We start from the raw sequence: 57,671 nt of genomic DNA on the forward strand, positions 1-57,671 counted from the left end.
GGATGGATGGATATTCAGGGGTAAGCAGTGTCATTGGAAGGATGGGCAGGGAGATGGAGAAGGATAGAAGGACAGCAAAACGGTTTGAGGAAATAAGGATAAAAATTCAAAGATGAGCCAAGAGCAGATTTGACCCCAAACGACCCCAAACCCCCAAACGACCCCAAACCAAGAGCAGATTTGACCCCAAACTAAAATCCTACCAAAAGGGAACTAATCTGGTTTTATTAAGTCCGGATGTTGCTGAAGCATTTCCAAATGAAGAAGCGGTTAATGAAGCGATTCGGTCCCTTGTAAAAGTTGCGCGCCGGTCTTTTCGTGGGACCAAACGAACTCGTCAAAGGAAAAAGCTTCGGGCTTAATGACCCTTCCTGTTTTTTTATGACCTCCCTTTCAAGTGTACATTGGTTATCCTAATAAATATTTTCCTTATTCTTGGATTCCCGCTCCGGTTTTAAACCAAACGAGGACAGGTTCCGCGGGAATGACGGGAGTGGGACTGGGAAAATCTTCATCGTAAAATCCCCCTAGCCCCCTTTGCAAAAGGGGCCCCCTAAGGACAAACCTTAAAAAGAGGATCTTGGTCTGATTATGTGGAAAAAGGGGTAGAATATTGCTATAGTGATGGAGGTATTTTTAGAATAAACCTTTAAAAAACAATTAGCATTGGTATTTAATTTTGGAAAAAAATAAAACATCCTTCTTACTAATTCCATACTATACGGGGTTGGATTCTTTGGAAGATGTTCTCCGGGAGCCAAGGGCCAGGGGTCTTCTTTGGTTAGAAATTCTTTTCAATGACCAAGTGCCTTGGGAAGACTATTTGGATAAACCTGAAATCCAATCGGCTTATCAAAAAGCTTGCATTTGGTATAGCCATTTTAAAACCATGGTTTTATATTCGACTCGGCGTAAACCGCTTAAAACCAAAACTGGTCCTATCGATGAAAAGGATTATCGTAAATTTCTGGAGGCTTTAAATTTTGTCTCAGATTAATGCGGATCACATTCTCACTCTTCTAAAAACCTTTACTCAAGAAAAAAAAAGTCCCCTTGAAATTATTCTAATCGGTGGTTTGGCCCTTCACTTTTACGGGAAAAAGGAGAGGGTTACCGTAGATGTGGACGCCGAGGTTAAGGGAGACCTTGAGGGGTTATTTCATTTTTTGAAGGGCCATCAGATACCGGCTGATCTAAGCGAAAATATTTCTGGATGGTCTGTTGTGGGAATGCCACCCGATTATCAGGAAAGGACCCTTGTGGTCTATGAAGACGCCCTATTAAAAGTCAAAATCCTTTCACCCGTTGATTTTATTGTGGCCAAACTTCGGCGTTTTTCTGAAGAAGATATCAATGACGGAATATTTGTTGCCAAGAAATATAACATTAAACCCGAACAGGTGAAGGAGTCTGCAAACATCGCCATTAAGCATTCAGTAAAAGATACCGCGTTGTTCCCTTTTCGAAAGAACGTTCAACGATTTAATCAGATGTTGAGCGAATGAGAAAATTGATCCTAGAAGAAAATCTATGCTCTTAACCCATCTAAACCCCATTTTAAAAGGAAAAAATTAAAAACCTGGATTCCCGATAAAACCATTCGGGAATGACGGGAGGGAGATCGGAAAACCCTCATCGTAAAATCCCCCTTTCCCCCTTTGCTAAAGGGGGAAATTTAAAACCTGGATTCCCGATAAAACCATTCGGGAATGACGGGTCTAAAGAGAAGAATTTTTTCCTGGGGAGGAGGGGGTTCTCTGGAGCATCCAGTGGGTGAATTTCTTCCGGATCGTTGCCGCGGTAAGCCAGTACCAGCGTTCGTATTTCTTGAGAGCCTCGGCGCGAAATTCCGTATCATCCCGGATTATTTTAGGGGAAGGGATTTTTTCTTGGGATTCGGGTTTTCTCATGACCGCAAAAAGGTGCACATTGGGCAAGTCCCCATCCCGCGATTCCATTCTTTCAACAGAAAAACCGGTTTTATAGGCAAGCCTGCGAAGGGTGACGGGTGAAAAACAGAAGGGGTGGGCAGGGTGAAAAAAATGAGAAAGCCTTGACCCCGGGGCTTCGATATTGGGGACTTCTACAATTAAAAATCCATTGGTTTTAAGTAATTCCTTCAACGATATTAAGACCTGAGTTGGGCTGGTGGTATGCTCAAGAACATGGTTCATGACGATGAGGTCAAATTCCTCATGTTTGAGTTGAGGCGTGATTTCCTGAATTAAACCGGTTCGGACATCCAGACCTTTTTCCTGGCGGGCGTAATCTGATTGTTTTTGGTCGGGTTCTATTCCGATGACTTTTCCGCTATTTCCCACAACGGATTTGATACAGGAGAGGAGTGCCCCCACGCTACAGCCACATTCCAGAATATTCATTCCCGGACTTAAAAAGGGCCGCAACTCATCCAGTATGGGTTGAATTTTTGGAATTCTCCTTTTAAAGAATTTCTCATCGGGGTTCTTTTGGTTTTTGTATTCCTTCCAATAGTGGGTTCGATAATACCCAGAGTTTTCATGATCACTGGGTCTGGGATGGATAAAAACCAATCCACACTCCTTACAGATCACAGTGTTTAAGGAAGCCCCATGCCTCCCTTTTCGGTAGAAGACTTGATAGGAAAGACCTCCGCAAAGATCGCAACCCTGGTTTTGGGTTGTTGCGCCCAAGGGGGATTGAATCGCTTTTTCGGAAATTAGGGCTGTATCAGGATTTTTCGTAACCATCTCAAGGTCTTGCAAGGGTCCTATTTAGTTTCTTTAATACCATAAACGTCAAAGGGTTTTGTGTCAATAATAAATTCGTTTTGTTCTTGAATCCTGTTGGGGGGACTCGTATAATTTTAACGGAGCTTTTTGGAAAAAAGAATCCCCTTCTTTTTGGGGCTCCTAGAAAAATTTTAAAAAAGTGGGCACGAAGGTTTGACTACCTGCTTGGGTTTAAAAATTTTTCTTCCTCATTGACCATTTCATGCCTTTTCTAAAATTGTTTAATTTAGCCAATCTCACCGGGCCTCTTCGGATTGCATTAGCAAAAAAACTTTTTTTAGGGTTTGTGGCAATGGTGGCTTTGACCCTTCTGGTCGGCGGATATGCCTTGGTGAAACTCAATACGCTGAGGGGAATCAGTGAAGGAATGGTCAAACAGGATTTTGTCTTTTCAAAACTCATAAATCAAATGGAAGAAAACCTTCTTGTTCAAAATTTGTATGAAAAACGCTATTCGGTGCTTAAAGATCCCGCCGTTAAAACCCTTTTTGATGATCGCGGAAAAGAGTTTAAACAATTATGGGCGGAGTACCGATCCCATATTTCTCCAGAAGAATCGGGATTACAAAAAATTATGACGTTACACCAAAATTACGAATCCTATGTCAAAAATAAAATAGATTTACTGGATCAAGGGGAAGAACAAAAGGCAGAAACCCTATCAAAGGACTTCATCCGGGTGACCTTTGAAGAGTTAATGGAAAAAATTAAAAAAGTGAACAAGAAAATCAATAAAGAACAAAACGAAAAAATTTTAAAAACACATCAAATTGGAGAAGAAGCTTTTTACGTTACTGTTTTCCTTTGCCTGGTGAGTGGGATTTTCGGGTTTGGGTTTTCCACTTTTTTAATTTATAATTTATCCTCTTCGATTCGGAAACTTAAGGAAGCCACCCGATTTATTGGAGAAGGGAAGTTTGATCGGGTAACTTCAATCCCACAAATAAAAGATGAGGTGGGGGATCTTGCTGAGTCCTTTCAGTGGATGAGCAATCGCCTCCGAACCCTGGAGGAATTGAATCTGGACGCCAATCCTTTAACCCGTTTGCCGGGAAATTTGGCCATCGAAAAAGAAATTTTGACCCGCCTTCATTCCGATTCGAAGTTTGCCTTTTGTCTTGTTGATTTGGACAATTTTAAAGCTTTTAGTGATCGATATGGATATGCCCGGGGAAGTGAATTGCTAAAAGGGATGGGAAGCATTTTGGTGGATACCGTTAAACGGTTGGGGGCTCCCAATGATTTTATCGGTCATATCGGGGGAGATGATTTTGTTTTGGTCATTAGTATGGCCAGTATTTCTCCTCTGTGTGAAGGCATTATTCAACAATTCGATGAACAAATTACCCGTTATTATGATCCTGAGGATGTAAAAAGGGGGTTCATTATTTCCAAGGATCGAAAAGACAAGGAGCAGGCCTTTCCTATCATGACCCTTTCCATCGCAGTGGTCACAAATGATAAAAGGCCTTTAAGCAGCCCTGCACATATCGCTGAAATAGCGGCGCAGCTCAAACAGTACGCGAAAACCTTTTCCAAAAGTCTCTATGTGGTGGATCAACGGAGGTCCCTATGAAGGTGCAAAAAGAAATTATTTCCATTTTTTTGTCGTTTGCCCTATCCGGGTGTCTTACTATTCAGGTTTCCCCTCAAACCCCACCGTTTAATGATTCATCGGGGCCCCTTCACTCGCTAAATTATGCCCATGAGTTGTTCAAGAAAAAAGAATATTCAGATGCTGAAAAGACTTTTCGTTATGTGATAGATACCTATTCCCTTGATCCCCTTTCCGCTGATGCCCGGATTGGGCTGGCATACACCCTTCTTTATTTTGATAATCCAAAACGGGATGAGCTCAAAGCCGTGAAAGAGCTCGAGCAGTTCCTAATACAAAACCCCATGCACCCTCGGGCAAACGAGGTCAAGAATTGGATCAGCTTTTTAAATAACCTCAATGAGGTGAAAATAGAAAATAAACGGTTAAAAGATGACCTTCAGCGTTTAATCGATATTGATATTGAGACGGAGAAAAAAAGGAAAGAAACCCAGGAGGAATTCAAGGAGCCTCAGGAAAAACCCATTGAACCCCCCCAACAAAATTAATGGTTTTTATTTTTGTTTTTTTTGGAACGTTTAATTCCTTCAATAATTACCGTAATTTCCCCTCGGATGGCTTTTTCTTCTAACTGGGTTTTAATTTCCGTTGCCTTTCCCCGAATGAATTCCTCAAAGGTTTTTGTTAATTCCCTTGCCAAGATGATGTCCCGATCTCCGAGAACACTGATTAAATCGGTTAAACAAGATAGAATTCTGTGGGGTGATTCATAAAAAAGAATGGTTTTCGTTTCCTGTTGGAGGGATTCAAACCACCGTTGCCGGGGTCCACGTTTTCTTGGGGCAAAACCTTCGAAGGTGAACCGATCCGGAGGGGCACCCGACCCTGTCAATGCAGCAATTAACGCTGTGGGTCCTGGGATGGGTATGATCCGGATATCACATTGAATTGCCCTTCGAATGAGATAATACCCGGGATCACAGATGGTGGGGGTTCCCGCATCACACAGCACCGCAATATGATTTCCTTCTTTTAATTTATTGATTAAAATTTCGCTTTTTTCTTCTTTATTAAAGTCATGGTAACTGGTTAGAGGGGTATGGATTTGAAAGTGGTTTAAAAGTTTTTTGGCATGGCGAGTATCCTCTGCAGCGATGATGTCCGCTTCATGAAGCGTTTTTAACGCTCGGAGGGTAATATCCTCCAGGTTTCCAATGGGGGTGGAAACGACGAAAAGTTCTCCTATTTTCTCAATCATATTTTACCTGTTTTCTCTTCCATTAACCCTTTCCCTAAGGGGAGGTGTAAAGACCGGGGAGAAAGTGGGGCTGATTTCATTAATATGCCAGAGCATGCATTGAAAATCCAGTCCCCTAACTTACCCTCTCCCCTAAGGGGAGAGGAGTGGTTTGGGCTCTTTCTCCCCAACGGGAAGAAAGATATTTTGGGATTTTCTCCCGAGAAGGATGGGTTTTAATTTTAAAATCCCCCCCCGACCCTTCTTTTTTTTTTTAAAAAGCATTTAAGGGGAGAGATCTTGTTTAAAGAGAGTGATTTGAGATTGGAAATCTTTTTCAATAAAAATATAAATCCCCTTGTTTGGGTTCGTATTTTTTGGTAAATTAGATTGTTTTTATTATGTGTAAAAGGAGGAAGGATGAATATTTGCGTTGTGGGAACAGGTTATGTGGGATTAGTGACAGGGGCCTGTTTTGCGGAATTCGGCAATAAAGTGGTTTGTGTGGATAATGACGAAACGAAAATTCGGAATTTAAAAAGAGGAATTTTGCCCATCTATGAGCCTGGCCTTGAAGAAATTGTGCGAAAAAATTCAAAGGAAGATAGGCTTTCGTTTACAACCGATTTGGGAAATGCGATCCAACAATCCTTGGTGATTTTTATTGCAGTGGGTACGCCTTCGCGGGAAGACGGTTCGGCGGATCTTTCTTACGTGGAAGGTGTGGCACGAGAGATTGCAAGTCACCTAAATGGATATAAGGTGATTGTGACCAAAAGTACCGTTCCAGTAGGAACGGGGGCTAAAATTCAAGAAATTATCCAGAAAAACAAAAAAGAGGGAGGGGAATTTGATATCGTTTCCAACCCCGAATTTTTGCGGGAAGGATCTGCGATTGAAGATTTTATGAGGCCCAACCGGGTGGTGATTGGGACCAATGGTTCTCAGGCCATTGCGATTCTAAAAGACCTTTACCGTCCTTTATACTTGATAGAGACTCCCTTTGTAATTACCGATGTAGTGAGTGCGGAGATGATTAAATATGCCTCTAACGCCTTCCTTGCCACTAAAGTTTCATTTATCAACGAAATGGCCGCCCTCTGTGAGCGGGTCAACGCGGATGTGCATCAGGTTGCGAAAGGGATGGGCCTTGACCGGCGGATTGGGTCCAAATTTTTGCACCCGGGGCCTGGATTTGGTGGATCCTGTTTTCCAAAAGATACAAAAGCCCTTACACAAATTTCCCGTGAACAAGGGTATACATTTGAAATTGTTGAAGCGGTCATCCGCGTCAATGAAAAACAGCGGGACAGAATGGTGGAAAAAATCCGCGGGGCTGTTGGGGATCTTCAAAACAAAACCCTAGGGGTCTTGGGCCTTTCCTTCAAACCCAATACGGATGATATTCGGGAAAGTCCTTCCGTGGCAATTATTGAATCCCTTTTAAAGAAAGGAAGCACGATCCGGGCTTTTGATCCTATTGCAATGGATGAGGCAAAAAAGGTATTAAAAAATGTATACTATGGGTCTGATGCCTATGAGACTGCCAAGGGATGCGATGCTCTGATTCTCATGACCGAATGGAATCAATTTCGAAATCTTGACCTTGATAGAATTAAATCGATTATAACCCAACCGGTTTTTATTGACCTTCGCAATGTCTATGATCCTTTAAGAATGGCAAAACTGGGTTTCCGCTATATCGGTGTTGGCCGTAAGCCGTCCGAATTTTAATTAAAAAACCTCAAAATCCAAATCCCAAATTTTAAAACAAAATAAAACACCAAGATCCAAACAAGGCCAAAGCCTGGATAATCTGAATTCCAAAAATAGAAGCACCAATTTTGGAAATTCAAAAATAATTCCAGTGTTAAAGGTGCTAGGGGAAAAAAACTCCCCCCGACAGTCCTCCTTTTCCCTTCTTTTCCCTTGCCTCGAAATTCGTCTTTGGATTTCGAGTTTATCCTTTTTGAGGTCCGTTCGTGAAGATTAAAATTTAAAAATTTCCACGGCAATGACACAAAAGACTCTGTTCCTCTTCTGTTTCCAATGAAGACAAGGTTCGGAATGATAAATGGAAGGTAGGGAGTTTTGGTGGAAAAAAAAGAAGATTTTACGGTTTTGGTTTCACGTGGCAACGATCACATTCCGCCAACGGGAAGGCTACCCGGCCGTGGCACCTTCCACAGTATTCCCCATTGGTAATCTTTACCATTGAAATGGGGTTTGCCCCTTTTTTCATGATAAAAATACTTGGATGACAATTGGCACAATCCAGCCAATAGGTGTGGGGGAAATGTGGGAAGATGACGTTCGGCATTGCACCGATGGCGGGAATTTCGATGTTAAAATTAAAAGGAGGGGTGGGTTTCTTTTCCCCAGAAAGGTCATCCCGGGGATGAATCACCACAGCATCTTTATTCATGGTATAAAGGGCTTCTCCGCTGGCACGGCTCATTCCCCCCGAAGTAACCCAATTGGGCAATCCCAGAGAATCGGTAGGAAGTTCCCTTAGGGCGGTGGGGGGATTACTATTTTGACGTGCATAGGGGGGGCCCGGCTCGGGAAAACCGTTGGGTTCAGAAAGGTTCCCCGAATAGGAAAGAAAATCCATTCCCGGTGGGGCCTGTTGTACAACTGGTGCTGGAGGGGGGGTAAGGGTTGGACCCGTGGTTTGGGTTGAGGAGGGTGGCGTGGCTTGCTGGGTTTGAGCACAGGCATAAAGAATAAAAATAGCTACGGTGAACATTAAAGAAAAAAATACGATGTGTTTCCTTATATTCATTTTATTTTTCCTTAAAGGCCAAGAAATTTAATTTTTAAACTCCAAAAATAAATGGCAAAAAGTCAGAAAAAAGCAAGTCTCACTGGGGAAACCCCTCCAGAGGGCCCGTTGTCATCCCTGGCCTCCCAGCATGACAGCGTGCGCAATTAACCGGTTTCCACGAAATGGTTCCATCATGGCATTTTCCGCAAAACTGTCCATCCACAATTTTTTTCATGTCGATATCGTTGGAGCCGGCCCTCATTTCAAAAATGGCTGGATGACACACCTTACATTTAAACTCTGCCCGATGAATCCAATGGGGAAAAATCACGGGAGGCATCCCACGTTTTTCCGCTTTGCTGTTTAGAACGATATCTCCATAATAACCCGCAACTTTTTTGCTGAAAAGAGCGGGAAGGGTGAAACAGGCCAGGATTAATAAAACGGCGAATATTATTTTATTTTTCATTCCGTATCCTTTTTCCTAAAATAACGCCAGAAGGTTTAGTAACGATCAAAAAAAAATAAGATGAAGGCACCATCCAAAACATTTTAAACGTAGTTACCATAGGGGTCAAGCATATGTCAATAAAAATCTGTTGAAGGGGTTGGCAAGAAAAAGGAGACTTTGGTTTTTTTAAAGAACCTGAGGGGAAAAGGTTTATGATTTGCATTTCTCTGAATCATTCAAGGAGATTTCATATAAATGAAAATAAACGGAGGGGGTTTTGGATTAAAAAAGAAAAAATTTACAGATAAATTGAAAAAAGGTTCGGTTGTGATCAAAAACCAAGTAAAAAAGAGATTTTTGCTTGACATAACCTCTTCATTTTTATTAATTTAACCTTGAAAATAGCGGAGATAGGAGAATTTTAAGTGCCTAATGCGTAATGGAGTTTACCCTTTGGTAGAACATGACCACTAGACGTCTATTTTTTATTTTATCCTGTTTGTTGATAACGGTGGGAGGGTCCTATTGGTCCGCACAGGGTAATTCCATTATACAATCACGGCACGATCTGACCTTTTTTAACCAACGGGGTTACGGAACGGACACCGGTCCCATGACCGGTGCTGCCTTTAACAATTATCAAGAAACCTGTATTTATTGTCACACCCCCCACAACGCCAGTCCCGTTGCCCCTCTGTGGAACCGTGAGTTGCCTGAACTGACTGAATACCAAATGTATTCCAGTCCCAATTTTGATTCAAAGGTGGGGGTGGGTCCGGATGGGGTTTCGTTAGCATGTCTTTCCTGTCATGACGGGTCTGTTGCAGTAGATTCTGTACTAAATCCGCCTAAGTACCACGCTTTTGATGATTCGGGAACACATTACCGAATGAGCCTTGAAGGGCAATCCGGAAGTGACAGTTGTGGGAAATGCCACAATCGCTCAGAGGGTGCCTATGGTGGGTTAAGCGGGGCCCACGACGCAACAATTCGGTATTTAACTAAAAATTTAAGAGATGATCATCCGATTTCTATTAAATTTCCAACTTGGGACCTTGATCCCGGTTTTAATCAACCCATGATTCCAAAGGAAGACGGGGGCCGCATGTTTCCCAATGGGGTGCAGACTTTTGAAGGGGACAAGGTTCAGTGTGCCTCCTGCCACGATCCCCATGATCCCGATGAAAAGGATATGGAAGGGAGAGACCCGTTCCTTAGAGTTTCAAATAAAGGGAGCGCATTATGCTTAACCTGTCATTCAAAATAATGAAACATGGAAAAAACACAAAAGGGGAATAGAGTTTGTTTTAAAAAGAAAAAGGAAATGAAACTTGAAATGAAAAAAAAGGTTTCTTTTATCATGGTCCTCCCTTTGATGGGTTTAATGGTAGGATGTGCCGGTACCCCAGCTCCCACCCGAGATATGGTTTGGCCTTTACCGCCGGATCCACCGCGGATTAAGTTTGTTAAAAGTATTACCTCTGCAGGTGAGGTTGGAAAAGAATCTTTTTTTGGAAAAATTAAACGGGTATTGGTTGGAGGTGATCCCGAAGCCCGTTTGGTGAAGCCTTATGCGGTTCATGCGGATCAAGAGGGAAGAGTTTTTGTTGTCGATACAGGTTGGAGAAAGGTACTTGTATTCGACTACCCCAATGGAAGGTTTTTTATTATCGGTGTGGATGGACCTGGAATGCTCAGTGGGCCTGCAGGGGTGACGACGGATTCGGAAGGCAATATTTATGTGGCGGATGGTCTACAAAGGCGGGTCGTGGTTTATGATCGGGAGGGGCAGTTTATTTACGCCATCGGAAAACGGGGCCAATTCGATCAACCTGTTGCCGTTGCGTTGAATGAACCCTTAGCCAGGATCTATGTTGTAGATCGAAAAAAACATAACCTACAGGTTTTTAAATTGGGAGACGGGGAATTCCTGTTTGAAATCGGACAAAGGGGAACTGAAAAAGGGGAGTTTAATGTTCCCACCCATCTTTTTATTGATTCAACAGGAAGAATTTATGTAACGGATACCTTTAATTTCCGTGTTCAAATTTTTGAACCGGATGGCACCTTTGTGTCCACTTTTGGCGCCGTAGGAACCGCCTTTGGTCATTTTTCAAAACCCAAAGGAATTGCGGTGGATAAGGAAGGGCATATTTATGTGGCGGATGCCGCATTTAACAATGTTCAAGTCTTTGATGATCAAGGCCGGTTGTTGCTCTTTTTTGGGGGCTTTGGTTACCAACCGGGACAGTTCTGGCTTCCGGCGGGAATGGATATTGATAACCAGAATCGGATTTATGTGGCTGATCAATATAATCATCGGATCAATGTTTATCAATACATCAGTCAATCTGAGCCGACCTCTCAAGACCCTTCCAAAGAAAAAGAGAAAGCCCAGGTTGTTGATGAAATTCAAGAGGGATCATAATGAAAACTTTTTTTGATTCATCTCAAAAATCCCAAACCCAGGGGATAAAAGGAAATCCGGTGAAAATAAAATTGGGAATTTTTGTTTCTGCTCTTTTGGTTTTTATTGGTGCGATTCCTTTTTTATTTGCATCCGAGGATGTCCGGCACACCAAACATAATTTGGCCGCCAATCCGGACATTAGGGCGTCCGATGGAACCATAAAACTGAGACAAGAAATCTGTGTTTTTTGCCATACCCCCCACGGTGGAAGAACCGACGTGGCGGGAGGAGCGGCTCCCCTTTGGAACCGCCGGATTCCGCCTGACCCCACACAAAACAGCAGTTATTACATTCCCTATTCCAGTCCTAACTTTGATGCAAAAGACACCACCAATACCCCCGGGAAACCCAAAGGGGTTTCTCTGGATTGCCTCTCTTGCCATGATGGGACCATTGGGTTTGACGCTTTGATTAACTTTCCAGGTTCAGGGGGATATTTTTCCGTCAATAAAACCGGGTTTGGGTTTGGAGGCGCGGTGGGTACCGGGAACCTTACCTTAACAGGTCCTGCGGCCAATACCAGTTCTGTGGGGGATTCTACGAGTTTTAATGAATTATTAAGGGATAGTACTGCGGGGGGATTCGCTTATTTTGAAAGCGATGGGGTTACTCCTTCGGGAATTTCAGGTGCGGCCCCTTTTCCAAACTTAACCACGGATTTATCAGATGATCATCCCATTAGCATGGCCATTCCCTGCGGAACCGATCCCCAATTTAATGAGATTTGCATAGGGATTGCGAGCAAGGGAGGGAGGATCCAAGGGACCAACTCCGTGATGTGGATCTCCCGGGATCCTAGTGGCGGAGGAAATTACCCCCTTCCCACGGATAAAAGTGACCGGCTTAGGGCATACCCTTCAAACCCTCAAAATTTAAATGAACCGTATATTGAATGCGCTTCATGTCACAACCCCCATGAAGCAAGTGGTAACCCCAATTATCCCTCGGGTCAACCGCCCGCAAACGTGGATCCCCTTGTGGAACCAAGGTCGGTAAACAATTCCCTCTTTCTTCGAATGGCGTCTTATGTTGGAGCAAACAACCAAGACCGAAACAGGGGGAGTCTTGTTTGTCTTTCATGTCATGCGAAGTAGGGAGCAGTGATCGGATTTTTACAGTGTGGGTAGGGGTAAGTGTACTCTACCCTCTTTTTGTATAAAAAGGGTTCATTAGAAAGGGGATTCTTGTGGGAAAAGCCATAGGGATTTTAATCCTGTTTTTCCCATTGTTTTTTTCCTGTCATGTGTTAACAGAAAAAAAAAGATCTCAAGGGGAGGTACTAGGAAATGGTTCACATCAAGATCAGGAACAAATAATGGCTACCGTAGATGGCGTTTCCATCACTTCCCAACATGTGAAGGGGATGGAGCGGGAACTTCTTCCTCAATTTTCCGGTCACCAACATCTCTCCGATGAAAGAATGGGAGCGGTAAAAAAAAGGGCCCTGGTCGATTTAATTCAAAAAGAATTGATTTTCCAAGAAGGCAAACGTTTGGGGATTAAGGTTTCATTAGAGGAGATTTCCCATGAGGTTTCAAAAATTGAAAACCGGTTTCCCTCCGCCAAGGCTTTTGATGAACGCTTGGTTTTAGAAAATTTAACCGAAAATGAAATCCACAGAGGGGTTGAGCGTTTTTTATTAATACAAAAAACCCTTCAACAGGAAATTGAAAAGAAAATTTCCTTTGATGAAGAGGATTTGGAGCACTATTACCGGGATCATCCGGAGAAGTTTGTGTTACCCGAACAGATTAGGATCCGGCAGATTTTGTTAGGTGTTCTACCGTCAGCTTCCACCGAGGATTGGGAAAATACTCAACAGACTGCGATGAAACTCATTCAGAAAATCAATGAAGGTGAAGACTTTGAGGCCCTTGCTCAGGTTTATTCTGATGATGGGCAGACCCGGGATAAAGGAGGAGACCTTGGATGGGTACACCGGGGCCAAATGAGCTTAAGGGAGGTGGAAGAAATTGCGTATCGGTTAAAGGTGGGGGAAACCAGCGATCCGATTCGGACTTTATACGGCTACTTTATTATCCGGGTAGAAGAAGTAATGCCTCAGCGTCAGCTTCAATATTTGGAAATTAACAAAGGTTTACTTAAAGAAGAACTTAAGCGTTCGGCCATAGAAAGGCGAAAGGAGAAATGGTTGAAGGGGCTACAAGAGAAAACAGAGATTAAATTATTCATTCCTCAATAGATGTTCATGCCAGGGGGGTTGGGCGTTGCCGATTCCTAAGCAGGGTAGAAAGGTTGATTCCCCTTTGCTGGATCAAGATCAGGTTCTATTGAAAGCAGTGCCATATATTCACTCTTTCTGACCGATCGGTTAAGGGAACCCTGCAAAAAAAAGGTTGAATGAAGAGGTATGTCGATTTCCTCCATATTCCGGTTACAGTGGATTCGTGTTCTGGCCTGTGTAATTATTTTTCTATTTTTGCATTTCCAGAAGGCTCAGAGTCGTGTCTTGAATTTGGGAGGGTCCGCTGAATTAATTTATTCGAGTTCTTGGACAGAACAAAATTCTGAGGAAACCCAAGTTGAAACTCTTCAGCAACGATACCATTTAGGAAATACCGGAGATCTCTGGGACCCCCGTCTCGGAACCTTTCATCTCAGTGGGACCTTTTTGGATTTAAAAAGTTATGGGGATGGGAGCAACAGTGATCTGGAAATTTTGGATTTTAATAGTTCTGCCAACCTTTTCCCGCGCCTTTTTCCGTTAACCCTATATGCCCAACGGGTGGCCAGTGATAATGAAACCAGTGTCATTACAAAAGATACCCGAACGACCTATGGTTTAAACTGGGTCCTCCCTTTAAGGAATTTCCCAACCCTCCGTCTTAATTTACAACAATCGGACCTGGAGAGTGATTTTTCTCCAAACAGTACTTCCCGGTTTATTAATCTCACCGGGGATGGAAAATACCGCCAAATGAACATCAGGGCCAGTACCCAATATACCGAACTGGAGGTTGACGGGAGTTCCTCTCACGACAGCTATAGCCTGAACCTCAATATGGACGGGCCTTTGGATCTTTCGGAAACCTTGACCCTGAATGCTTTTGCCACCTATGCCAACCGCGGAGGGACACCGGTTGGAGGCCTAGGAACCTTTCAGGAGAGGGGAGTCGGGTTATCTCTATTTCACCGTCCGACGTTAAACTTTAATCAAAGTGCCAGTTATAGTTTTTATGATACCCCGTCCAATGTGACCTTTCAACGCCATGTGATTAACTATGGGGCAAACGGAAGGCCCACCACGAATACGGACCTGGGGGGTAATCTTCGGTTTTTGCGTTTCGAAATTGATGATGTTGAAATCAATTCCTTATTCACGAATCTTCATGGTTCCTGGAGACCTCTATTTGGTCTGAATATTTCTCCCTCCTTATCGGGGGGGCTTACCGACACCAGAGGGGCTTCCCAATCGGATGTTAAATTCGAAAGGATCAATGTGGTAGTGAGTTACCTTCGGTCTTTATGGGATTTTATTCGATGGAATTCAGCCGTGACCTCGGGTCTGGGAATAAATTGGACCGAGGGAGGTGGGGCCTCAACACGGACCTGGGACTTTCCTTTAAATTTTTCCACCACCTGGGATAATTTGGATTACCGGTATGTTTATGTCGCATTAACCTATAATTATTATTTCATTAGGGCAGGCGGTACCGGAGAAATCACTGATAAGACCCAGGACCATCACGTTCAATTTACGGCCAACAGTCGTTATTTTCGAAATTTATTATTTCGGGGGGATAATCTCTTTTTAGAATACCTGCAAAGTTTTACCGTTCGGAAAGGTGGATTGGTAAAAGAACATACGTTTCTCACCAATCTTCAGGCCACCTATTATCTCCCCCGGGGGGTAACCGTTAAAAGTGGGTTCAACCATTTAGATATTTCCGGAACCCCGGGCCAGGTTTCCGATTCCGTTTTTAGTGAATTGCAATGGAATACCGTTGTTTTGCGCTCCCTTTCGGTGGTGTCTTCGGTCCGTCAAACCTGGCAGTTTAATGAGTATGCTGAAGATGTGGAAACACTTTCAGGAAATGCGACACTGGGGTACCAAATTGGATTGGTTTCTTTAAGTGCCCAATATACGGTTTACTTAAATGAGACCGATACCTCCGATATATTAACCCAAACGGTTTATTTGAGAGCGGTGAGACCTTTTTAAATGAAAAAAATTTTCCTGGAAAATGCCCAAGGGTTTTTTTTAATAGGGTTTTCCCTTTTAGGGATCTTCCTTTCGGCTTGCGGGGCACCGGTAACAAAAGAAAGGGTCACGTTGGAATGGCCTTTTCCTCCGGACCCACCCAGGATTGCCTATGAACAAAGTCTTTCCTCCATTAGGGATTTGGAACCAGCCCCATCTTTTTTTAGGAGATTGGGAAATCTCCTTTTTGGAAAAGAAGAGGTTCCTGTTTTGGTCCGTCCTTTTTCACTCTGTGCAGAAGGAGGAAAACTTTATGTTGGGGATACAGGTCTACAGGTTGTTCATATTTTTAACTTGAAAACCAAGGAATATAAACAGGTATTTCGGTTGAAGGATCCCTACCGGATCCTTTCCCCTGTTGGCGTGACGGTTGATTCCAAGGGGAATCTGTTTGTTTCCGATTCTGAATGGAACAAAATCTTTGTTTTTAATCCGGAAGGAAAATTCCTTCGTGAATTTGTTGAGGAAGGGGAAGTAGGTCGTGTTGCAGGAATTGTCTATAATCCTTTGAACGATTTCGTTTATGTTTCCGATACCGTTGATCACCGTGTGGTGGCCTATTCCTTAGAAGGGAAAAAACAATTTCAATTTGGCCATCGCGGGGGGCAAGCGGGAAGTTTTAATTTTCCGACCCATTTAGCGGTCAATAAAGTCAGTGGGGAAATTTATGTAACCGATTCAATGAATTTCCGGGTTCAGCATTTTGGACCGGATGGAAAATTTTTATCAACTTTTGGTTCATTGGGTCGAACCATAGGCAGTTTTTCCAAACCCAAGGGAGTGGCTTTAGATACTCAGGGGCTAATTTATGTGGTTGATGGGATCTATGATACGGTTCAACTGTTTAATGCCAAGGGAGCCTTATTAATGAATTTTGGAATCAGTGGCATTAAGCCCGGGCAGTTTTGGCTCCCTGCGGGGATTGCCATTGATGAGGAAAATCGGATTTTTGTTGCGGATACGTTTAATTTCCGGGTGCAAATATTTAAATTTTTAGATTCCAGCGGATAGTTGGGTTTGAAATTTTGGTTCCAAGTTTGTTTAGAAAAGAACGCGTTGAGGCGTTTATACCTCTGGTTTTTCTTGACATAAGAGACCGTGTTTGATTAAAGTAAAATTAAATTCTCGAGGAGAAAAGGGGCAAGAGTCAGTGAAAAAAATACGCAGATTAGGGACGTTCTGTTTCGCTCCAATTTTTGGTCTATTTCTTTTTATAAGCGTGGTTTTTTTCGGGGCCCATAGTGCGATTACACAAGCACCTCCAGGTTTACCTACCCCACCTCCCCCTGTTTTGGAAGATGTGGTAAACACCCGGCATAATCTTTCTGCTACCACCCCTGATCAGGCAAAATTTGAAAGCCTATATGGAAGCGGTTCATCGCGCAATATATTTACAACGGAAACCACCGAGATTTGTGTTTTTTGCCACACCCCCCACGGTTCCAATGCCGCAGGGGCGGCATTTAAAGCCCCCATATGGAATCGAAACCTTTCAACCGCATCGTATATTCTTTATGATCAAACTTGGAGCAAAAGTTTTGAAGGGGAAGTAAACCCTGGAGCCCCAACGGGTTATTCCCGGCTTTGCCTTTCCTGCCATGACGGCACCATTGCGCTCGGGTCAGTTGTTAATCGTCCGGGATCGGGAGGATATAATGCGGATCCCTTCAACTTGACCTACCCCAATGCCAATCAGGTTCCTCCCATTCCAAACACCATCCCGGTAGGTAGTGGAGAGAAAACAGGTGATACAAGGCGACTGGGGACCGATTTAAGAAATGACCATCCCATTTCCTTTCGGTTTGATACGCAACTGGCGGTTCTGGATACCGAGTTAGTGGATCCGGGGCCCAACCAACAGGTCCCCGCAAAGGTGAGTGATGCCACCCCCATTTCCCCAATGAGGCGTTATGATGGCGCGACGGTGGGGGTCTATGATTCTGTTCAATGCACTTCCTGTCATAATCCTCATGCGGTGACCTATCCAAAATTTCTGAGAGCCAACTGGTTTCATAATGAAACCAACAATCCCGATCCTTCACGAAACCACCCGGGTGAACCCATTCTCTGCATTTATTGCCATGAAAAGCCGGGTTGGATTCAAAGTACTCATTCGGTTAGTCAGGCCGTTCGAAACAAGTATCCTTTGGTTAACAATGATCCCAATAATCCCTCTTCGGGATACGACTATGATGGATCCCATGCCGTTGGGGAATTTGCCTGTAGAAACTGCCATGATCCCCATACCGCAGAAGGAGCCAAGCGCCTTCACCGGGAAGGGGTGGATACCTTTGCCGGAAATGATTCGGTAGAAAATACCTGTTACCTTTGTCATTCCCCCAATACTGCTTCTATTACCCCACTCCTCCCTGCAGGTGATCCCACCTCGCCTTCCTTTCCCCGATTTATTGACAATGGCCAGACCGTTGCACCCGACATCTATTCAGAGTTTGCAAAGGATACATTGGAACCCAGTTGCATCACCTTTCCCGAGTGTGGAAGCGCTATGAATCTTCGTTTGGATGCGTTAAATCCAAGCCATTCCCCCTTCTTCCTAGCAAGACCTCAGGAAGGAGTTCAACTCATGAGTCAAGGGGTGTCGGAGACGCCAGCGAGGAATGAAGAAACCCCGGGATCAACGACCCCGGACCTTCCCCACGTGGAATGTGTAGATTGCCATAATCCACATCAAGTCATTAGTCCCGCAATCGATCCGCCAGGGCGGATTAAGGGAATGAAGGGGGTGGGAATTGATAATGACCTCACATTTGGCAATCCAATTGTTGTAGGACGCGGGGAAATTGGAACAGACATTGATGGTCGTAGCACGGACCGCGACCCTTATGTGTATGAAGTCTGCTTCAGGTGTCATGGAAACAGCTATACCAATATTTTTGGCCCCAATGTGATCAACAACAGTAGTGAGGATCGCTTTCCTCAAGGGCAAGTTACAACTTTGGTTCCCAAAAGTACACAGGAAGATGGGCTTGGGACGGTTACCCTGGATCCCTTTGTGACTTCGGTACGGTCCGATCCCAGGGCCCCGGCCCCCAATAACCTCAGTTTCAGTTTTAAAGGTTTTAGCAACAAGTTTAAAGAGTTTAATCCTCGAAGTGATATGGTCATTACGGACAGTTCAGGTACCCCAAGAACCATTTCAAACAATAATACCGCATATCATCCGGTGGTAGCTCGTGGAAGAAACGGAACCACTCAGCTGGCAAACCAATTGGCTGGTGCATTTCCAACCGCGGCGGATCCCACACAACGGACCATTAATTGCACGGATTGCCACAATAACGATGCGACCTCCAGTTCCACACTTCAAATGGGCCCTGTGACCTTTAGCAATTTAAGGCCAACCGATGAGCCTCCTCCGGTATTTCAAGATTCAAGCTCCGACCCTGTGGGGCCTCATGGTTCTAGAAATATCCGGATTTTAAGGGCCAGATACAATACGGATATTTTGGATCCTGCCCGCTGTTTTGAAAGGGGAAATCCGACGCTGGCACAGTGTTCCGGAAGTGATGGATACAATGCGGGGTGGTTTGATAACTTCCTTTTGTGTTTTCAGTGCCACAACCGCAGGGCCTTTGATCCTAATTTTGGATCGCGGACCGATCCCAATTGGAGCAATTTCTTTGGAATGCCGACCAACCCCGATAATCATTGGAACGGAAATCTTCATATGTATCATCTTCAGTACAGCGGTGCCATGTGCCATGAATGTCATTACAATGTTCACAGCAATGTTGAAGCGCAAAATACGATTTATGGGGATGGGTTAGGGAATATCGCAAACCAAGGACCACCTTGCAATAACAATCCTGGTTATCCCTGCCTTCCGCCCGATTCAGAGGATGGAATATTTGATGGAGTTGTGGATACCCATCTGATTAACTTTGGGCCTCAGGCGGAAGGGACCATTGATGTGAAACCCAAATGGGCCTATGTTTGGGATAGCTCGGTGAGTGCCTACCGTTTTAAATGCTATCTTCGTTGCCACAATGAGACCATGGATACATGTGCTTACCAAACAATGAATCCTAACGAAGAGGCCGATAATGATGCTTTTAACCCCGCTTTTCCTGGAAGGGGAACTCAAGGAACCACCTGGTGTGCCGGTGGTGCGACAGTGGATTAACCTCTTGTGGTTTAAAGGGTATAAAAAGTGTTTAAAAAAATATTAATCAATCGACGATTAATAAACCTTTATGGGTTAGTGTTGTTTATAGTGAGTCTCATTCTCCCGTTATATGGAATGGCCACAACACCCCCTCCAGGAATGGTATATGTCCCTCCGGGGTCATTTATAATGGGAAGCACCGAAAAGGATGGAATCATTGGCGTTTCTGTGGGGGTGGATGAGGTTCCCCAATTCAAAGTTCATTTGCCAGGTTTTTTTATCGATCAGTATGAGGTCACAACCACAAAATACAAAGAATTTTTGGATGATACAGGAAGGGAACCTCCTGGAGACAAACATCATCCCGAAGTTTATCCATGGAAACGTGATGGGGGAGTTCCCCCCGAGCTTGCGGACCACCCGGTTATTTATGTTTCCTGGTTTGATGCGGACGCATATTGTCGGTGGGAAGGGAAACGGCTTCCCACAGAACAAGAATGGGAAAAAGCGGCGCGAGGGACGGATGGGCGAATATGGCCTTGGGGAAACACGTTTGATCCTGCGAAGGCAAATGTCAGGGAATATTGGTTTCAGGTATATGATCGTGAAAAAGACCCGGGGACAGTTACTAAAAGAGACTATTCAGGCACCACACCCGTGGGAAGTTTTCCAGAAGGGGTTAGCCCCTTTGGGGTATACGATATGACCGGAAATGTGGCGGAATGGACGTCTTCTTGGTACCAGGCCTATCCAGGGAGTACTTTAAAAAGGAAGGCCTTTGGAGAGGTGGTTCGGGTTTTTAGGGGAGGTTCTAATGTTCTTGAGGGAAACCTCTACGGGCGCGCAGCCCACAGAACCACTTCAACCATTCCGGAAAAGAAGCATCGCTCTTTAGGTTTTCGTTGCGCCAAGGATGATGAATAAAAAAAAGAGGATAGAAAAGGGCTTTGTTGTCGCTGTTTTAATTTTTCTATCTATGGGATGTGTGAACAAGGGAAATCGTTTGGGTGATAAGGAAAAATTTTTGAACGAAAAAAATAGGCCTAAAGGAATGGTTTTAATTCCGGCCGGGAAGTTTCTCATGGGAAGTACAAAACAGGATGGGGGAATAGGGATTGATATTGGTGTGGATGAACTCCCACAACACACGGTTGATTTACCTGCTTTTTACATGGATCAATTTGAAGTGACCAACAGCGAATATGGAATGTTTAGAGAGGCTACGGGACATCCGGCTTCGGCCCTGCTGACGCAGGAAGATTTCACCAGTGTCTATCCTAAACCAGAGGATAATCACCCGGTTTTGGATGTCAATTGGAATGATGCCGACGCTTTTTGCCGTTGGGCGGGAAAAAGGCTTCCCACGGAGGCGGAATGGGAGAAAGCGGCACGAGGAACGGATGGGAATTTTTGGCCCTGGGGAAATGAAGCGGATCCAGGAAAAACAAATACCCGGGAGTCAAGACATTTCTGGACCCACCCTGTTGGGGGAAAAAAGGGGGATGTGAGCCCCTATGGGGTTTATGACATGGCGGGAAATGCGATGGAGTGGACCTCCTCCTGGTATGATGCCTATCCGGGAAGCCCGTTAAAAAGAAAGGCATTCGGAAAAAGTTTCAAGGTTTTGAGAGGTGCATCATGGGGAACTGAATTCTTTCCCTTTTCACGGGTAACCCACCGGTTTAGCGTTTTGCCCGGGCTTGCCCAACCTGATTTTGGAATTCGATGTGCGAAAAATGTGGAATAATAAAGCGAATATAATATTTCAACTCTTTTCTCAGTTTTTTATTTTTATGATAATGGGAGGGTGCCTTTTATCTAAGGTAGACCCTATACCTTTCCCTCAGACTACCCAGGGAATGGTTTTAATTCCAGAGGGTTATTTTTGGATGGGAAGTACCGAAAAGGATGGTCTCATCGGAATTGACGTTGGAGTGGATGAGATTCCCAAGCAAAAAATATTTTTACCCTCCTTTTATCTTGATCAATTTGAGGTAACCAATCGGGCCTATAAGATTTTTGTGGACGTTACCCAGAGAGGAAATAAAATCCCCGGTTATTGGGTAAAGGGATCTTACCCACTCGGAAGCGGGGATGAACCTGTATCCGATACGGATTGGTTTGATGCCTATGCCTATTGTGACTGGACGGGGAAGCGACTCCCCTCAGAGAGAGAGTGGGAAAAGGCTGCGAGGGGAAATGATGGGCGAATATGGCCTTGGGGCAATCAAATCCAAGATGGAGCAGCCAATACTGCAAATGAAGGATGGGAATGGAAACGGCCCATTGGGTCCTATGATTTGGATACGAGCCCATTTGGGGTTTATGATATGGCTGGCAATGTGAGGGAATGGACCTCCTCCTGGTATGAGGCTTATCCCGGCAGCCGCCTAAAACGTAATGCGTTTGGAAAAAGCTTTCGTGTTATCAAGGGAGGCTCCTATGCTGACAGTGGCGCCATGACCCGTTTGGCACATCGAATTGCGGTTCGGGCGACCCATGATCCCGATGGGGACCGAACCTGGCATACCGACTATGCAAATGGTTTCCGTTGTGCCAAGGATATTGAGGAGAAATAGAAAAATGAGAACTCGTTTGCCGGAGGTGATAAAAAATAAAGTGGGAGTGTATTCTCATTGGATGGGTTTAATAATATCGGTTTTTTTATTCCTCGGGGTGGTCAACGGATGTGGTGGGAAGAAAAGCTCGGATGTATGGATACAACCGGATTTTTGGTATTTTACCGATAAAACCATGCGGCTTGACGAAATGGTTCGAATGCCCGAAAAATCTTCCAAAGGGGAGGTGAGGTTTATCTGGGTGGATCAAAGGAATCCAGACATTATATACGCTGGAACGGATGGCGGTTTGTTTAAAAGCTCCAACCGGGGAAATGAATGGTTTCCCATTAATAATGGTCTGACCAACTTTGGGGTTTTATCCCTTGTTCAAGACCCCGCAAATCCGATGCACCTTTTTGTGGGAGTTCGAAAATCCATGGAAGGTTTTGGGGGAGTTTACGAATCCACAACTGGAGGAAAAACCTGGAGGTTTATGGAAAATGGCCCAAAAGAATTCTCAATAAATTCCCTTTTAATAGACTCGGAAACGCTGTATGCCGGAACTTATGGAGGGGGCCTGTACGTTTCAAAAGACAAAGGGGGGCACTGGCAGTCCACCAGTAAAGGATTCGATGTATTTGGTGTTTATTCAATTCAAAAGGAGCCTCATCCTCCGTACCATATATTTGCAGGAACTGAAAAAGGTTTGTTTGAACTCAATAATACTAAGGGAGAATGGAAGAGGTATTTATTAGGGGGAGGGAGTTCAGCAGTGATCTCAATCGCTTTTGATCCTGCCACTCCTGGGAAAATTTATATTGGAACAGAGGGCCGGGGTTTTTTCTTCTCAGAGGATCGTGGGGCCCAATGGCGTCAGGTGGAAAAATTTGAAAAAAGCGAAATTCCTTCCATTTTGGTAATGCCTAGCGATGAAAATGGTTTTCAGCCCTCCATTGTATATGCTGCCATGGGTTCTCTGATTGTTCAAAGCAGAGATGGGGGAAATAGCTGGGATGAAATTCGCCCGAATCCAGAGTTTTCTTATCCCCCCTTGGTGGGGGAAAATATTTCCAAGGTTAGATCAATGGCTTTCCTTCCCGGAAAATCAGGTGTTTTATATACAGGGTGGGATCAAGGCCGCGGTATCGTTGGAATTCGATTTAACCCTTTTTTAGATGCAACTTGGGCTTCGTTAAATAATGGATTGGTTAATTCATCGGCTATGGATCTTCTGGTGTCTAAACATGATTCTTCGGTTGTGTTTGGAGCGACCTGGGGAAGTGGGCTGGTTATTTCAGAGAACAGGGGACAGATCTGGAAGCAGATGAACGACGGTTTTAACGGATCGGTTGCCCTTTCCATTGCTGAGCATCCCCAAAATCCAATGATCCTTTACGCTGGGGGCGAAGATGGCGTTTACAAATCATGGGATAGGGGAGTTCACTGGAAGAGAGTGGGGTCCCCCATACGAAAACCCATTGATATTCTCATTGACCCCAAAAACCCTGCAAAGGTTTATGTGGCTTCCTGGGGGGATGGATTTTTTAAATCGGAGAATGGAGGAGAAGACTGGGTGGATTTGAGCCATGGGCTGGAAGTCAGGCGCGCCTATTCCATTGCCATTGATCCTATGCAGACGGACATACTTTATCTGGGTACGGATTATGATCTGTACAAATCAACGGATGGGGGAAAGAATTGGAAACAATTACATGTCCGGCCCGTTCAGGTTGTTATTTTGGATCCCACAGATCCCTCAACCGTTTATGCAGGGACCTGCAAATGGATTTATAAATCAACCGATGGTGGAAAAACATGGTCGATTAAGCGAACCGGAATGAAATATACCGATGTATATTCTCTTGCCATTGATCCTGAAAGACCCAATGTGATCTATGCGGGAACCTATGAGGGGGGAATGTACAAATCGATGGACGGAGCGGAAAGCTGGGCCCACATGTCCGTGGGGTTGAGTAATAAACATATCTATTCTCTGGCGATGGATATTCGAAATCCAGAAGTGCTTTATGCCGGGACCTTTTCGGCCACTTTTGCAAGCGGGGTTTTTAAGACCCGTAATGGCGGGGATCAATGGAATTTAACTCATCCCGGGGAAAGTGAATTGACCAATCCAAAATGGGTAGCTCAAAAAGCCTTTTCAGTTGGTGCTTCCCAGGGTAGTTCTCCTTGGCCCAATGAGTGGGGACAGCAGGAGGTTATTCAATCCGCCGAGTCCACCCAGTAAATCAGAAAAAGATTTTTTATATACGTTATTCAGGGTAATACGGAATTTGAGGAAACTCCGGTGCGGAAAATAAAATTAAACCAAGAGGTGTTTTTTTATTTTTTAATGTTTGGCCTTCTTCTGGAAGCGGGAACCGGGTTGCTGGTTGGGGTATTTAGTTTTTGGGAGATTACCCTTTTTTCTTTAATTCTAATTCACCTCCTGGTTGGTTTTTTATTATTGGGCCCTTTTATTTTATTTGGAATTTTTCATGGTTGGAAAGAAAGTTTTTTCCCGGGCTCGCTTGTCAGTGGGCGGACTCAAAAGGAGGAAGGAATTTCCGGGTCTAGAGTGAAAAATCAGAACCCAAGTATGAAACGATCCAAAAGTTCCCCGTTTCTTTGGGGAATTATTCTTTTTCTGTTTTTATTGGTTTCTTTTAGTCTGGGAGGGTATTTTACCATTGCTGGTGTTCCTCGCAGAAACGAATGGCTCCTACACGTTCATATTGCTGCCGGATGGATTGGCCTAATTCTTTTGCTGTGGCACTTAAAAAGCATTTCGTGGAAGAGATTTGCTAAAGGGTTTGCCTTGACTGTTCCTTTGATCTTTTTTTTTAATTTTTTTGGAAAACACAAACCTGTACAGCAACGTATTGGATCAAAATGGAATTAAATCTTCCCCTTCCACCTCACCCGTGGCCGATTTCCCAGTGAAAGCCCAACCAGAAGGAGAGGGGAGGGACAAAGATGACCTCTTTAAACCGTCCTTGGGGAGAACGAATGACGGAAAAATTTTATCAGCAAAGGTTTTTCTCCGTTCTGAGTCTTGCGGAAATTCGGGTTGTCATTCCGAGATTTTGAATCAGTGGCGTTCCTCTGCGCATCATCGTTCATCCTTTAACAATCCCTTTTATAAAAAGACGGTTGAAATTTTGGAAAAGCAGAAAGGCTCCAATCCTGTGAAATTTTGTGGTGGCTGCCATGATCCTGTTCTATTGTTTTCCGGGAAAATGGAGGGCAAGATAAATTCCAGCACCCCTGAAGCTCAAGCGGGAATTGTCTGCCTTTCCTGCCACGCCATACAAAAAATATCCGGGGTAAGGGGAAACGCCGAATATGTTATTCGATTGCCTCAAAAATATCCTTTTGAAGATCAAGAAGGGCCTGTACCCCAGTTTTTAAACCGCCTTTTAATTCGAGTGAAACCCGGCCCCCATCGAAAAGAATTTTTGAAGCCTTTTCACTCAAAATCCCAGTTTTGTGGTTTATGCCATAAGGTGAGTATTGATGTTCCGGTAAACGGGTATCGTTGGAAAAGGGGGCAAAATGAATATGACGCATGGCAGATGAGTGGAATTTCGGGGCATGTTGCCGCCCCCTTGGGAAATCAAAATAAAAAAGGGAAATCATGCAGCGATTGTCATATGCCGGAAGTTGAATCGCAAGATATGGGAAATAAAAACGGTAAAATTCATCATCACGCCTTTGCTACGGCAAATACCGCTTTGCCCCATGTGTTGGAGGATTTGCCTCAATTAAACCGGGTTAGGGATTTTCTAAGGAATAACCAGATTAGCATAGACCTGATTGCGGTACGTAAAAAAAGTGAAGTTTCTGGACTCCAAGAAATTTCTGACTCGACATCTAATCAGGATAAGGTTTGGGTTTTTCCGGTTGACCCCTATCCATTGGGGTTCCGGTGTGGAGAAGAGATAATATTTGAGGTTCTGGTGAAAAATGAAGGTGTGGGCCATTCATTTCCCGGCGGAACCATCGACGCACAGGAGGTGTGGATAGAGTTTCAGGTAAATGATGAACGGGGAAATCCAATTTTTCATAGCGGTTTCCTAAAGGAAGACGGAAAAGTTGATCCTAGGGCCCATTTTTACGGGGCATTGCTTTTGAACAAAAAAGGGGAACCCATTCTCCAAAGGAATATTCAGGACTGGATTGCAACTGCATATAAACGCGTAATCCCTCCTGGGGGTTCGGATGTTGTTTTTTATAAGGCTCTCATTCCAGAAGGTTGCAAAAGTGGGATTTCCATCAAGGCCAGTTTACAGTATCGAAAGTTTCGGCCCTCATTTACTCAATTTGCGTTAAAGGAAGAAAAAGGGAAAAATACCCAAATTGATCCTTTTCCAGTGGTCACAATGGGAGAGTTTCATATTCAAATAGCCAATGATTTGAACTTGGAAAAAACCCGTGATTCCGGAAATGACTTCCAAAAAACCTCGGACAGGTTAAATGACTATGGATTGGCACTTTTTCTCCAGGGAGATTTTCGCAGGGCCGAGGAAGTTTTTAGGACCTTATTGATGGGAGATGAAATGTTTTTTGAAACCCGGGCCAGACTCGTTCGGGTTTTATTAGCCGATGGGGCCATAGAGGATGCCCGGGAGGAAGCGGAACGTTTGGTTGATTTGGATCCGTCCTCTTCTAAAGGACTTTTTCTAAAAGCACTGGTTGAGAAAGAGTATGGAAACTATGAAGAGGCCTTAGCCCTTTTAAACCCTCTATCCCTCCAATTTCCCAATGACCGGGAGGTATTAAAACAAATGGGGAGAATCCAATTTTTAATCGGAAGTTTGGAAATGGCAAAATCCTCTTTTGGAAAGGCACTGGAGATTGATCCGGAGGATCCCATGGTTCATTTGAATTTAAGTTTAATTTTTGAAGCGCTGGGGGATGAAAAACAAGCCAGGGTCAAAAGGAATCTTTATTTAAAATACAAGGACGCTGAGGAAGAGGAGACATTGGCAGGCGTATTTAGACGAAGCGATTTATGGATCAATCGTGAGGCTCAAAAAATTCATGTTCATGATTAAGAATAGAATTTTTTTTTTATGGTGCACTGGTTTTTTTTGGGAGGAATTTTTTTAATTTTTTTGGGGACAAACCAGGAATGTTTTGGGGGCCAATTGGATTTAAAGAAAAAATCGGTTAAAAATAATATGAATAATTTAAAATCTGAAATAATGTTTACAGATGTAACCCAAAAAGCGGGAATTAAGTTTATCCATGAAAACGGGGGAACGGGTCAGTACTTTTATCCTGAAACCTTTGGTTCCGGTGTTTGTGTCATAGATTATAATGCCGATTCGGCCCCCGATCTGGTTTTGATCAATGGCAATCGCGATTTTTCATCCTTAAAAAAACAGAAGGAATTGAAGCCCATTCCAAATAGTATCGTTCTATACCATAACAATGGAAACGGAACCTTTTCTGACAGGACCCAACAAGCACAAATAATTTCTGAACTATACGGAATGGGGTGTTCTGTGGGAGATTACGATAATAACGGTTTTCAGGATTTATTGGTTACCGGATATGAGGGTTTTACGCTTTACCATAATCAGGGAAAGGGTTCCTTTGAGGATGTGACCCAAAAGGCTTTTCAGGGAAAAAGCCAAAAAGGTTGGGCTACCGGTAGCCTCTGGTTTGATTATGATCGGGACGGGGATTTGGACCTCTTCGTCGGCCATTATGTTCAATGGTCCCCAAAAACCGATCTTTGGTGTACCATCGATGGAAAGGAGAAATCTTTCTGCGGGCCTGAACCCTATTCGGGAGAGACCAACCGGCTCTATCAAAACCGAGGTGATGGAACCTTTCAGGATGTGACCAAGCCATCAGGTCTATTGAACACAAAGGGAAAAACCTTGGGGGTCTCCATGCTGGATATGGATGAAGACGGGTGGATGGATTTGGTGATCGCCAATGATATGGTTCCAAATTTCCTTTATCGAAATAAGCAGGATGGAACATTCGTTGAAGCCGCTTTGAAAAAAGGCCTTTTCGTCAACGAGAGGGGTTTGGCAAAAGCGGGTATGGGAATTGATGTTGCGGACTTTGAGAACGATGGTGGGCCGGGAATCTTAATTGGAAACTTTGCCCACGAACAACTCTCTCTCTTTGTCAGGCGGGAAAAGGGAGTTTTTGTCGATGAAAGTCGAAACCGAGGCCTTGCCATTCCGAGTCATTTCTTTTTAACCTTTGGTCTTTTCTTTTTTGATTTTAATTTGGATGGGTTATTGGATATTTTTACCGCCAATGGACATGTGGACCGCCATGCTTCCCTAATATCCAAAGGATCAACCTATCAGCAAAGGCCTCTTCTCTTTCGCCAGAACAAAGAGAAAAAATTTGATGAGGTGGGTTTAGATCATGGGAAGGCATTGACCCGTCCTGTTTTGGGTCGAGGGGCCGTTTATTTGGATTATGATGAAGATGGAGATTTGGATATTTTTTTAACGGAGAATGGGGGAAGGCCCATTTTGTACCGAAATGAAGGAGGAAATCAAAACCATTGGTTAAGGATTGGGTTGGTTGGAACGGAAAGTAACCGGGATGGTATTGGGGCCTTGGTAAAAGTAAAAGTGGGTGATCAGGTTCTTCAAGCCATGGTCAAAACGGGATCCAGCTATCTGTCTCAAAGTGAACTCCCTTTAACATTCGGGCTAGGAGAATTAAAACAGGCGGAATGGATAGAGGTCCAATGGCCTTTGGGAAAAGTTGAGAAGCACGACAATATTAAAAGTGATCAATTTATTGTTTTTAAAGAAGGGAAGAACATAATAAAACAGATCCCATGAGAGTGTTTTAACTATAGAATAAACTTACTGATTTGAGGTATTCGTTTTCATAATCTAGGTTAAGTAAAGAACAATAAAAAAATAAAGAATCAAACAAAAGAAATTGAAGTGTAACTCATTGTTTTAAAAAGTTGTTTTTGTGTGTAAGGTTTTTTGGGGGGTATGGGAATTGCACTTCAAAGGATAATGGGCTCTTTTAAACCAGGGAATATAAATCCAGTTCTGTCAATAAAAGTCATGTTTTATACTTTCTCAAAAATTACTGAACCTATGAAAAATCCAACATTTAATCGGGTTTTATTCTTTTGTCTTTATGGTATTTTTTTCCTTTTAACCACCCCTATTATCGCTCAATCCGTTTCCACACTTACAACCATTACTCCCAATTCGGGATTGTGGGATAAAGAGATTACCGTTACCATTCAAGGGAGCAATTTTGTGAGCGGTTCCATTGTGACCTTTACATGTAATTCGTGTACAAAGCCTGGTATCTCGGTTCTTTCTACAAAATATGTCAACGATATGATCAACCCTCCTAAGATTGAAGCCATTATTTACGTTTCGCCAGAAGCGGAAATTGCCACATGGCAGGTAGATGTTTTCGATCCTGATAACACCCAATCGACCAATTCGCTTACTTTTAATGTGAATGAAAGAAATTTGGATGTCAATACGGCAAGTGGAGATATAATTCTTGATGTTGGAAGTCCACGAAGGTGGAAAAATATTTTGGTTACCAATGGTAAAACGTTAACCATTAATGCCATTACTATTGAAATTGAAACACTGACCATTTCAAATGGAACCTTAAAACTTGTTAGGGGAGCACGCTTATTACCTTCCCCCACCATTAACGCCACCAATGCTACCATTACCGGGGATAGTTCATATACCTTGGACGGTTCCAACATTACCTTGACGAGTTCCAATATTTTTGGAGAACGGGTGACGGTTTTAGGGACGAATCTAACGGTTGGATCTGCTTCTAGAATTAACCTCAATGGAGGGGGGCAAAAAGGGGGAAGAGGATGTAAAGACATTGATTATGTCGGGTCTGCCGGCCAAGGAAAGGGGGAGGATGGAAATGGGGCAGCATGTCTTAACCTTCGGCCCGGTGGGGGTGGAGGTTATGGGGGAACGGGGGGAAATGGATTCTCGACCCTTGGCCCAACGGATCCCGTTTCTTCGGGAGGTATAGCCTATGGAAATCCAATGGCACCCACAGACCTGGGGAGTGGTGGGGGCAAGAGCGTGGTTTCTACTTTGGCGGGAAATATAGCGGTTGCGGGTGGAAATGGCGGAGGGGCTCTTAAAATTGGGGTTTCTGGAACTCTTACCAATAACGGAATTATTTCCGCTAATGGGTCTGTCGGAGGAACCGGTAGTAGAGGTGCCGGTGGAGGAAGCGGGGGAAGTGTTTTTGTCAGCGCAGGGACTTTATCAGGGACAGGAACCTTTAGGGCAATTGGTGGAAATGGCGGGGCAAATGGGGGCGGTGGCGGCGGGGGTGGAAGAATTGTCGCCTATTATAATTCTACAACCTTTCCAGTTGGTAATTTAATTTGTACAAGAGGAACCGGAGGCAGCGGTGGCGGGGGAAATGGCATTAACGGAACCTGCGGGGGAGGGTCCGGGGGATTGCAAGTCATTGGATCTGCCCCAAGTGGTATTTCTGTTTCTCCATCTAGTTTGGGACAAGGAGCAGCGAGTAAAACCCTGGTTATAACGGGAAACAACATTAAAAACGGCGCCACTGTCGGTTTTTCCGGGTCGGGCATTACCATAATTTCCACAACCTTTATTTCTTCTAACAGCAGCCTCTCCGTAACGATTTCGGTTTCTTCATTCGCCAGTAATGGGAACAGAATATTGACTGTGACCAATCCCGATGGGACCAGCAGTACCACAACTTTTTCTGTGGCTTCAGGTCCTACCGTTTCCACAATCTCCCCATCCCGGGTGGATCAGGGTAAAAGCAATGTCTCCGTGGTTATCAGTGGGACAAATTTCGATTCTCCCAATGGATGTTCCCTTTCTTTTAGCGGTTCTGGAATTGTAATCAATAATGTTACCTGTGACAGTTCAACCCAAATTTCAGGAAACATTAGCATTGCCCCAACTGCCACCTCGGGGCAGCGGGATGTGATTATCAGTAATTCCTCGAACAGTGGTCGGGGGGTGGGGGGTAACAGACTTCAAGTTGAGCTTTCCCCAACCGTAAATAATGTAAGCCCTGGAAATTTGGGCCAAGGGGCTTTGAGCCAAACCCTTACTCTCACGGGCTTTAGTTTTTCTAGCGGGGCAACCGTTTCATTTAGTGGAGGAGGAGATATTACATCAGGTGGGGTAACCGTAAACAGCAGTACATCTATTACCGTTCCAGTGACGATTTCAACAACTGCTCTGTTGGGAACCAGGGATGTAACGGTCACCAATTTGGATGGGAGGGCAGGAACCTGTTCCGGTTGTTTGACACTAACACAAGGACCTTCTATTAGTTCCATATCCCCGGCCAGCAGAGGACGAGGGGCCACCGGTCAAGTCCTTTCCATTAATGGCAGCAATTTTGTTTCAGGGGCTACGGTTTCTTTTAGTGGAGCTGGAATTACCATTAACAATACCAGTTTTATCAATTCCACCCAGCAATCGGTTACGGTGAATATAGCCAGTAATGCAACCACTGGAACCAGGGATGTCAGTGTGACCAATCCTGATAAGGGACGGTTTGGAGGAACCGGAATATTTACAATCAATCCGACCCCTAGTATCAACACCATTACGCCAAAGCGAGGAGATGAAGGCGCTACCTCCCTCCAATTGACGATTTCTGGAACAGATTTTCAAAACGGGGCGACCGTTACTCTGGGGGGATCGGGACTTACAGTGGGGTCAACTTCTTTTGTGAATACCGGCACATTACAAACCACTGTTGATATTCTCCCAACTGCTCCAATTGGAGCAAGGAGCGTCACTGTCACAAACCCTGATGGTGGCTCCCAAACCCTTAGCAGTCTGTTTACAGTTGATGCAGTTCCGGTTATTTCGAGTGTGAGTCCTTCTAACGGGGTTCAAGGGGATATAGATAAACAGGTGACCATCACGGGGACCGGTTTTGTGAATGGTCTTAATGTTTCAGTGGGTTCGGGGATCACGGCTTCATCCATCAATGTGGTCAGCCTTACCCAGATTGTGCTTTTAGTAAATATTTCTTTCCCCACCACTCCTGGGACCTATAATTTTACGGTAACCAACCCCGATGGGCGTTCTTCCACCGCATCTTCACCTTTTACTGTCACCGCTGCTTCGCCTTTAACAGTTAACGGAAGTCAAACCTTAACATCCAGCGATATCAACAGTTATATTTCTGTTACCGTAAACAATGGAGGAGTTCTAACCTTACAGGGGGCGGTCGGTTTATCCGTACAGGGAAATATGACTGTGGCGGCTGGAGGAACCGTTACAGCCAATGGGAAAGGGTGTCCGAGTGGTCAGGGGGTAGGTGCTAATGGTTGCAGCGGAAATTTAGGTATCCCTGGAAGACCGAGTGGGAACAGTGGTGGAGGCCACGGTGGAAATGGTGGAAATGGATTCTTTGGTGTTGGAGGATCAAGTTATGGTCTGGCAACCAAACCTACTTTTCTTGGTTCAGGGGGAATTGCCGGAGACAATCCTTCCAATCCAAATGGAGGACCGGGTGGAGGTGCCATAAAATTGGTTGTTGGGGGAACCTTGCAAGTCGATGGAATCATTTCCGCAAATGGAAATCCGGGAGGGAATTTAAATGGGGCAAACGGTGGGGCAGGAGGCGGGGCGGGGGGAAGCATTTATTTGACTGCAAATACCTTATCAGGAACTGGGAGCGTTAGTGCCAATGGGGGCGCTGGAGGGACCAATGATTTAAATCGCGGTGGAGGTGGAGGTGCTGGGGGAAGAATAGCCATTTACTATGTTCCCAGTGGATTAAACACTTTTTCTGGTGTGGCCGTTCCTTCCACAAGTTGTGGGGCTAGTCTATCCAAAGGGGGGACTGCTCCCCCCGGGGGAACAGCGGGGTCAGATGGAACCTGTATCATCACCACAATAAGCAATCCCAATGTTTCGGTGGCCACCCCAAACACGTTGATTCAAGGAAGAACCAATGTGTCCCTCACGCTTACCGATACTGATTCAAACCCAGCAACAAATTTTGTTAATGGTGTGACGGTATCTTTTAGTGGAACTGGAATTACGGTGGTCAGCACCAGTTTCGTGGATGCGCAAACTCTTTCGCTAACAGTTAATATTGCCAACACAGCTTCTTCTGGAAGTAGAAATGTGACCGTTACAAACCCCGATGGAACATCCTTTACCGCAAACGGACTTATTTCCATTAGTGCCATCCCAACCCTAACCTCTGTTTCCCCGGATAATTTAAACCGTGGTTTGACCAGTCAAACCCTGACCCTTAATGGAAGCAATTTCCAAACCGGCGCCACCCTTTCAATGGATGGGGGAGGTTTTTCAGCGAGCTCCTGTTCGGGAAGTGGAAGCCAATTGGTTTGTACGGTCAGTTCTTCAATCACCAATACCGCCGGGCCAAGGACTCTAACGATTACAAACCCCGATACCGGAAGTGGAAGTGCCACTGGATTATTCCGAATCAATTCAAATCCCCAGCTTACCAGTGTTTCTCCCTCAAGTGTTCCCCCCGGAACCCTTAACCAAGTTTTAAGGCTAATCGGAAGCGGGTTTATTAGTAATGCGACGGTAGACATTTCTTGTGATACCAACCTGGTCCCAAATTGCAGCCATGGAATTGAAGTATCCGGGAATCCTACCTTTGTTGGTTTTAATGAATTACAGGTAACGGTTAATGTTCTTTCCTCGGCAACAGTGGGAAAAAGAACCCTTGTGATTAATAACCAAGATGGAGGGAGTAATACTTTTTCCAATAATTTTGAAGTGGGGGCCATTCCTTCTACAACGGTGACGGGTTTGGTTGCTTATGGAGAATCTTCCACTTCAACACCCCGGTTTAGAACATGGAACGGGTCAGGCTGGTCGCAGGAAAGTAGTGCCGTCAATGGGGTGAACCCCAACCACTGGAATGTTATGGTTTCTAACCCGGTTAGAAATGAAAAGATCCTTGCTTCTTTGGATAGTAAAGACCGTTTAATGGTACAGGTATGGAATGGTGTCCAATGGGGAAATGCACTGGAAATTGCACCCCTTTCCGGTTCAGCGAGCGTAGAAGGAACCGCCTTTGATGTTGCCTTTGAGGCTGGGGGACGGGGTTTGGTGGTCTATGGCCTGAGCGGATCGTCGGTTCTTCGATATAGAATTTGGGATGGAACCAACTGGGGGTCTGAACAACAAGTTTTCAACACTGCAACGACTGGGGTCCCTGTATGGGTCAAACTTGCAGCCAACCCTTCAGGGCAGGAAATCCTCTTGGTGTTTAAAGACAGCCAAAAAGATATTAATTCCTTGGTATGGAATGGAACCCAGTTTGGAAATGAGAAGAGGTTAACCATTGAAGGAACCTCTCCAGCAACCCCAGGATTTGATGTTGCTTATGAAAGGCAATCCGGCAAGGCAATGGTGGTTTGGAGTAAAAACTCAAGTTCAACACCGCGATATCGAATTTGGGATGGAACAAGTTGGGGAAACGAAGGCCAGGCCATTCAATTGGGTTCGTCCTCGAGTGCCAATCTACGCCATCTTCGTTTGGTCAGTGATCCCCAATCCGACCAGATGGCGTTAGGGATATTGGATGAAAACAGGGGGCTCCAGGTTCAGTTTTGGGATGGATCGAATTGGTTAAATACTGGGACAAGAACACCTTTTACGCTGACAGAAAACCCTGGTTCTACATTAACCGTTTCTTCCATTTCACCGAATAGTATAGGGCAAGGAGTAGGAAGTTTAAATCTAACTATTACCGGAGCAAATTTTAAAGAAGGAAGTCTCACACAACCCGTGTTGGTAAGTTTCAGTGGAACCGGGATAACGGTAGATTCTGCGAATGTAACGGTTGATAGCCCCACACAATTGACTGTTCCCATAACCGTTTCTAACTTAGCCCCTTTAGGATCCCGGAATGTAACGGTTACCAACACCGACCCGGAGGGGCAAAGTGTAACCATGCCTGGTTTATTTGAAGTCACTACAGGGACTTCGGCGTTAATAAAAACTTTCACACAAAATGAAGGTTTTGGTAGAAACTTTGATTTGGCCTGGGAGTCCAAAAAACAACAGATGATTGCGGCCTATGGGAATGGAGGGATTTTGGGCGGGGTTTATAGAAAGTGGACATTGGGAAGTGGCTGGTCTTCAGCCTCATTTCTTCCATCAGGCCCAAGAATTCCAGATGTGATTCAGTTACGTTCTAATCCAACCAATAATGAACAATTACTAACACTGATCGATAGAAAATTTAATGAAAACGATTCTAATGAAAGCTCTCCCCAGGGGATTACGTTTCATCATTGGACCGGGTTTGTGTGGGATAAAAGCACGATTTTAGAAGCAAATCCTCCGAGTCCGAGAACCGTTTATGATTCCGATAGCGGGAAGAACGTTATGGTTCAACCGGAATCGTTTATGGTTTCATTTGCTCAGCACCAAAACATAACCGGTTTAACTGTAAATGGGATAAATCCCTCAATCTTAGGACTTGGAACCTCAACCTCTGTAACCCTTTCGGGAACCGGTCTGGTTTCGGGGTCTACCGTCACTTTTAGTGGGACAGGGGTTACCACGAATGGTGGGGTGAACGCCAGTAACGGGGGAACACAATTGGCTTTTACGGTAAATGTTTCAGGTGGGGCAGCTACGGGAGCAAGGGATATCACTGTAACAAATTCAGATGGACAATCCGTGATGGGGGTTGGAATTCTTACCATTGGTTCGGGAACAACTTCTTCTCCAAGGATTACAGGGCTTAGTCCTGACTCTGCCCCCCAAGGCGTATCCTCCGCTTTGATTACAATCAATGGGTCTGGTTTTCAAACAGGCGCAACGGTTGGTTTTAGCGGTACCGGGGTTACGGTAAATTCCGTTAATTTTGTAAATTCCTCCCGTTTGGATGTGACCGTGGATATCAATGGTTTGGCTACCCCGGGAGCAAGGGATGTTACTGTTACAAATCCAGATAGCGGAACGGTTACAGTTTCTTCTCTCTTCAATATAGCCTTGGTCTCTAGCTCCAATCTGCTTGTTTCGTCTAATATGACCATTTCAACGGATGCCACCTATCCTGATATTACCGTCAGAGATGGTGCCACTCTGACCCTTCAAGGGGACATTACTTTAACTGCCACTGGAACCATATGTGTGGCCGGAACATCCTCAACTTGTGCGTCGGGAAGCTCGGGGGCTGGAGGGATTCTTTTAATTCCTTCTTCGGGATTGGTAACCATTAAAGCGTCCGATATGAACATCGAATCAGGGGGACAAATTTCTTCGGACTGGAGGGGTTGTGCGGCAGCGGTTGGGTGTGGTTCAGGTGGAATTGGTGTTGGGGGAAGCAGCACTGGTTCAGGTGCAGGTGGAGCTTCTCACGGGGGAAGAGGTGGAAACAGCGGAAATTCTTCTGGAGGAAAGGGTTCTTTAAGCACTTATGGTTCAAGTACTTTTCCAATTACAAGAGGGAGTGGGGGTGGAAATGGAGATGCAACAGGTGTTGGGGGAGCTGGGGGGGGAGCTTATAAGATAGAGGTAATAAATACCCTTACCTTAAATGGATTTTTAACGGCTCAAGGGCAAAATGGAATTAATAGTGCGGTTTCCGGGGGTGGCGGTGGAAGTGGAGGGAGCATCCAGGTCATTACCAATATACTTGGGGGTTCTGGAAATTTTTCTACAAAAGGAGGAAATGGGGGAAATCATTCCTCTGGAAATAATCCTGGTGGTGGTGGCGGTGGTGGTCGAATCGCCGTCTATGCGATAACCTCTACTTTGAGCACATCCAATATGAATTGTTCAGGTGGTACAGGAGGGGCAGGATTAACCACCAATGGTCAAAACGGGGGGCCGGGGGGTTGTAATCTTTATATTCAAGCCACTCCCACCGTTTCCAGTATTTCTCCCTCAAGTTTATTTAAAGGGGTGAATGATCAAAATATTACTATTTTGGGATCCAATTTTGTAGATGGGGCGACGGTTTCAATGGGCACCGGAGTGGTGGTGAATTTGGTGAAGTTTATCAATGCGGGTGAATTGGTGGTGAATGTGGATGTAAACCCCTCTGCTGTGCAAGGTCTAAGAGATGTTATTGTTACCAATCCTTTAATCGGACAGTCCCCTTCAGGAAATAATTTGCTAACCATCCTGGATCCAAGCGATACGACTGCCCCAAATGCGGTTTCGGATCTTACAGAAAAACCTAATTCTACCACAACCAGTTCCGTGACATTCAAGTGGACCTCTCCAGCGGATAATGGGGGGGGGAATGTGGCATCCTATGATATTCGATATGCAACCTTCCAAATTGCTGCCGCGAGTTTTTCAAGTGCCACCTCTGTTTTAAATTCCCCAACACCTTCTTCTGCAGGGAGCCCAGAGGAATTTACGATAGGGGGGCTCGTGGGGGGACGAACATATTTCTTTGCCTTAAAATCAAAGGATGCCAATGGAAATACCTCTGCAATCTCCAATGTGGTTTCTGTGGTGGTTGGGGCTGATACGACTCCTCCAGCAAAAATCACTGATTTAAGGTTTGGGGAAACGGTAAACTCCAATTCTGTTTCTTTAATATGGACTTCAACGGGTGATGATGGAAGCATAGGACAGGCCAACCGTTATATTGTGAAATTTTCAATCACGAATATTCAAAATCAAACGGACTTTAATAATGCCACTACTTTTAAACAATTCCTTATTCCCAAAACCGCAGGGTCTACTGAGACCTTGGCTATTGGCGGTCTATCCCCCAATACGCGCTATTATTTTGGGGTGGAAGCGGTTGATGAAGCTGGGAATAAAGGAGGGTTTTCCAATATTGCGACGGCGGCCACTTTGTCAAATACCCCCTCTAATGACACTGTTGCTCCGTCGGCCATTACCGATCTTGTTGTCGTATCCGCTGGGGTAACAGATACCACGTTGATGGTTCGGTGGACGGCTTCCGGTAATGACGGAAAATTAGGAACCGCTACCGGTTACGATTTGCGGTACTCTCATTTGGAAATCGTGGGTTCTGGAGGGGATGGGGTGAGAACCATTAATTTTGCTAATGCAACTCCTGTTTCAAATCTCCCCTCTCCTCATGAAGCTGGGAAGATTGAAACGTTTGTTATTACCGGTTTGACCCGGAATACACCCTACACCATAGCCATAAAAGTTTTTGATGAGGGATATAATCAAAGTAATTCGTCTCCTCAAGGAATTTCTGGGATTTCAAATATTGTTTCTTCCCGCACAGCCATGCGGAACGGGTTTAACCTTGTGTCCGTTCCCTTGACTACCATACCCAATGATGTGGATTCCGTTTTTGGGGATGATGTGGGGATTCCTGTAAATATATCCAGTTGGTTTTCCACGGGTCTAGACTCTTCGAAAGGATCTTACCAAACTCCAACGACGGTGCAGGAGGGGATGGGATATATCCTTTTTTCCCAGGGAAACCTTTCCGTAGTCGATGCCCCAAGTGGATCACAAGAAATTACAACAGGCCCCTATTCTATTTCAATACAGAGGGGTTGGAATATCCTTGGGAACCCTTTTAACAAAAGAGTGGGGTTAGGAGAGACCAGTATTAGGAGGATGGAATCGGGAGAAACCCTTGGTTTTCCTGAGGCGGTGACCCGTGGCTGGGTAGGGAGTTCTCTATACCTTTTTAATGGAATAACATTCGATGCGGTTAAATTTGATGATCCCACACCCGCTGCATTGGAACCTTGGCAAGGGTATTGGTTTTTGGTGTTGAGGGATGATTTTTCCTATGAAATGGTGATTAACAAACCTTGAGACTTAATATGATGGAAAAAAAAATATTGGTATTTTTTTTCTCCCTTTTCTTCTATTTCACATTGATTTCCGTTGTCCAGGCCTTTAATTTTGAAATGGAAATAAAGGTATCGGTCTCAGATGCTTTAGCCGATAATGGAAAAGCCACACAACGCCTTGTTGCCGGGGGAAACCAAAAAACCACCGTTGGTTTTGATCCCCTTTTTGATGTTCCGGCACTTTTCCTTGGGGATACTCTTAAAGCCTCTTTCCCTCATCCAGAGATGCCTGGTCATTTGGACCCTCTCTGGAGAGATTTTCGGGAGGATCACCTCCCAATGGCTTGGACGTTTGAGGTTTCCTCCAATAAGGATAAAACTCCCATTACCCTGCAATGGGTGGCATCGGTTACCGAATCAGGCTGTGAGAATGTGAAATTTAACCTGATTGATCAAACTACTGGGCAAGTTATTGATATGGAGATTGCTTCTAATTACACGTTTTCCAATGAAAAACTAAAAAAAAGACAGTTTCTTTTAAAAGCTCAGGCTGCCCAAAATGCACCCCCTCAAATCCCAGGCCAGCTTTGGAGTCCGCGGCAAGGAAAATCAGGGATACTTCTAACCTGGAGCTTCCCAACCGGTGAGGCCGATGTAGGTTACCAAATTGAACGGAAGCAGGGATTTGAGGATTTTGAAAAGTTAAAAACGACCTCCCTTTCAACCAACAAATACCTTGATCGAAACATTGTTCGAGGGAATACCTATACCTATCGGGTTACCGCGGTTTCAAAAAATGGATGCCAGAGCGGTTCATCTGAAGAGCTCACCTTAACCATCCCTTAAATTTCTATTCTCATTTTAAGTTTAAGTTATTTCCCGACAGCCAGATAAACCTGTTAAAAATTGACGTTACTTGACAAACCGGGATCATTGGATATGATAAAAACTGCGAAGGAAAAAAATCCTAATGGGATCAAGTAAGTGTTTCTTTTTTACAATATTAAAAGGTGAACTCTTATGAGAAAAAAACCTTGCGGAGGTGCTCGTGTCCCAATTAAATAAGAAACGCCCAGGCAAAAGTCAAAAAAGATTTTCCTCCGTTTCTTATCGAGAGAACGGGAAAGTGGTTGCCGGGAAGCGAAAGCCAAAGAGGGACAAATTATATTATATGCAAGAGGAAGAACGCTTATTTCTTTTGGAAGATATCCAGGAAAGATCCATTTATGAATTAAGAGAACGGCAGGAAGATGATATGACGCAACAGGAAGTGGCCCTATATTATAGTTTCCTTAGTCAAATTGAGGAGGAGATCCAAAAACAACAGGAATTGATCATTCAAGTTCGACAAGAAATTGAAGATACAGATAATCCGTCCCTTCCTTTTTTTAGGAAAAAATCCCGCTTCAGAATTTAAATTAATTCTATTAAAATAATTTAAAAGAAATATTTTTTTTCTCGCTATCCATTTCTTTTATTCCTAAAAACTTATAGTCCGTTCAGCAACCCCTTAGGTTTGCAATTTCAAAAGTCCTGTTCTAAAATGTTTTTATTTAGGAGCTTGGAGTGACTTTTACTCAGCGATTAAGGAAAAAATCCCAGCCCATTTGGAATGCACAACTCAAGCATCCTTTTGTGAGAGCCCTTGGAAATGGAAGCCTTTCCCCAAAAAAATTTAAATTCTATATTCTTCAAGACTCTCTTTTCCTTTTTGAGCTTTCAAAAGTTTTTGGACAAGGGGCATTTCGAAGCCCCAACTCAAAATTAATGTCCCATTTTACAAAACTTCAAGCCGACACCTTGGAGGTAGAGCAAGCCCTTCATCGTGAATATGGGAAAAAGTGGAAATTAAGTGATACCCAAATGACATCCGTTCCCATGGCACCAACCAACTATGCCTATACCCGGCATATGCTCCAGGTGGCACTCACAGGAAGTTTAATCGAAATTACCAGTGTGGCATTGCCTTGTGCTTGGATCTATTGTGAAGTAGGGTTGCACCTTTGCCGAAAGCCCATTCCCAAAAACCACCCTTATATAAATTGGCTTTCATTGTATTCCTCTCCTGAGTTTGCAGAGGTTGCCGCGTGGATGCGTGCTCTGGTTGATCGGTTGGCCCTATCCGTTGGACCTCAAATTAGAAAAAAAGTGGAACATGATTTTTGGATTAGTTCGCAATATGAATTGCTTTTTTGGCAAATGGCATGGAATGAAGAAAAGTGGCCTGTTTGATTCCATCATTCAATTTTTGGTCGTAAAAATTTTTATTTTTAAATTTGGATTAGATTATCTAGGGGGAAAAGGCTGGTGGACCATAAACCCGGGTTTTTAAAATTAGTCCGACAGGCCAAAAAAAATATAAAGGAGTCTTCGGTATTCAAAGTCAAAAAGAAACTTGAACGGGGAGAGAGGTTTTATTTCATTGATGTCAGAGAGGACCATGAGTTTCAGAATAGATCCGCCAAGGGAGCCCTTCATTTGGGACGGGGGATCATCGAGCGGGACATTGAAGAATTGGTTCCCGATAAAAAGTGTGAAATTATTCTTTATTGTGGGGGGGGATATCGTTCCGCGCTGGCGGCCCTGAATTTAAAAAAGATGGGGTATCAAAAGGTCTTTTCCATGGCAGGTGGGATAAAAGCCTGGTTAAAGGCTGATTATCCGATCCAGACTGAAAAACGTATACCCGTTGGGAATAAAAAAGTAAGATAAAAAGAATCCTGAATAATGGTGTTTGGAAAAACCTTTGGTAGGGTTTCTATGATAGAAAATTTTGATCCCAAAAAAGTTCGACACATTCACCTCATTGCCATATGCGGAACGGGGATGGGGTCCTTGGCCGGAATGTTGAAGGACTCGGGTTTTGAGGTCAGCGGTTCCGATCATAATGCTTACCCTCCCATGAGTACCTATTTAGAGGGTTTAGGGATAAACCCAAAGGTAGGGTTTTCTCCCTCCCACCTGAATCCCCGTCCTGACCTTGTTGTCATTGGAAATGCAGTTCCAAAGACCAATCCCGAAGTTCAGGAAGTCTTAAATAAACAGATTCCTTATCTTTCTCTTCCTCAAGCCCTGGCGACTTTTTTTCTGGACGGGAAAAAAAATGTAGTCATTACGGGAACACACGGAAAAACAACCACCAGTGCTTTGATGGCCTGGATATTGGAGTTTGCCGGACTCAATCCAGGATGCATGATTGGGGGATGGGCCCTCAATTTTAATGGAAATAATCAGTTGGGGGGAGGCCAATATTTTGTTGTTGAGGGGGATGAATATGATACCGCTTTTTTCGATAAAGGTCCGAAATTTCTTCATTACAAACCCACCATTGGAGTAATTACCAGCATTGAATTTGACCATGGGGATATTTACAAGGATCTTAATTCTATTAAGGCCGCTTTTAAAAAGTTTATTGATCTTTTACCCCCTGATGGTTTTTTGGTTGCTGCCCAGGGAGATCCCAATATTGATGATATACTAAAACCGGTTTCCTGTAAGGTGGAGCGCTATGGTTTAGAATCCAACGCAGATTGGTGGGCGGATGGGATCAAATACCGGAAGGGGGGAATACATTTTGAGCTTCGGTACAAGGGACAACCCCAAGGAGATTTTGAAGTTCCGGTGGTGGGCCTTCACAATTTAAAGAACGTTCTTGCCGTGATTGCTGTTTCCCAACGTATAGGGCTTCCGCTGGAAAAAGTCAAAGAAGGTTTAACCCAGTTCCGGGGGGTAAAGCGTCGCCAGGAGGTTGTCGGAGAGGTACGGGAAATTTTGGTCCTAGATGATTTTGCCCACCATCCCACTGCGATTCAGGAAACCCTAACGGGTCTCAAAAATTCCCATCCCCATCGGCGGCTCTGGGCTGTTTTTGAGCCGCGGTCAGCCACCAGCCGAAAAAATATTTTTCAAAAGGAATTTGTCAACGCTTTTAGGTCTGCAGATTGCGTGGTGATTGCCGATCTTTTTTCTCCTGAAAAGATTCCTCCCGAAGAACGCCTTGATCCCAAAAAACTGGTGGAGGATATTGAAAAAAGTGGGAAAAGGGCATGGTTTTTACCCCAAACCGGAGAGATTCTTCATGAAATGGTATCCCAGCTTCAGCCAGGGGATTTGGTCTGTATCATGTCCAGTGGGAGCTTTGACGGTTTACATAAAAAATTGATCCAGGTGTTGGAGGAACATTTTTCATAAAGGAAGACATTGGATCTGATTTCGGTCCTCATTGAAGAAGGAAAGAACCAGGGGGTTTTTCCAGGTGCGGTTCTTTGGGTTCAAAAAGGGGAACAGGTAATCTACCAAGGAGCTTGGGGAAAAACTTCCCTGGAGATGGAAAATGAAAACGTTTCCATTGAAACGTTGTTTGATGTTGCTTCTCTGACCAAGGTTATCGCCACCACCTCTGCCATTCTTTTATTAATCCAAAAGGGTTTTCAATCCCCACGGCTTTTGAAGCATTCCCATTTTTCCCCTAAAAAAATTAACCTGGATACCTTCCTAGAAGAAATTCTGAATGGGGTTTTGGATGTTGTGAAAAAAAAGATCACATTAAGGTTGCTTTTATCTCATGCCTCTGGCTTCCCGGATACACGCCCTTTTTATAATAACATTCGGAAAGCGGAAAAGAGAAAACAAGGGTTTTTAGGAAGTCAACAGGCGAAGCAACAAATGTATGAGCTGGTTCATCAGGAACCACTGGTATATGAACCCGGGGACCGACAGCTTTATAGTGACTTGGGTTTTATTTTATTGGGGGAATGTATTGAACGCTTATCGGGTGAAACCCTGGACTCTTTTTGTAAAAAGGAGATTTTTGTTCCGTTGGGTTTGATGCACACGGGATTCCTCCCGTTTCCCCAAAAGGAGTGTCCCATCACCCATGTGGCGGCAACGGAGCGGTGTCCATGGCGGGGAAAGGTTTTATTAGGAGAAGTTCATGATGATAATGCGTATGCCATGGGAGGCGTAGCGGGTCATGCAGGTTTATTCTCAACCGCCAGGGATATTGCCTGTTTTGCTTTTTCGGTTCTGAAGTCCTTTCACGGTGGAAACAGTTTTTTTGACTCAGCTCTTATTCGCGAATTTACGCAAGGATACCCTAATGAATGGGGTTTGGGATGGATGATGAGGACCGAACCCTCTTCATCGGGTCGATTTTTTTCGGAAGCCTCTTTTGGTCATTTGGGTTTTACAGGAACATCACTTTGGATTGATCCTGTTCGGGATTTGATCGTTGTTTTTCTCACCAACAGGGTTCATCCTTCCCGGAACAATGACCAAATAAAATTTTTTAGGCCGCGCCTGCACGATTTAATTTTTAAGGAGATGATCCATGATTAAACCCGTCCCTCTAAAACGGGGAGATACCATTGGAATTGTTTCCCCTGCCGGGCCCGTTGAAAAAGAGGAACTTTTTTTAGGGGTTCGACGATTGGAATCGCTTGGGTTTAAGATTTTATTGGGAAAATCTATTCATCAATCCTTTCGATATTTAGCCGGAACCGATGAGGAGCGGGCCAAGGACCTCATTGAGCTATATCAAAAGCCAGAGGTCAGGGCAGTGGTGGCCGCAAGGGGAGGGTATGGGACCCTCAGGCTAATTCCTTTTTTGAGACCAGAGGTTTTTAAAACAGAACCCAAAATTGTGGTGGGAAGCAGCGATCTAACGTTCCTTCTCCTTTTTCTTTTGAGACAATGCCAAATGGTCTCTTTTCATGGTCCCATGGTTGCTCCCAATTTTGGGAGGAAAGGGTCCTCTCTAACCGATAAATTTTTTCTCTGGAATATGTTGTCTAACCATTCCGAAATTTCCTTTTCGTTTCCCTCGGTGGAAATTTTAAGAAAAGGAAGGGCAGAAGGGGTTTTAACGGGCGGATGTTTGAGTCTTCTTTGTCAAAGCATTGGAACCCCTTTTGAGTTTGAAACGGAGGGACGTATCCTCTTTTTGGAAGATATTGAGGAAGCTCCATACCGGGTAGACCGTATGTTAACCTACTTGAAAACAGTGGGAAAATTGAAGGGAGTCAGGGGAATTCTTTTTGGAACCATGGAGAAATGTCAAACCGAAACCGGAAAGTCTTACCATTTAACGGATGTCTTAATGGATTGTCTGAAGGATTTTCCAGGGCCGATCCTCTATGGATTTCCATCAGGACACGGAGAACATAACGTAACCATTCCCTTGGGGGTGAAAGTCAGTTTGGATGGTGCCAACGGCGAATTAAAGCTCTTGGAACGAGGAACCCTGGATTGAAAAAATTCAACTTGCCTTTTGTTTGACAGTCTCTGCCAATTGATTAAAAGCAGGGAGATCAAAAACCGCCAGGTCTGCCAAAATTTTTCTATTTAAATTAATATTTAAAACCTTTAACCCTCCCATAAACCGGCTATAGGAAAGTCCTTGAAGAGCGGCTGCAGCGTTAATTCTAGCAATCCAAAGTTTTCGAAAATCGCGTTTTTTCTGGCGCCTATCCCGATAGGCATATTGTAGCGCTTTATCTACAGCTTCGGTTGCGGTTCTGAAAAGTTTGCTTTTTGCTCCTCGATACCCTTTGGCGAGTTTCAGTACCCCTTTTCTCCGCCTCCGCGTTTTTGGTCCACCTTTTACCCTTGGCATAATGCCCTCCTTTGGTTATTGATAGGGGAGTAGTCTCCGAATCTTCTCGGTGTTGGATTTATGGACTAGCGCCATTTTTTTTAATCCCCGTTTTCGTTTTGAAGACTTTCCCGTTAACAGATGGCTTTTGGATGCTTTCCGTCTGGCAATCTTTCCTTTTCCGGTTATTTTAAATCGTTTGGATGCCCCTCGGTTTGACTTTAATTTCACGTTGGCCTGACTCCTTCCTCGTTATATTTCTTTAAGATTTGGGGGAAATTAACATGGTCAAGTTGTTCCCCTCTCTTCGCGGGGGTTGCTCAATGACACCGACATCGGCGATGTCTGAAGCGACCTTGCCTAAAAGAGACTGTCCCATTCCCATATAAGCCTGCTCGCGCCCCCGAAAGGTGACGGTAACTTTTGCTTTATTACCTTCTTCTAAAAACCGTTTTAAATTACGAATTTTATATTCCAAATCGTGTTTTTCTGTTCGCGGTCTTAACTTGACCTCTTTTACCTGGACGTTTTTTTGACTGGACTTCATGGCATGAAGCTTTTTGTTTTCCTCATATTTATATTTTCCGAAATCCATAATACGGCATACGGGGGGTTGTGCCGTAGGAGCTACCTCTACCAGGTCAAATCCCATTTCTTCAGCTTTTGAAAGGGCCTCCTTTGGGGAAAGGATTCCGATTTGCTCACCATCAGGACCGATGACCCTTACCTCCCGCGCCCAAATTTCCTTATTCACCCTTAGTTTTTGAACGATGGCATCCTCCTTTTTTAAACTGGGTCAGGTTAAACCTCTTGATTGAATATCTTCCTGGATCATTTTAAGGACTTCCTCGATTCCTTTTGCCCCTAAGTTCTCCCCGGTTCTTTTGCGAACGGAGACGGTATTTTCTTTTACCTCCCGATCCCCCATTATGAGCATAAAGGGAGTTTTTGCTAATTGGGCCTCACGGATTTTAAGATTCATTTTTTCTTTTCTCAAGTCGGTTTGAACCCTTATCCCCTCTCCCTTCAAACGGGTATGAACCTCCTGAGCATAGGGATGTTGTTGGTCGGTTATGGGGATCAGCATCACCTGGATAGGGGCAAGCCAGGTGGGAAACGCCCCTGCATAATTTTCAATAAGAACTCCCAGAAACCGCTCCAGGGATCCCAAAAGGGCCCGATGAACCATTATGGGGCGATGTTCATTGCCATCCTCTCCAATAAACCCAATACCAAAACGCTCCGGAAGGTTAAAATCCACCTGAATGGTTGTGCATTGCCAGGCTCTGCCGAGAACGTCCTTAATTTTTATATCGATTTTCGGTCCGTAAAAAACTCCTTCACCTGGGTCCACCTGAAAAGGGAGGCCATGATGTTCTAAGGAGGATTTTAGGGCCAGGGTGGCTTTTTCCCAGTTTTCCGGGGACCCCACAAAGTGCTCCGGCCTAGTCGAAAGATAGATATCATACTCGGTAAACCCAAAGGTTTTCAAGACAAAAAGAGTGAAATCCAAAACCTGATTAATCTCCTCTTCCAACTGGTCAGGTCGGCAAAAAATATGAGCATCATCTTGTGTAAATCCTCGAACCCGCAATAGCCCGTGAAGCACCCCTGAGCGCTCGTACCGGTAAACAGTTCCCAACTCCGCGAAACGAATTGGGAGATCCCGGTAGCTCCTTAGGTGGGATTTATAAATGAGAATATGAAAGGGACAGTTCATCGGTTTTAGTTGGTAATCCGACCCTTCCACATTAATGTGAGAAAACATGTTTTCCTTGTAAAATTCTAAATGTCCGCTTTCTTTCCATAAATCAAGTTTTGCTATATGGGGTGTGAATACGAAATCATACCCGGCTTTTTGATGCTCATCCCTCCAAAAATCTTCAATGATTTTCCGGACAAGAGCCCCCTTGGGGTGCCAGAGAACCAACCCTGGACCGGACTCATCATGAATATTGAAAAGGTCCAAATCCCTTCCAATTTTTCGGTGATCGCGCCTTTTAATTTCTTCTCTCTTGGTTAAATAATCTTTGAGTCCTTTGGGGTTTGGAAATGATGTTCCGTAAATGCGCTGAAGCATGGCATTTTTTTCGTTTCCCCTCCAATAGGCACCTGCGCTGTTGAGAATTTTGAAAGACTTCATTTTTTTTGTGGAAGGGAGATGGGGGCCTCTGCAAAGGTCGATAAATTCCCCTTGTTGAAATAAAGAGATAATGGGATCGGAAATCCCTTCAATTAGCTCTACTTTATAATCTTCCCCTTTTTTTCTAAAAAGAGAAATGGCCTCCTCCTTTTTAAGCTCTTTCCGAAAAATGGGTAGGTCTGCTTCAACAATTTCCTTCATTTTCTCCTCCACCCGTTCTAAATCTTCAGGGGTAAAAGGGCGCTCAAAGGCGAAATCATAATAAAACCCATCTTCTATCGGAGGACCAATTGCCAATTGGGTTTTTGGAAAAAGAGCCTTAACAGCCTGAGCCATAATATGGGAACTGCTGTGGCGATAAATATCACGTCCTTCTGGGGTAGAGAAACTCAGAAAATCAATAGTTCCCGATTCCGTGACCTCTTCGCTGAGCCCTTTGAGCTGTTCGTTGAATTTTAAAGCCACAATCTCACTTTCTATTGTCGGAGCTATTTTCCGGAGGACCTCAGAAAAGCGAGTCCCGATTTGGAAAGGGATGGGTTCTTGATTTTTATAGGTAATTTGAACGGTTTTATCCTTCACCACGGGTCTCGCTTTTTTTCTCTTAAAAAAAACCTTTTGACAAAAAAAGAAAAAGGCATCACGCGCAAGGAGTGCCTGATGCCTTTTCACTCATTTAAATCAATTACAAACCGATTAAACCAAGATCCATTTTTTTATAAATTGGGCAGCCGTGGGTTTTGGTTCCGACGTTATGGACCATTCCCTTGGCTTTAAATTAATCATTCTTATGGGGAAACCGCACGGTAAATGGTAGGCACGGGCGGTTTTGAACCGCCGACCTCTACCGTGTCAAGGTAGCGCTCTACCCCTGAGCTACGCGCCTATAAAAACTTTCCCCGATTTTATAGATAATACAATGTGTTGTCAAGCGAAAATTAGAAACCTTCGGTAGGTCTTTGGGAGCCGTATTAAATTAATTTTACAGCGGATTTGAGGGCTTTTCCTGCAGAGAATTTGGGTGACCGGGTTTCCGGAATCATAATTTCTTTTCCGGTGCGTGGATTTCGTCCTTTTCTTGCCTTTCTTTGGCTGATTGAAAAGGTACCAAAACCAACCATGGTTACTTTTTGTCCATTTTTTAAGGCGGTACTGACCCCGTTTACAAAGGCTAATAAACTCTTTCCCGCAGCCAACTTACTGATTCCCGCACTTTCTGCCATTTTTTCGATTAAATCTTCCTTGGTCATGCATGGTCCTCCAATGTTAAAATTGTTCCACCTCTGTTTGGGAATGTTCGGGCCCCATTTTAGAGGGGAAAGGGTAACAACTCACTTTTTCGTTGTCAAGGGAAAATTAGGTTTTCGATGGAGGATTTGGAGAAAGATTTTACTTTTTTGTCCGTTTAATCGTGATTTTTAATTCTTTTATTTTTTTCCTAAGCGTATTTCGATTGACCCCTAACATATGGGCAGCTTGCACCTGGTTTCCTTTTGTTTCATTTAAGATCATGGTGATTAAAGGTTTTTCAATTTCTTTAATTAACAAGGAGTAAAGGTTCCTTCCTTGGCTTAAGCTCATTCGCTTAACAAAATCTTTTAATTTTCTTTCTACAAAATCATTAAGAAAAAGATCGCGGGAAGAATGGGTTGAAATCGTTTGTGAATTTGTTTTTTTTTCATCATTTTTAATTTCGTTGGATAATTCTTGAATTTTTCCGGCCCCGGAACGGATGGATTGGGAGGTTCCCACGATTAAAAAAAAGTCTTTGGTGGAGTTCTTTTCAAAAATAGTCATTAAATTTTCCTGAAATCCTTTTTTAGATTCCAAAATAATCATGGAATAGCTATTTTTTGTTAAATGTTGTCCCAAATTCATTGTGGATGAAAGGAAAGTTAGGCCGGTACCTGTTTTTTCAAAGGTTCTTTGAAATTCTTTGGAAAGATCAGGATCTTCGTTGACCAATAAAATATGTTGCCCACCCATGGCCGCTCCGGGAAATGATAGAACCTTCCTTAATATGACTTTCCTGTTAAGAAGGGTCTTGTGTTACTTGGAATTTTTCTGGAAAGGTTTAATTTGAGGATTAAACAAGGATTCTTTAACATAGCCATTTAATCCTGTCAATAGGGAAAAAAATTTAATTAAAAAAATGAATGGAAACTTAATTCTTAAAAATTAATTAAACTTAATTTTTCAAGTAAATTATTGAAATTGAAAAATTCAAACAAAAGGTAAAACCTTAATGATAAACATACACTGAATCAGGATAATTAATAAGAAACAGATAAAGCGAATCCTGTTTTAAATTTCTCCGTTTTTTACCTTGCCGAGGAATCTATTTTTAAAAAAAAAGTAACCAAAACCTGAGGCGCAAAGGGAAAATAAATAGCGGAATGATTCAATGGAATTTTTTTTCTAGGATTATGAGTCATTAAAACAAAAAGGGTGCCAATCATGTAGATTAAGGTATTCTTTTATATTTATTTGTTTTTTTGGAACCGTGAAGAATTGGCTTTTGTTATTACAAAAATTTTACTCTTTTTTGAAAAAGATTTCATTTTTTTTTCTCATGTTTTTCTTAAATTTTCTCCCCAAAGGGGAAGAGTATATTTCTAATTTTGTTGAAATTCTTCAATAATTTCACTAACCTAATCTTTTGGAATCATTTAAGGCGGGTAAAAGAGAATTTGAATAGGGAATTGATTACAGAACCACCGGAAAACCCGGCTGGGGGGAGGACCTTAATCGTGGATTCCTCAAATCCCTCTTTCTATCCAAGGCCCAGTTCGGCCCTTGTGGAGGCGGGTCCGGAAGATCAAGTATTTGTGCGCCCTGGTACCTATGAGGACAAGATTTTTGTTGCCGACCGTCCCATTCGTTTAATCGGTGCTGGAAAAGATCAGGTTCAAGTTTTTTGCCGCAAGGGAGGGCCTTTTTACCTTCAAAAAGTGACCGAAGGCTTAGTGAGCGGAATGACATTTCGTTATGTTGGAAGTGATCAACATTCGGCCATGAATGTTTTGGATTCCACCTGTACCATCAGGAGCTGCCGTGTCATGGAGGGGATTTTGTCTGGAATCGTGATCTATGGCCCAGAAAACAGGGTGTCTTTGATCGACAATGAAATTTGCCATAATCGGGAGTCGGGGATTTTCATTTTTGCGGGTGCCCGGCCTTATATTTCAAAAAATGTGTCCTATGAAAACCATCACTTTGGGATAGCCGTTCGGGATCATGAGACCTCCCCCGATATCGTTCGTAACATTTGCCGTAACAACATGCTGAGCGGGTTGCTGTTATTTCACCTTGCGGAGGCCTTGGTGTTGGAGAACCAATTTTTTGAAAACCAGGAATGGGGACTTGTGTTAACGCCGGATTGCAAGATCTCTCCCCCCCTTTCAGAAATCCTATCCTCAAATGAGTTAGAAAAAAATCCCAGAGGGGCGTTTCAAATTACCCGAACCCCCCTTGCTGAAATTGGGCGGTAGGAAATTTTTCTTTAAAAGAAATGTCATTCTTAATAAGACTTAAAAAAGTTGGGTGAGAAACTTGTGGATCTTTTCCCCCGGAGGCTCTCTCCCTGGCTGAGAATAATCGCTTTTTTATTGGGTATTTCTATCGTTTTGGCCTTTGGGGTTCAATATATGATCAATATGCCGGGAAAATCCTATTCTGGGCCTCTTCCTCCTTTGAAAGAAGAAGAAAATGAGATTCAAACTTTCCTTTTGAAACACATCCAAATTTTGGCGGGAGAAATTGGGGAGCGGAACCTTTGGCAATATCAAGCCTTACAGTCATCTGCGAATTATATTGAACGAATATTTAAAAGTATGGGGTATGAGGTATTTTCCCAAGAGTATGGGGTTCAGGGAAAAAAAGTCAAAAATATTGAGGTACAGTTGGAGGGAACCCATCGTCCGAATGAAATTGTTTTAATCGGTGCCCACTATGATTCTGTTCGAGTATCCCCGGGGGCAAACGACAATGCAACGGGAACGGCTGCGGTTTTGGAAATCGCTCGGCTTCTTTTTGGTCAACCCAATAAACGAACGGTCCGTTTTGTAGCCTTTGTTAATGAAGAGCCTCCGTTTTCAATGACTCAGGATATGGGAAGCCGGGTGTACGCAAATCGTTCCCGGGAACTTGAAGAGAATATTGTGGCCATGTTTTCTATTGAAACCATCGGATATTACGATGATGCAGAGGGGAGTCAGCAATATCCTTTTCCCTTTCGTTATTTTTATCCCAGTACGGCTAACTTTATTGCCTTCGTTGGAAATGTGGCCTCAAAATCCCTGGTGTATGACAGTATCGATTCTTTTAGAAGGCATACATCTTTTCCATCCGAAGGGGTAGCCGCTCCTGGGTGGATGACAGGGATCGGTTGGTCTGACCACCAATCTTTTTGGAGGGAAGGCTATCCGGCTTTGATGGTTACCGATACAGCCCTGTTTAGGTATGCCCAATATCATTCTCAGGAGGATACTCCCGATAAAGTAAATTATCCTCGAACCGCGAGGGTGGTGGCGGGATTGGCCCGGGTGGTCTCCGAGGTGGCGAACCCCCCAAAAAAACCGTAGGGACATCCTTTTCCTTTTTATGGTTTGTGAGTTTAGTCTTGCGGTGAAGCAGATAATTATGCAAAAATGAAAATTTAACCTAAAGTTGATGTTAGGGATGAAGCCAAAAACACTGTTTGAGAAAATCTGGGAAACACACACCGTCTACGAAGAACCAGGAAAGCCTTCATTGATTTACATTGATCGGCATTTGGTTCATGAAGTGACCTCTCCACAAGCCTTTGAAGGGTTGCGTTTAAGCGGAAGAAGGATACGGCGTCCCGAACTGACCTTTGCAACTATGGATCATAATGTTCCTACATCGGACCGCTCTCAGCCCATTGATGACCCTATTTCCGCCAAACAAATGGAAACTCTTGCAAAAAATTGCAAAGAGTTTGGCGTTAAACTTTTTGATCTCCAGAGTCCTGATCAAGGCATTGTTCATGTCATAGGCCCTGAGCTGGGTTTGACACTTCCCGGGATTACCATGGTTTGTGGGGATAGCCATACCTCCACCCATGGGGCTTTCGGGGCCTTGGCATTTGGAATCGGGACCAGCGAAGTCGAGCATGTTTTTGCTACCCAATGCCTTTTACAGGATCGGCCCAAAACCTTTCTCATTGAGGTGAATGGCACACTTCCGTATGGCGTAGAAGCAAAAGATATTATTCTTTCAATAATTGGTCACATTGGAACGGGTGGGGGAACGGGGTGTGTGATTGAATATGGCGGAAATACCATTCAGAGCCTAACCATGGAAGAGCGTATGACCGTTTGCAATATGTCCATCGAGGGAGGAGCCCGGGCAGGAATGATTGCTCCCGATGAAACCACTTTTGAGTATTTGAAAGGGCGGCGCTATGCACCTCCTCAATTTAGAGAAGCGGTTCAAAAGTGGAAAGAGCTCTGCAGTGATCCGGGGGCCGTTTTTGATCGGACTCTAAAATTAAACGCGGCATCCATTTCTCCCCAGGTGACTTGGGGAACCAATCCGGGGCAAGTGGTTTCCATAGATGCCGGGGTTCCAAATCCGTCTTCGTTTTCGGATCCCAATGCAAGGAAGTCAGCCGAACGGGCTTTGGACTACATGGGATTGAAGGCCGACACTTCAATGATCGACATTCCGATTGATCGGGTTTTTATTGGTTCCTGTACGAATTCGAGGATTGAAGACCTAAGGCGGGTGGCCGAGTTTGTAAAGGGAAAAAAGGTGTCGTCTCGGGTCTATGCCATGGTGGTTCCGGGTTCCCAGCAAGTTAAAAAGCACGCAGAAGAAGAAGGTTTAGATCGAGTTTTTAGAGAAGCAGGGTTCGATTGGCGTGAATCAGGTTGCTCCATGTGTTTGGGGATGAATCCCGATATTCTAAAGCCCGGGGAGCGGTGTGCTTCCACCTCTAACCGGAATTTTGAAGGGCGCCAGGGAAAAGGAGGAAGGACCCACCTGGTAGGTCCCTTAATGGCAGCGGCGGCAGCGGTGGAGGGCCATTTTGTGGATGTGCGGCAAATGGATATCAAAAAAAGGTAAAATGATGGAGGCTTTTCAAACCATAACGGGCATTGTGACCCTTTTAGATTTGCCCAATGTGGATACCGATCAAATCATACCGAAACAGTTTTTAAAAAGGATTGAACGTACAGGATTTGGGCAGTTTCTTTTCTATGATTGGCGGTTAATGGAAGGAGGCAACCCCAACCCCGAATTTGAAATGAATGCTGACCGCTATCACGGCGCATCCATTTTGGTGACACGGGCCAATTTTGGGTGCGGTTCCTCGCGGGAACATGCCCCATGGGCCCTGTTGGATTATGGCTTTCGTTGTATAATTGCCCCTTCTTTTGCAGATATTTTTTATAATAATTGTTTTAAAAACGGAATTCTCCCCATTTCCCTTTCGGAAGATCAAGTGGAGGGGCTATTTGAAAAGGTTAGACAAAACCCGGGGTTCCAATTAACCGTTAATCTGGAAAAAAAGAAGATCACATCCGGAGAAGGATTAAACTTTTCTTTTGAAGTGGATGAATTTCGACGCCATTGTTTGCTAAACGGTTTGGATGACATTGGTCTAACCCTTCAATATGAACAGAAAATTCTTCAATTTGAAAAAAAACACACTGAAAATCACCAAATTCCAAATTGATAAAGCTCTGGTGTTTTTTCTTAAGTGGAGGTTAAATGACACCCTCTTGGATTGAAAATGTAACGGAAACCGATTTTGAGGAAAAAGTGGTTGCGGTTTCCCAACAGGTTCCGGTTCTGGTGGATTTTTGGGCTCCCTGGTGCGGACCGTGCCGAACGCTGGGTCCCATCCTGGAACAGGTGATCGATAGCCTAGGTGGAAAAGTTCACCTGGCAAAGGTGAATACCGATGAAAATCCAACTTTGGCCCAACAATTTCAAATTCAAGGCATACCCGCAGTAAAAGCGGTTGTGAATGGAGAAATTAAAGATGAGTTTGTGGGTGTTCTTCGGGAAAGACAGATCCGTGAATTTATTGAAGGGTTGGTTCCATCGGAAGCGGACCGGGTATCTACCGAAGCCCAATCTTTAGAAGAGAAAAATCCGGGTGGAGCCCTAAAAAAATATGAGGATGCCCTTCAAAAGGAGCCATCCCATGCCCAATCGCTAATTGGAAAACTGCGAGTTTTAGTAGCGTTGGGCCGCTTGGAAGAAGCGGAAGGTTTTTTTAACGGGCTTCCCGGGGCTCTGCAGTTGGACCAAACCGTTTCAAGGCTTAAAACGAAAATAGATTTAGGAATAATCCTCCAGCAAGGTCCCTCAGAATTGGAGTTAAGAGAAAAAACCCAAAAAGATCCCCACAATTTAGAAGCCCTTTGGGATTTGGCCATATACCTTTCTGCGGAAGAAAAATATTCTGAAGCATTTGAGATTTACCTAACCATTATGGAAAAAGATCGAGCCTTTAAAGATGATGGTGCGCGGAAGGCGGTTCTTCAACTGTTTGAATTAATCGGTTCCCGTTCCCCTTTGGCTGAGACCTATCGGGATAAAATGGCCCGTCTGATCTTGAGTTAAAAACAGAAAAACCAAAGAAAAGAATTTCTATTGGGAACTTTGGGTTTTTCCCTTTTCTTTTTTGATTCTATTAAAAACCCATCTTGCGAAATAAACCCAGAACCGTTTGGAACCCTGGCTATCTCTTGAGATTGCATCCTGGTTTCTATATACTTCCTGAAATTTTAGAATAACGGGTCAATATTGAAAAAATTCAGGAAATGGATCTTTTCCTTAAAATGGGTCGATAAAAACCTACTGTTTTTTCTTTCTTTTTTCTTAATCACCGGTGGGGCCTACGCGGCGGGGTTACCCGAACCCAAAGTTGAGTTTTCTGCGGATAGCTATGTTCAGACAGGGAATTATACCTCTGAGTCTAAAATTTACCGGTCTATGGATAAAGAGCGCCGCGAACTGGACCTGGGAGATTCCAAACAGGTTGTCATCAGCCGAATGGATAAAAATGTAATATGGATGTTGATGCCCGCGCAAAACTTGTACATGGAAATGAGTCTGAGCGATCAAAAAACTAAACAAGGGGCTGGAGAATTTTCTTATGAAGAGATTACCCAGACGGTGGTTGGTGAAGAAATGATTGAAGGAATGAAATCAATCAAAAGTAAAATAAGCGTTAAAGATTTTTCGGGAACCACCTTTCAAGGGTATATGTGGACGACGAAGGATGGCATTACCCTGAAAATGGATACGGTGACTGTGGGAAAAGGCCAACCCTTTCAAATAAAAATGCATTTGAAAAACGTAAAAATTGGGAAACAGGATCCAAATATTTTTGAAATTCCTTCCGGTTATACTAAAATGGATATGGGCTTTCCTTTTGGTGGGCATGGGTTAGGGATGGAAGGCATGGAAAACGGTTCAAGGTAAGGTAAAAAAACAGTTAGACATAATAGGGAGGAATTCTAAATACGGTGAAAAACCAAAAGACCTTAAAAATATTTTTATTTGGGCTTTTAATCGCTTTAATGACCACCTCTTTCCCCAACAATGGGCACACTCAACCCTCCGTGAATGGAAATTCCGAAAAACTGGGACAAGTTTCCTTTTTGATTACATGTGAAGGCGAGGCCCAAAAGCAGTTTAAGCGTGCATTGGCGATGCTCCATTCCTTTTGGTATACCGAGGCACGAACGGCTTTTGAAGAAGTGACCCAAACCGACCCGGAATGTTCAATGGGCTATTGGGGTATTGCTATGACTTATAATCATCCCCTGTGGGAACCCCCCAGTACGGATGATTTGGAAAAGGGGAGCGCTGCAATTAAAATGGCGAGGTCGGTGGGTAAAAATACCGAGAGGGAATGGCTATATATCGCCGCCCTTGAGACGTTTTATAAAAAAATGGACCGGGTAGATCATGAAACCCGGGCGGAGGATTATAGTCAGGCGATGAAGCGGGTCTATGAGCGGTATCACGATGATCAAGAAGCGGCCATTTTTTATGCCCTTTCCTTATTGGGAACAACCTCTCCCAATGATAAAACCTATAAAATGCAAAGAAGGGCTGGTGAGATCCTCGAGAGAATTTTAGAAGACCAACCGAATCATCCTGGTGTTGCCCATTATATTATTCATAGTTATGATTATCCGGAGCTTGCCCATCGGGCCGAAAAAGCCGCCCAAATTTATTCCAATATCGCACCTTCCGTTCCCCATGTCCTTCACATGCCTTCCCATATTTTTACTCGCTTGGGTTTATGGGATGAATCCATTCAATCCAATTTGGCCTCTTCCCAAGCAGCAAAACGTTTTGCTGAAAAGAAAAATCCGGGAGGGATTTCCTTTGAGGATCTTCATGCCCTGGATTATCTTATGTATGCCTATCTTCAGAAAGGGGAGGATCAAAAGGCACGGGATATCTTGAAAGAAATTCAGTCTGTGAAAGAGGTACAAACAGTGAATTTAGCATCTGCCTATGCCTTGTCGGCGATTCCTGCAAGGTACGCTATTGAGCGGCGGAGTTGGGGGGAGGCGTCCGACCTTTTACTTCATCCGAGTCAATTTCCATGGGAACAGTATCCCTGGACAGAGGCCACGGTGGTGTTTACCCGGGCCATTGGAAATGCACGGGGTGGAAATTTAGCGAAAGCGAAAAAAAATGTAAAAAGGCTTCAAGAACTCCAAAATGAAACGAAAAAGGTCAAAAAAAAATATTGGGTCAATCAAATTGAAATTCAAAGATTGACTGCATCGGCCTGGGTTGTTTTCGCGGAAGGAGATCATGACCAAGGCCTAAAGCTGATGCAGCTTGCGGTTTCTTTGGAAAGCAAAACGGAAAAAAGTCCCGTAACACCGGGTCCCATTTTACCCGCATCGGAACTGTTGGGGGAGATGCTTTTGGCCTTGGATCAACCGGATAAGGCTTTAATGGCTTTTGAAAGTGCTCTTGAATCATCTCCAAACCGGTTTAATGGGCTTTATGGTGCGGCTAAAG

General features: G+C 44.0%; 44 protein-coding genes and 1 tRNA gene (1 of these 45 running past the window's edge). 34 read left to right on the forward strand and 11 right to left on the reverse strand.

Going from position 1 to position 57,671, the window contains the following annotated elements; all coding sequences use genetic code 11:
* Positions 1–823 precede the first annotated feature (823 nt).
* Complete coding sequence (locus VGB26_09015) at positions 824–997, forward strand: hypothetical protein (protein ID HEX9757928.1); 174 nt, start codon at positions 824–826, stop codon at positions 995–997.
* Complete coding sequence (locus VGB26_09020; protein ID HEX9757929.1) at positions 984–1,505, forward strand: DUF6036 family nucleotidyltransferase; 522 nt, start codon at positions 984–986, stop codon at positions 1,503–1,505. Before VGB26_09015 ends, VGB26_09020 begins: the two co-directional genes overlap by 14 nt.
* Positions 1,506–1,718: 213 nt before the next feature.
* Here VGB26_09020 and VGB26_09025 read toward each other — a convergent pair whose 3' ends face one another.
* Positions 1,719–2,729 (reverse strand): class I SAM-dependent methyltransferase, encoded by a 1,011-nt coding sequence (locus VGB26_09025; protein ID HEX9757930.1) that lies wholly within the window; start codon positions 2,727–2,729, stop codon positions 1,719–1,721.
* 244 nt (positions 2,730–2,973) lie between these two features.
* On the opposite strand from VGB26_09025, the gene VGB26_09030 reads away from it, so the two are divergent.
* Together VGB26_09030 and bamD are read left to right on the forward strand one after the other, a co-directional pair.
* Positions 2,974–4,347 (forward strand): diguanylate cyclase, encoded by a 1,374-nt coding sequence (locus tag VGB26_09030; GenBank protein HEX9757931.1) that lies wholly within the window; start codon positions 2,974–2,976, stop codon positions 4,345–4,347.
* Entirely contained in the window at positions 4,344–4,874 is a 531-nt protein-coding gene (gene bamD / locus VGB26_09035) for an outer membrane protein assembly factor BamD (GenBank protein HEX9757932.1), read from the forward strand. The genes VGB26_09030 and bamD overlap by 4 nt, the downstream gene beginning before the upstream one ends.
* Here bamD and rsmI read toward each other — a convergent pair.
* On the reverse strand, positions 4,871–5,584 hold the full coding sequence (gene rsmI, locus VGB26_09040) for a 16S rRNA (cytidine(1402)-2'-O)-methyltransferase (GenBank protein HEX9757933.1): 714 nt from the start codon (positions 5,582–5,584) through the stop codon (positions 4,871–4,873). The genes bamD and rsmI overlap by 4 nt on opposite strands.
* Positions 5,585–5,983: 399 nt before the next feature.
* Between rsmI and VGB26_09045 the strand changes: the two genes are divergently transcribed.
* Positions 5,984–7,297, forward strand: coding sequence for a UDP-glucose/GDP-mannose dehydrogenase family protein (locus VGB26_09045; GenBank protein HEX9757934.1), 1,314 nt, complete (start codon positions 5,984–5,986; stop codon positions 7,295–7,297).
* A gap of 379 nt (positions 7,298–7,676) precedes the next feature.
* On the opposite strand, the gene VGB26_09050 is transcribed toward VGB26_09045, so the two are convergent.
* Together VGB26_09050 and VGB26_09055 are read right to left on the reverse strand one after the other, a co-directional pair.
* Positions 7,677–8,348 (reverse strand): c(7)-type cytochrome triheme domain-containing protein, encoded by a 672-nt coding sequence (locus VGB26_09050; protein ID HEX9757935.1) that lies wholly within the window; start codon positions 8,346–8,348, stop codon positions 7,677–7,679.
* A gap of 79 nt (positions 8,349–8,427) precedes the next feature.
* Entirely contained in the window at positions 8,428–8,799 is a 372-nt protein-coding gene (locus tag VGB26_09055; protein HEX9757936.1) for a c(7)-type cytochrome triheme domain-containing protein, read from the reverse strand.
* A 445-nt stretch (positions 8,800–9,244) separates the two neighbouring features.
* On the opposite strand from VGB26_09055, the gene VGB26_09060 reads away from it, so the two are divergent.
* The 22 genes from VGB26_09060 (at position 9,245) to VGB26_09165 (ending at position 45,157) form a co-directional block, all read left to right on the forward strand.
* Positions 9,245–10,048: a cytochrome c3 family protein gene (locus VGB26_09060; protein HEX9757937.1), complete on the forward strand. Its 804-nt coding sequence runs from the start codon at positions 9,245–9,247 to the stop codon at positions 10,046–10,048.
* Positions 10,049–10,117: 69 nt separating this feature from the next.
* On the forward strand, positions 10,118–11,209 hold the full coding sequence (locus VGB26_09065; protein HEX9757938.1) for a 6-bladed beta-propeller: 1,092 nt from the start codon (positions 10,118–10,120) through the stop codon (positions 11,207–11,209).
* Complete coding sequence (locus tag VGB26_09070) at positions 11,209–12,345, forward strand: hypothetical protein (protein HEX9757939.1); 1,137 nt, start codon at positions 11,209–11,211, stop codon at positions 12,343–12,345. The genes VGB26_09065 and VGB26_09070 overlap by 1 nt, the downstream gene beginning before the upstream one ends.
* Positions 12,346–12,437: 92 nt before the next feature.
* Entirely contained in the window at positions 12,438–13,454 is a 1,017-nt protein-coding gene (locus tag VGB26_09075) for a peptidylprolyl isomerase (GenBank protein HEX9757940.1), read from the forward strand.
* Positions 13,455–13,622: 168 nt separating this feature from the next.
* A complete protein-coding gene (locus VGB26_09080; protein ID HEX9757941.1) occupies positions 13,623–15,434 on the forward strand; it encodes a hypothetical protein in 1,812 nt (603 codons plus the stop codon).
* On the forward strand, positions 15,435–16,484 hold the full coding sequence (locus tag VGB26_09085; protein HEX9757942.1) for a 6-bladed beta-propeller: 1,050 nt from the start codon (positions 15,435–15,437) through the stop codon (positions 16,482–16,484).
* Positions 16,485–16,623: 139 nt separating this feature from the next.
* The gene (locus tag VGB26_09090; protein HEX9757943.1) at positions 16,624–19,617 is read left to right on the forward strand and encodes a cytochrome c3 family protein; all 2,994 of its coding nucleotides are present in this window, start codon (positions 16,624–16,626) and stop codon (positions 19,615–19,617) included.
* Between the two features lie 27 nt (positions 19,618–19,644).
* Entirely contained in the window at positions 19,645–20,523 is an 879-nt protein-coding gene (locus VGB26_09095) for a formylglycine-generating enzyme family protein (protein ID HEX9757944.1), read from the forward strand.
* Positions 20,524–20,650: 127 nt separating this feature from the next.
* Positions 20,651–21,346 (forward strand): formylglycine-generating enzyme family protein, encoded by a 696-nt coding sequence (locus tag VGB26_09100; GenBank protein ID HEX9757945.1) that lies wholly within the window; start codon positions 20,651–20,653, stop codon positions 21,344–21,346.
* Between the two features lie 112 nt (positions 21,347–21,458).
* Positions 21,459–22,178 carry an SUMF1/EgtB/PvdO family nonheme iron enzyme gene (locus VGB26_09105; GenBank protein HEX9757946.1) on the forward strand — a complete coding sequence of 240 codons (720 nt, stop codon included), beginning with the start codon at positions 21,459–21,461 and terminating at the stop codon, positions 22,176–22,178.
* 4 nt (positions 22,179–22,182) lie between these two features.
* Positions 22,183–24,405, forward strand: a complete 2,223-nt coding sequence (locus VGB26_09110) for a hypothetical protein (GenBank protein HEX9757947.1) — start codon at positions 22,183–22,185, stop codon at positions 24,403–24,405.
* A gap of 105 nt (positions 24,406–24,510) precedes the next feature.
* Entirely contained in the window at positions 24,511–25,059 is a 549-nt protein-coding gene (locus tag VGB26_09115) for a hypothetical protein (protein HEX9757948.1), read from the forward strand.
* Between the two features lie 37 nt (positions 25,060–25,096).
* Entirely contained in the window at positions 25,097–27,214 is a 2,118-nt protein-coding gene (locus VGB26_09120) for a tetratricopeptide repeat protein (GenBank protein ID HEX9757949.1), read from the forward strand.
* Between the two features lie 93 nt (positions 27,215–27,307).
* Positions 27,308–28,981 carry a CRTAC1 family protein gene (locus tag VGB26_09125; GenBank protein HEX9757950.1) on the forward strand — a complete coding sequence of 558 codons (1,674 nt, stop codon included), beginning with the start codon at positions 27,308–27,310 and terminating at the stop codon, positions 28,979–28,981.
* Between the two features lie 270 nt (positions 28,982–29,251).
* On the forward strand, positions 29,252–38,929 hold the full coding sequence (locus VGB26_09130) for a hypothetical protein (GenBank protein HEX9757951.1): 9,678 nt from the start codon (positions 29,252–29,254) through the stop codon (positions 38,927–38,929).
* An 8-nt stretch (positions 38,930–38,937) separates the two neighbouring features.
* Positions 38,938–39,753 carry a fibronectin type III domain-containing protein gene (locus tag VGB26_09135; protein HEX9757952.1) on the forward strand — a complete coding sequence of 272 codons (816 nt, stop codon included), beginning with the start codon at positions 38,938–38,940 and terminating at the stop codon, positions 39,751–39,753.
* Between the two features lie 202 nt (positions 39,754–39,955).
* Entirely contained in the window at positions 39,956–40,324 is a 369-nt protein-coding gene (locus VGB26_09140) for a hypothetical protein (GenBank protein ID HEX9757953.1), read from the forward strand.
* A 149-nt stretch (positions 40,325–40,473) separates the two neighbouring features.
* Complete coding sequence (gene tenA / locus VGB26_09145; GenBank protein HEX9757954.1) at positions 40,474–41,139, forward strand: thiaminase II; 666 nt, start codon at positions 40,474–40,476, stop codon at positions 41,137–41,139.
* 75 nt (positions 41,140–41,214) lie between these two features.
* Complete coding sequence (locus VGB26_09150; protein HEX9757955.1) at positions 41,215–41,619, forward strand: rhodanese-like domain-containing protein; 405 nt, start codon at positions 41,215–41,217, stop codon at positions 41,617–41,619.
* A 48-nt stretch (positions 41,620–41,667) separates the two neighbouring features.
* Positions 41,668–43,098: a UDP-N-acetylmuramate:L-alanyl-gamma-D-glutamyl-meso-diaminopimelate ligase gene (gene mpl, locus VGB26_09155; GenBank protein HEX9757956.1), complete on the forward strand. Its 1,431-nt coding sequence runs from the start codon at positions 41,668–41,670 to the stop codon at positions 43,096–43,098.
* 9 nt (positions 43,099–43,107) lie between these two features.
* Positions 43,108–44,244, forward strand: coding sequence for a serine hydrolase (locus VGB26_09160; GenBank protein ID HEX9757957.1), 1,137 nt, complete (start codon positions 43,108–43,110; stop codon positions 44,242–44,244).
* Positions 44,237–45,157 (forward strand): LD-carboxypeptidase, encoded by a 921-nt coding sequence (locus tag VGB26_09165; protein HEX9757958.1) that lies wholly within the window; start codon positions 44,237–44,239, stop codon positions 45,155–45,157. Before VGB26_09160 ends, VGB26_09165 begins: the two co-directional genes overlap by 8 nt.
* A 6-nt stretch (positions 45,158–45,163) precedes the next feature.
* Here the strand turns inward: VGB26_09165 and rplT are convergent, their stop codons facing one another.
* From rplT to VGB26_09200, 7 genes are all read right to left on the reverse strand, one after another.
* A complete protein-coding gene (rplT, locus tag VGB26_09170) occupies positions 45,164–45,520 on the reverse strand; it encodes a 50S ribosomal protein L20 (GenBank protein ID HEX9757959.1) in 357 nt (118 codons plus the stop codon).
* A gap of 15 nt (positions 45,521–45,535) precedes the next feature.
* On the reverse strand, positions 45,536–45,730 hold the full coding sequence (gene rpmI / locus VGB26_09175; protein ID HEX9757960.1) for a 50S ribosomal protein L35: 195 nt from the start codon (positions 45,728–45,730) through the stop codon (positions 45,536–45,538).
* 31 nt (positions 45,731–45,761) lie between these two features.
* Positions 45,762–46,271 carry a translation initiation factor IF-3 gene (gene infC / locus VGB26_09180; protein ID HEX9757961.1) on the reverse strand — a complete coding sequence of 170 codons (510 nt, stop codon included), beginning with the start codon at positions 46,269–46,271 and terminating at the stop codon, positions 45,762–45,764.
* Positions 46,272–46,295: 24 nt separating this feature from the next.
* Entirely contained in the window at positions 46,296–48,224 is a 1,929-nt protein-coding gene (gene thrS, locus VGB26_09185) for a threonine--tRNA ligase (protein ID HEX9757962.1), read from the reverse strand.
* A 229-nt stretch (positions 48,225–48,453) separates the two neighbouring features.
* Positions 48,454–48,528 (reverse strand) — tRNA-Val (locus VGB26_09190).
* 85 nt (positions 48,529–48,613) lie between these two features.
* Positions 48,614–48,892: an HU family DNA-binding protein gene (locus tag VGB26_09195; protein HEX9757963.1), complete on the reverse strand. Its 279-nt coding sequence runs from the start codon at positions 48,890–48,892 to the stop codon at positions 48,614–48,616.
* A 139-nt stretch (positions 48,893–49,031) separates the two neighbouring features.
* Positions 49,032–49,628: a helix-turn-helix domain-containing protein gene (locus VGB26_09200; GenBank protein HEX9757964.1), complete on the reverse strand. Its 597-nt coding sequence runs from the start codon at positions 49,626–49,628 to the stop codon at positions 49,032–49,034.
* Between the two features lie 764 nt (positions 49,629–50,392).
* Here VGB26_09200 and VGB26_09205 point away from each other — a divergent pair.
* The 7 genes from VGB26_09205 to VGB26_09235 form a co-directional block, all read left to right on the forward strand.
* A complete protein-coding gene (locus VGB26_09205; GenBank protein ID HEX9757965.1) occupies positions 50,393–51,133 on the forward strand; it encodes a right-handed parallel beta-helix repeat-containing protein in 741 nt (246 codons plus the stop codon).
* A 63-nt stretch (positions 51,134–51,196) separates the two neighbouring features.
* Positions 51,197–52,225 carry a M28 family peptidase gene (locus VGB26_09210; protein HEX9757966.1) on the forward strand — a complete coding sequence of 343 codons (1,029 nt, stop codon included), beginning with the start codon at positions 51,197–51,199 and terminating at the stop codon, positions 52,223–52,225.
* A gap of 97 nt (positions 52,226–52,322) precedes the next feature.
* Complete coding sequence (gene leuC, locus VGB26_09215; protein HEX9757967.1) at positions 52,323–53,732, forward strand: 3-isopropylmalate dehydratase large subunit; 1,410 nt, start codon at positions 52,323–52,325, stop codon at positions 53,730–53,732.
* A 4-nt stretch (positions 53,733–53,736) separates the two neighbouring features.
* On the forward strand, positions 53,737–54,345 hold the full coding sequence (leuD, locus tag VGB26_09220; protein ID HEX9757968.1) for a 3-isopropylmalate dehydratase small subunit: 609 nt from the start codon (positions 53,737–53,739) through the stop codon (positions 54,343–54,345).
* Between the two features lie 35 nt (positions 54,346–54,380).
* Entirely contained in the window at positions 54,381–55,241 is an 861-nt protein-coding gene (locus VGB26_09225; GenBank protein ID HEX9757969.1) for a tetratricopeptide repeat protein, read from the forward strand.
* Between the two features lie 183 nt (positions 55,242–55,424).
* Positions 55,425–56,105: a DUF4412 domain-containing protein gene (locus VGB26_09230; GenBank protein ID HEX9757970.1), complete on the forward strand. Its 681-nt coding sequence runs from the start codon at positions 55,425–55,427 to the stop codon at positions 56,103–56,105.
* Between the two features lie 44 nt (positions 56,106–56,149).
* Positions 56,150–57,671, forward strand: partial view of a tetratricopeptide repeat protein gene (locus tag VGB26_09235; GenBank protein HEX9757971.1) — the 5' portion only. Its footprint extends 134 nt past the window's final position; only the first 1,522 of its 1,656 coding nucleotides appear in the window; it begins with the start codon at positions 56,150–56,152; its stop codon lies off the right edge, out of view.

The sequence above is a fragment of the Nitrospiria bacterium genome, assembly GCA_036397255.1.
In the GTDB taxonomy this organism is placed as follows: Bacteria; Nitrospirota; Nitrospiria; order DASWJH01; family DASWJH01; genus DASWJH01.

Coding starts and splice junctions, on each gene's coding strand:
- VGB26_09025 (HEX9757930.1), bottom strand. CDS start 2,729: ATGGTTACGAAAAATCCTGATACAGCCCTAATTTCCGAAAAAGCGATT.
- VGB26_09030 (HEX9757931.1), top strand. CDS start 2,974: ATGCCTTTTCTAAAATTGTTTAATTTAGCCAATCTCACCGGGCCTCTT.
- bamD (HEX9757932.1), top strand. CDS start 4,344: ATGAAGGTGCAAAAAGAAATTATTTCCATTTTTTTGTCGTTTGCCCTA.
- rsmI (HEX9757933.1), bottom strand. CDS start 5,584: ATGATTGAGAAAATAGGAGAACTTTTCGTCGTTTCCACCCCCATTGGA.
- VGB26_09045 (HEX9757934.1), top strand. CDS start 5,984: ATGAATATTTGCGTTGTGGGAACAGGTTATGTGGGATTAGTGACAGGG.
- VGB26_09050 (HEX9757935.1), bottom strand. CDS start 8,348: ATGAATATAAGGAAACACATCGTATTTTTTTCTTTAATGTTCACCGTA.
- VGB26_09055 (HEX9757936.1), bottom strand. CDS start 8,799: ATGAAAAATAAAATAATATTCGCCGTTTTATTAATCCTGGCCTGTTTC.
- VGB26_09060 (HEX9757937.1), top strand. CDS start 9,245: ATGACCACTAGACGTCTATTTTTTATTTTATCCTGTTTGTTGATAACG.
- VGB26_09065 (HEX9757938.1), top strand. CDS start 10,118: ATGAAAAAAAAGGTTTCTTTTATCATGGTCCTCCCTTTGATGGGTTTA.
- VGB26_09070 (HEX9757939.1), top strand. CDS start 11,209: ATGAAAACTTTTTTTGATTCATCTCAAAAATCCCAAACCCAGGGGATA.
- VGB26_09080 (HEX9757941.1), top strand. CDS start 13,623: ATGTCGATTTCCTCCATATTCCGGTTACAGTGGATTCGTGTTCTGGCC.
- VGB26_09085 (HEX9757942.1), top strand. CDS start 15,435: ATGAAAAAAATTTTCCTGGAAAATGCCCAAGGGTTTTTTTTAATAGGG.
- VGB26_09100 (HEX9757945.1), top strand. CDS start 20,651: ATGGTTTTAATTCCGGCCGGGAAGTTTCTCATGGGAAGTACAAAACAG.
- VGB26_09105 (HEX9757946.1), top strand. CDS start 21,459: ATGGTTTTAATTCCAGAGGGTTATTTTTGGATGGGAAGTACCGAAAAG.
- VGB26_09110 (HEX9757947.1), top strand. CDS start 22,183: ATGAGAACTCGTTTGCCGGAGGTGATAAAAAATAAAGTGGGAGTGTAT.
- VGB26_09115 (HEX9757948.1), top strand. CDS start 24,511: ATGTTTGGCCTTCTTCTGGAAGCGGGAACCGGGTTGCTGGTTGGGGTA.
- VGB26_09130 (HEX9757951.1), top strand. CDS start 29,252: ATGAAAAATCCAACATTTAATCGGGTTTTATTCTTTTGTCTTTATGGT.
- VGB26_09135 (HEX9757952.1), top strand. CDS start 38,938: ATGATGGAAAAAAAAATATTGGTATTTTTTTTCTCCCTTTTCTTCTAT.
- mpl (HEX9757956.1), top strand. CDS start 41,668: ATGATAGAAAATTTTGATCCCAAAAAAGTTCGACACATTCACCTCATT.
- VGB26_09165 (HEX9757958.1), top strand. CDS start 44,237: ATGATTAAACCCGTCCCTCTAAAACGGGGAGATACCATTGGAATTGTT.
- rplT (HEX9757959.1), bottom strand. CDS start 45,520: ATGCCAAGGGTAAAAGGTGGACCAAAAACGCGGAGGCGGAGAAAAGGG.
- VGB26_09195 (HEX9757963.1), bottom strand. CDS start 48,892: ATGACCAAGGAAGATTTAATCGAAAAAATGGCAGAAAGTGCGGGAATC.
- VGB26_09200 (HEX9757964.1), bottom strand. CDS start 49,628: ATGGGTGGGCAACATATTTTATTGGTCAACGAAGATCCTGATCTTTCC.
- leuC (HEX9757967.1), top strand. CDS start 52,323: ATGAAGCCAAAAACACTGTTTGAGAAAATCTGGGAAACACACACCGTC.
- leuD (HEX9757968.1), top strand. CDS start 53,737: ATGGAGGCTTTTCAAACCATAACGGGCATTGTGACCCTTTTAGATTTG.
- VGB26_09225 (HEX9757969.1), top strand. CDS start 54,381: ATGACACCCTCTTGGATTGAAAATGTAACGGAAACCGATTTTGAGGAA.